This is a genomic window from Enorma shizhengliae (genome assembly GCF_009676995.1).
In the GTDB taxonomy this organism is placed as follows: domain Bacteria; phylum Actinomycetota; class Coriobacteriia; order Coriobacteriales; family Coriobacteriaceae; genus Enorma; species Enorma massiliensis.
Genome location: NZ_VTFZ01000010.1, coordinates 57672 through 113708, shown reverse-complemented (window position 1 = coordinate 113708; position 56037 = coordinate 57672). Strand labels below are relative to the sequence as shown.

Genomic DNA, 56037 nt, shown 5'->3' with positions numbered 1-56037 from the left:
CGTCGCTCGATGAACTTGCCGAGGTGATTCGTGCCTCGATACTCGAGGCGGTGGCGATGTGGACCGAGGGCGTTGGCAAAGCAGGGAGCGCCGCTGCGCCCCTTACCGGCATCAAGGATGTCTACAACGAGCTCCTTGCCTACGCCGGCGAGCGCGTGTACGTGAGCGCCCCCGATGGCAGCGTGTCCGAGAACGGAGTGCTTCGCGGCGTCGATTCCTGGGGCCGTGCCCTCGTCGAGCTTTCTGATGGCGCCGTGCGCGAGTACGATTCCTCCCGCGTCTCCCTCCGCCCCGTCAGATAATAGCACCATTCCAACCACGCCTCCCATGCGCGCCAACGTAACCCGCGCACAACCAAAAGGGCCCCAGCAACGGGGCCCTTTCATCTTCATTGCCGTTAACCCCACCTGGGGCGATGCGAAGCGAGCCCCCCGTGACCGCGCGGGAGCCACAGCCGCTCGCGCAGCGACACGGCCGACACGACCGCGTAAACGCAGGGAGCCCCTCGACGTTTACTTCTGAGCGATTCCGCAGCAACTCGGCTCTGCTGAGTTGCGAGGACCAGCGAAGAAGCAAACGCCGAGGGGCTCCCGGTGAGAGCGATGGCGAGACCGATTCCCTCGACCAGCGACACCCTACGCCACGTCGATCGTGACCTCAACCTCCTGCACGGGCACATCGTAGAACGGATCTTCGCGACGCCCCAGGAAGTCTCGTGCCTGTTCCGGGAAGAGCGCGTAGGAGAGCACGTCTTCCTCGCTCTTGGCGTACATCCCGATCTCTTCACGCGCCTTGGGGAGTTCGGGCTCGAGCAGGTCGGCGGGGCGGCGCGTGATGACCTCGTCGTCACCGATGATGAGCTTGCGAATCTCCTTCGAGATCGTTACCGGCGGGCGACCGTACATGCCGTGCACGTAGTCCCTGATCTCCTTCGGCACCACTTTGTAGCGCTCTCCCGAAAGCACGTTCATGAGCGCCTGAGAGCCCACCATCTGCGAGAGCGGCGTCACGAGCGGCGGATAGCCCAGCTCGGCGCGCACGCGCGGCACCTCGGCGAGCACCTCGTTATAGCGATCGCTTGCGCCCAGGTCGGCGAGGTTGCTGATGAGGTTCGAGAGCATGCCTCCCGGCACCTTGTAGAGAAGCGCCTTGGGCTCCACTTCGAGGACCTTGGGGTTAAGCCCGCCGTCGGCGAGGAAGCGGTCGCGCACGCCGGCAAAGTGCTTGGCGATGGCGTCGAGCTTGTCCACATCAAGATCGGTCTCGTAGCCCAGTCCGTCGAGCGCGATAGCCATCGATTCGGTTGCCGGCTGGCTCGTTCCCTCAGCAAGCGGAGAGAGGCAGGTGTCGATGATGTCGGCTCCGGCTTCGACGGCCTTAAGGTAGGTCATCTGGCCGATGCCCGCAGTGCCGTGCGTGTGCACCTGTACGGGCAGGTCGGTTGCAGCCTTGATCTCGCCCACGAGCTCGTAGGCGACCTCGGGCGTGAGCACGCCTGCCATGTCCTTGATGCAGATGCTGTCGGCGCCGGCGCGCTCCATCTCGGTTGCGAGCGAAACGAAGTACCGGACCGTGTGAACGTCGCTCGTGGTGTAGCAGATGGCCGCCTGCACCTCGCCGCCTGCCTCCTTCGCGGCGCGAATCGAGGTCTTGAGGTTGCGCGTGTCGTTCAGCGCGTCAAAGATACGCAGGACGTCGATGCCGTTCTCAACGGATTTCTTGACGAACTCCTCGACCACGTCGTCGGCGTAATTGCGGTATCCGAGCAGGTTCTGACCGCGCAGCAGCATCTGCAGCTTTGCATTCTTCACGTGGCTGCGGATGGTGCGCAGGCGCTCCCATGGGTCTTCGCCCAGGTAGCGCAAGCACGAGTCGAAGGTCGCGCCGCCCCATACCTCGAGGGCGTACAGTCCGCAGGAATCAAGGTCTTCGAGCACCGGCAGCATGTCCTCGATGGGCATGCGCGTCGCGATCTGGCTCTGCTGACCGTCGCGCAGGATGGTTTCCATAAAGCGAATGGTGCGTCCCATATGGCCGTCCTCCTTTCGCGGTCGCTACGCCTCGGGCCCGCGCGGCGCGAAGATCTTCGACAGCGCGAGCGACACGAGGTAGATGATGATCATGACGACGAAGATGCCGCCCCAGCCGATACCGAGGAGCTCGAAGGCGGTGATAAGGTTCTCAGACATACCGTGTCCTCCCTACATCAAGAGCCCGAGCACGAGGCCGCCGGCGACGACCGAGGCAATCTGCCCGGCCACGTTCGCGGCACTCGCCTGCATGAGGATGAAGTTCTGCGGATCCTCTTCCGTGGCAAGGCGCTGCACGACGCGCGAGCTCATGGGGAACGCCGAGATGCCGGCGGCACCCACCATGGGGTTGATCTTCTCCTTGCGGAAAAGGTTCAAAAGCTTTGCGAACATGACGCCGCCCACCGTGTCCATGACGAAGCCCACGAGGCCGAGCGCCATGACGATGAGGGTGTCGACCTGCAGGAAGTCGTGATACTCCATCTTCACCGAGACGCACAGGCCCAAAAGGATCGAGATGAGGTTCACGAGCTCGTTCTGGGCGCTCTTGGAGAGGCTGTCGAGCACGCCGCATTCGCGCAGTAGGTTACCGAACATGAGGAAGCCAACAAGCGGCAGCGAGGCCGGTGCGATGAGGCCGGCGATGATGCAGATGATGACGGGGAAGAGGATCTTCGACGTCTTAGAGACGGCGCGCGGGTTGTAATTCATATGGATGCGACGCTCGCGCTTCGTGGTGCACGCCTTGATGGCGATGGGCTGGATGATGGGCACGAGGGCCATGTACGAGTACGCGGCGACCATGATAGCGCCCATATACTTCGAGCCTAAGCTGTTAGCCACGAAGATGGACGTGGGGCCGTCCGCTGCAGCGATGATGCCCGTGGAGGCGGCGTCGGCGATGTCGAAGCCGAGGAGCGTCGCCACGATGATCACGAAGAAGATGCCGAACTGCGCCGCCGCGCCGAAGATGAGCAGAAACGGGCTCGAGAGCAGGGGCCCGAAGTCGATCATGGCGCCGATGCCGATGAAGAGCAGCAGCGGGAAGAGCTCCGTCTCGATGCCCATGTCGAAGAGGATCTGGAAGGGTCCGGTCTCTCCGATGACGCCGGAGCTGGGAATGTTCACCAAGATGGTGCCAAGGCCCATGGGCACGAGCAACGTGGGCTCGTATTCTTTCTTGATGCCAAGGTACATGAGGACGCAGCCGATGGCCATCATGACGAGGCGGCCGGGTTCGGCCGCGAGCGCCACGATGCCAGCAGTCAGCACATCAGCTGCCGTGGTTAGAATCTCCAATGGTCTCTCCTCTGTCGGGCTGACGGTAGGTCGGGCGTGGCTGTCAACCCCGGTATCGGGTGAATAGGCACGGGCTGGCAGGTCCCTCCGACCCCGCTGTCAACCCGTGCGGTGCGGTTAGGAAATCGAGAACAGCAGGTCCCCCGGATTCACCATGTCGCCCTTGGCAACGTTGATCGAGGCGATGGTACCGGCCTGCTCGGCGACGATCTCGCTCTCCATCTTCATGGCCTCGAGGACCATGACGGGCTGGTTGACCTCGACGGTGTCGCCCACGTTGACGTGGATGTCGAGAATGGTGCCGGGCATGGGGGCTTCCTGCGTATGGGAGCCCGCCGGTGCGTTGGCGGAAGGTGCGGCTGCGGGAGCGGGCGCGGGCTCCGCAGCGGGCGCGGGCGCCGGCTCCGGAGCGGCGGCAGGAGCCGGGGCGGCCGCGGGGGCGGCTACGACGGGCGCGGGCCCTGCCGGGGCACCGATCTCCTCCATTTCCACAAGGTACTGGGTTCCATCGATCGAGATTTTGAATTTACGCAGCATCGCTTTGGGTCCCTTCCATGTCCTTCTGCTTATAGATGCGCTTTACAGCAAACGAGCTCTTTTCCAGGGCTCCCGCGCCCAGTGCCGTCGCGATGACGGCGACGCGTTGATGCTCGGGATTGGCGACCGAAACGCGCTTAACCACGAGCTTGCTTTCTTCTTGGGCGCCTGCGGCGATGGCCGAGGCGATGATGCATGCCGGCAGATGCTCGGCAGGGTCAACGGGGAGGTAGGCAGGCACCTCTTCCCATTCATCGAGGGGGAAGCCGGGCGCGATCTCGGCGCGCGATTCGTGGGCGCGCGTCGCCCCCGGGGCCTTAGCCCTGTGCTTGCGCTGCGCAGAGCGAGAGAAGCGCTCACGCAGCCAGGAACGAAAACCCATGTGTCCGTCCTTTCTCACGCGCCCTTTGGGATGGGGAACACGCGGCGCGTGTGCATATGAAGATATTGTATAGGGAATGTAGTGGTTTGTGGGAGCTCGATGAAAACTCGTTGTGTGGAGGTTCCAAGCATCTTGCCGCCCTCCTCCGCCGGTGACTACCGCCTCATGCGCGCGGGCATAATAGGCGAAGTCTAACAGCGTACGCACACGTGACATGGAGGTCAATATGGCTACGTTTTATAAGAATGACGCGAACAACTTCCTCGCTGCCCTGCAGGTCGAGACTCCGGCTCCTGCGGGTTATCAGGCGCTTGACGCCAATACGAGCGACGGTGCCGTCGAGAAGCATGTTCCTGTCGTCGAGGTCGAGCACGAGGGGCGCCTCATCAAGGTGACGGTCGGCTCGACCGAGCATCCCATGGAGACGGCCCATTACATCCAGTGGATCGCGCTCGAGGCGGACGACCGTCTCGAGGTGCATCATCTCAAGCCCGGTCAGAGCCCCGTGGCGTTCTTCCCCGGCGGCGTTAAGGCCGGTACGGTGTACGCCTACTGCAACCTTCATGGATTGTGGAAGGCAGAGTTCTAGGCTCTTCGCTATCAATGGATGCGGAAGGGTCGCCTTCGGGCGGCCCTTTTTCGCATAAAATCCCAGAAGAGGTTTACGTACCGCCCGTGCGGGGCGCGGTGGGGCAGAGGGAGAGGGGGAGCGTCCTATGAAGATCGCAATCGCGCAGATCGACATGCGTCTGGGCGACATCGACGCCATCTGCGCGCGCATCGAGGACCAGGCGGCCCTCGCGCACGAGCAGGGAGCTCGGCTTCTCTGCACGCCGGTTCCCCTGTTCTCGGGTGCCGCGCCTGGCCCGATCGCCGAATCCGCGAACTTCCTGCACGACCTGCTCGCCGGCCTGAGCGGCTTGGCGATGCGGCTCGCCCAACTCGACATAGCCGCGCTCGTCCCCGCTTTCGTCGCGCACCAGGGTGCGTACATGCTCGAGGTGTTTTTGCTCAAAGACGGGAATGTGTCGCCGCTGCGCACGCTCTTGGCGATTCGTCGCGAGCAAGCGGGTGATGAAGACCTGTGGACGCCGCCCGTCTTCGATGTCGACGGCGTTCGCTGCGCGATCACGTTCGACGCCGAGCGTGCGGGCGAGCTCCTGCCCCCCGGGTGCGACCTCATGATTTACTTCCAGGCTGGATCGCTCGATGTCTCGCGAGCCGAGACATCGGCCGTAGCCGCCGTGCAGGACGGTCACTTCCGCCCCGTCGCCGTCAAGCGCAGCCTCTGGCTCGCTTGCGTGGCGCCGGTCGGCGGTTTCGACGGCGCCGTCTATGCAGGCGGCTCCTTCGTGATGGATGACTGCGGGCGAGTCGTGGCGGCTTCGCCGTGCTTTGAGGAAGACTTGCTCGTGCAGGATGTTCAGCGCGGTACGACCGTGCCGTGCATCGAAGATCACGAGCTACCGCATTTCGATCGGTCGGAATGGCTGTGGGACGGGCTTCGCGTGGGCCTCGTGGACGCTGCGACGGCGTGCGGGTGCTCGCGGGCCGCGCTCGTGCTCGACGGCAGCCTGCCCAGCTCACTTGCTGCGACGCTCTGCGTCGACGCCTTCGGGCCGCGAAACGTCGTCGGCCTGTTTGTGGCGCGGTCCGGCATGCGGACGCCTGCACAGGATGCGGCCGAGCGGGAACGGGCCGAGCGCGTGCGCGACCTTGTTGCATCGCTGCACATCCGCCTTGTCGAGCGTACGGAGCCCGATTGCGCAGCGCTGCTTGACCGGGACGAGTCGCGCATCGCCGTTCCAGGCGACGATGCTGCCGTTCGCCGGGCATCGGCGCATCTGGCCCAGCTCTTCCTCGACGATATCGCGCATGCCGAGCATGCCTTGCCGGTAAGCTCGCTCACCAAGACCGACTATGCCCTCGCGCCCGAGGGTGCGGGCGGGTCGCTGCCGGGGCAGATCGCTCCGTTCGGCGACGTGTACCTTACAGCGCTGGAGTTCGTGGCCCGCATGCGCAACCGCGCGGGCGCCGCGGTGCCTGCCGCCCTCGTCTCGTTGCGTGCGGTGAAGTCGTATCTCGATGGCATCATCAGGAGAGCCGCCGCGCTCGAGGCGTCGCGTCCCTACTATGCGGTTCGCGTTGCCGAGGCGTTGGGCACGCTCGAGCCGAGCCAAATCGACGCAGCGCTCGAGGCCCATATCGATTGCGACCTTCCGCTCGACGACCTTCCGCTTACGGCAACGAGGTCGGATGCGGCGGCGCTTCTGCTCATGCTCGTTCGCCGGGGCGAAGCAGCTCGCCGCGCGCTGCCCCTGGTGCCTGCGGTTTCGGCTCGTTCCTTCGGCGAGCGGGCCTGGCCGGTCGATCTTGCGTGGTCCGATCTGGGCCGGCATGGAGCCGATCCGCTCGATCTTGCGGGGCTTGCGCGCGCCGCAATTGAGCGTGCGGAATCGCGCGGGGAAGCGCTGAGCGCACGGGTACGCGGCGAGATCATGGGGCTGGTGGGGAGCCTTCTTGGCATCACGCCCGAGCAGCTCGAGGCGATGTCCACGGAAGAGGGCCGGCAGCAGCTGGGCGGGCAGCTCCCTCAGCTCGAAGACCAGGTCCAGCGCGCGCTGCACGACCTCTTCGAAGGGGGCTCCGCCGATGGTGAGGAGGGGGGCAACCCGTTTGCCGGCCCTGCTGCCCGTGGCTTCTCGTTCTTCTCGCAAAACTAGTGCCCGCCTCCGTCTCGCTATGATATGATACTAGAACAGGTGTTCGAAATCTCGAGCATGCCGTGCGAAGGTATTCAGAGCTGATTGAGGGGAGGGCCGATGGTCGTCTTGGGAATCGACCCCGGGCTGGCGAATACCGGTTGGGGCGTCGTGGAGGAGCGCCGCGGCATGTGCCGCTGCCGTGCCTACGGGTGCATCCATACGACGACCGAGGCCGACCTTGCGGCGCGCCTTCGACACATCGTCGACGAACTCGTTTCGGTTGTCGATCGGTATCAACCGCATGCAGCGGCGGTCGAGGGCATCTATTTCGGGGCGAATGTTCGCTCGGCCATCCCCACGGCACATGCGCGCGGTGCGGCGCTCGTTGCCTGTTCCCTTGCGGGCGTCGAGGTGGGGGAATATACCCCCATGCAGATTAAGCAAGCGGTTGTGGGGACGGGCGCTGCAGATAAGCGTCAGGTAACCTATATGGTCCGCAGCCTCCTGAACCTCGATCACGACCCCAAGCCCGACCACGCGGCCGACGCCCTCGCGTGCGCGATCTGCCATGCAAATCTCTGGCGCACCGCGGCAGCTACGGACGGCGCCTATGTCAAGGAGAAGGGAAACCCCTACGCATGATCGCTCAACTCCACGGAATCCTGCTTGAGGCCACCCTCTCGGTGGCGGTGCTCGACGTTTCGGGTATCGGGTTCGAGGTCGGCATCTCGGGCATGACGGCGGCCTCTCTGCCCCCGCTTGGTGAAGAGGTTCGGCTCTATACGCGGATGCGTATCGGCAACGATGCCGTCGCGCTCTTTGGCTTCGCCAGCGTCGAGGAGCGCACGATGTTCGATCGCTTGGTCGCGGTTTCAAGCGTGGGACCGCGGCTCGCACTCGCGGTGCTGTCCAGGTATTCCGTCTCGCAGATCTACTCCATCGTCATGGCCGAAGACATCACGGGCATGTCTGCGGTGCCTGGCGTGGGGAAGAAAACGGCGCAGCGGCTTATCCTCGAGCTCAAGGGCACGCTTGCCAAAGACCATGGCCTCGCTGCGGCCGATGTGCCCGCCGCGGGTCAGATCCCGCTCAGCCGCGCTGCCTCGTCTCCGCTTGACGACGCGCGCGCCGCGCTCCTTTCCATGGGCTTCAGCCCGCAGGAGACCGACCTTGCCCTCGATGGGTATGATGAGGGCATGCGGGTGGAAGACCTGCTCGCGGCCGCATTGAAGAGACTCGGGATGGATGCATGATGTGGGAAGCGGATGAACAGGACCTGTGGCAGGACGTGCCGCAGCGTCAGGGTGCGGCGAACGGTCCGGCTGCGGCCCGCGGCGATCGCTTCGTGACGGGTAACCTCACCTCAGACGACCTCGATGTGGAGCGCAGCCTGCGCCCCCAGCTTCTTGACGACTATTGCGGCCAGGAGCATATCAAGCAGAGCCTGCGCATCCTCATCGAAGCAGCGCAGAGTCGTGGCGAAACGCTCGACCACGTGATTTTCTCCGGCCCTCCGGGCCTCGGTAAGACGACGCTCGCCTCGGTGCTCGCCAACGAACTCGGCGCGCAGATTAAGACGACATCCGGCCCAGCCATCGAGCGCACGGGCGACCTCGCGGCCATCTTAACCAATCTTCAACCGGGCGACGTGCTCTTCATCGACGAGATCCACCGGCTGAACCGTTCCGTCGAGGAGATTCTCTATCCTGCGATGGAAGACTTCGCGCTCGATATCGTGATCGGCAAGGGGCCTGCCGCGCGTTCCATCCGGCTCGAGATCCCGCATTTCACCCTTGTGGGAGCGACCACTCGCTCTGGCATGCTCACAGGGCCTCTGCGCGACCGCTTTGGCATCTCGTTCCGCTTGGACTATTACGCAATCGAGGACCTCGCCCAGATCGTTGAGCGCTCCGCCTCGATTCTGGGAGTGCAGATTGATCACGATTCCGCGGTCGAGATCGGCTCCCGTTCACGTGGTACCCCGCGCCTGGCAAACCGCCTGCTCAAACGTGTACGCGACTACGCGCAGGTGCGCGGCAGCGGCGCCATCGACCTCAAGACCGCTCGCGAGGCCCTCGAGTTCTTCGAGATCGACGAACTCGGCCTCGATTGGATGGACATCCGCATCCTGGAAACGCTCGCCCAGACGTTCCGCGGCCGTGCGGTTGGTCTCAGCACGCTGGCGAGCGCCGTAGGGGAGGACCCTTCCACGCTTGAGGACGTCTACGAGCCCTACCTCCTGCAGCGCGGTCTCATCGTGCGCACCCCGCAGGGCCGCATGGCCACAACCGCCGCCTTCGACCATCTTGGCATGAAGCCGCCCACAACGTAGCCCATTCCGCTATCGAGGTGACCGCAGCCCGCGACGGAGCATGGTTCATCCGGTTCCTCTTACCTGAGGTAGTCACAGGGCGGAGGTGCTAGCGATGGACACTTCGTCGCCGGGCCCCACCGCACGGGCGATGCCCGCAGGGCGAGCCCCCGTGCGCGCAGCATCTCATTATTGTGCCCCACCGCACAGGGCGATGCCGCAAAGCGGCGAGCCCTCCAAGCCCTCGCCATGTCCCACCCAGCCCAATCGCGTAGCCCGCACGCAGGGGCGCTCCCCCGTTTCTCCTGCGCAGTTTCGCAGAAAGGCCCAGCAAAGCTGGGCCTTTCGAGAATGTTTGAGCAAGGAGAAACGGGGGAGCGCCCCGTCCGGGAGCAGGACCCTACGCGATCTTCCTCACATTGAGCGCCTGCGTCTCGCCCGGCTTCTTTCCCGGACCGACCTCGAACTCAACACGGTCGCCCTCGTCGAGGGTCTTGAAGCCGTCCATCTGAATCGCGCTGAAGTGCACGAAGATGTCGGACTTGGTGCCGTCGGCGGGCGCGTCGTCGGGGGCGATGAAGCCGTAGCCCTTCTCGCGGAAGAAGGACTTCTTGATCGTTCCGGTCATGCTGTACCTTTCTTTCTACGCTCTCATGCGAGCGGGTCGTGCGCCGGCGGTCGCCGACACGAAGAGTAAGCATACCCCTAACGCCCCCTCATCAATCCGAGATTCGCGGTCGCAAGGGCACGCAGCGCGCCTCCTTGCAGAACCCTTACGTTGGGTGGGTGAATGTCCGCGCGTGGGGGTACACTTGATGGTGCGTAGCCCGCTCGGGCACGTGATCTGTACGCTCAAGCAAGGAGGCTTCATGCCCTGCACTACCATTCTCATCGGCAAGAAGGCGAGTTACGACGGCTCGACCATCGTCGCCCGCAACGAGGACTCCCCGAACGGGCAGTTTGAGCCCAAGCGCCTCACGGTTGTCCATCCAAGCGAGCAGCCGCGCACCTATACTTCGACCGCTTCACACCTCACTATCGAGCTGCCGGATAACCCTATGCGCTACACCGCCGTGCCCGATGCCATCGAGGGACACGGGCCTTGGGCGGCGGCAGGCTTCAACGAGCTTAACGTGGGCATGAGCGCCACGGAAACCATCACTTCGAACCCGCGTGTGCTCGGCGCGGACCCGCTCGTCGTCTACAAGCCCGCAAAGGGCACCGAAGGCGAGGAGGGCTACGTGCCCGCGGTCCCCGGTGGCATCGGCGAAGAGGACATGGTCACGCTCGTGCTGCCCTATATCAAGAGCGCTCGCGACGGCGTTCGGAGGCTGGGCGAGCTTCTGGAGCGTTACGGCACGTACGAGATGAACGGCATCGCATTCAGCGATGTGGACGAGATCTGGTGGCTCGAGACCATCGGCGGCCATCATTGGATCGCGAAGCGCGTGCCGGACGATTCGTATGTGACCATGCCCAATCAGCTTGGCATCGACTACTTCGACCTCGCGGATGCCGAGGGCGATGAGGTCGAGCACATGGCGAGCTCCGACCTGCGGAGCTGGATGGCAGGACATCACCTTGACCTCACGCTGCTGCGCCCCGAGGTCTTCGACGATATCTACGACGACTTTGCGGACGACCTCGCAGACGACGTGGAGCAAGATGACGAGGACGACTTCGCAGACGGGCTTCTCGACCTCATCGAGGACGTGCGTGCCGGCATGCTCAATGGCGATATCTTCAATCCGCGGCAGGCGTTCGGAAGCCACAACGAGAGCGACCACGTGTATAACACGCCGCGCGCGTGGTACATGCAGCGCTGCCTGAACCCGAGCGACGGCTGGGACGGGCCTGCCGCCGTCTTTGGCCCCGAGTCCGATGACATCCCGTGGTCGCGCGTTCCGGAGCGCAAGCTCACGATCGAGGATGTGAAAGACGTGCTCTCCGCGCACTATCAGGGCACGCCCTTCGACCCCTATGGCACCATGGGTAACGCCGCCTCGCGCAACCGCTACCGCCCCATCGGCATCAACCGCAACGGCCAGCTCGCGGTGCTGCAGCTCCGCCCCTATGCGCCCGAAGCGTACCGTGCCGTTCAGTGGATGGCGTTTGGCTCGAATCCGTTCAACGCCCTCGTCCCGTTCTATGCAAACGTCGATAAGCTGCCCGAGTACCTCGGCAATACCGGTGCCCGCGTGACGAGTGAAAGCTTCTACTGGGCGAACCGCATCATCGCCGCCCTCGCCGACGCGCGCTTCCATGAAAACGCGGCCGCGGTCGAGGCATACCAGGAGAAGATGGCTGCCCTGGGTCACAAGATGCTCCATGAGACCGATGCCGCCGTGGCGGGCCTTGATGCGGCTGCGGTGCCGGAGAAGCTCGTGGCGGCGAACAACGATCTCGCGTCCGAGCTTAAGTGTGCAACGGAGGAGCTGCTCGGCAAGGTGCTCTATACCACGAGCTGCGCGATGAAGAACGGCTTCGCGATGTCTGACAACGTGCGCGAATAGGCCGGTCAACCGGATTAGCAACGGGGCCAAGGGAAGTTGCCGGCTCTGCCCCGTTGTTACCGCAGCGCTCCTTTGGGGTACAAGGGGAGCAACGAAAACCGCGGCGCTCGGGCTAGCTGCGCGTCCGCTCGTTTGAGGAGGCAACATGGCTATGTCTTTCGACGAACTTGTCAACAACATGGTGAACGTGAGCCTGGGCGCCGCTGCCATGGCGGCCGACAAGGGCAAAGAACTCATCGACGATCTGAGCGCCCGCGGCGCGCAGGCCCGAAGCGATGCGTCTCAAGGCGATTTCGCACGCTCCATGGCCGACGTGTTCAAGCAGGCCGGCGGGGCCGTGAGCGATGTGACCGAACGGCTGAGCGAGCAGGGCGCGACGGTTGCCGAGCGCATCTTGGACGAGCTCATCGTCGCTCGCGTGCGCCCGCTCACAACGGCCGAGCGCGCTGCCTTCGTAGCCCATGTCACGGAGCTCGTGGAGGCGGTTCCCGCCGCTGCCGTGAGCGTGCCCGTGGAGTCGGTTGCAGCCGAGGAAGCTGCCGGCGAGCAAGCGCCGGGCGATGCCGAGGGTGTTGCCGACGAGAAAACCGAGGAATAACGAAAGCGATTATCCGCCATGGACTTCGGCACGAAGAACAATCCATCGCCGCCTCCCGAGCCCTTGATTCCGGAAGAGCGAGTGCCCGGTGAGGAGCCTGAGTTCGGCCCGTCGCGCACGAGCTTTCGGCGCGAGCGCGCCGTGGACGAGGTGCCCGACGAGCCCGAGGCCATGGCGGATGTCGATAAGTACCAGCTCACCCTCACGGGGCGTCGCCGCCGTATCGCGCAGATCTTCCATATTGCACGGAAGTATGAGGTGTGGAGGAACATCACGCCGGTGCGCCTCCGCCGCATGCTCGAGGAGCTCGGTCCCATGTTCGTCAAGATGGGCCAGATCCTCTCAAATCGCTCTGAAATCTTGCCTCAGCGCTATTGCGACGAGCTGCGCCGCCTGCGCACCGAGGCCGACCCGGTTCCCTATCCCGTGGTGCTCGAGTGCCTCGAGGCAGAATACGGCAAGAAGCTCGGCGGCCTCTTCGATGCCATCGATCCTAATCCGCTCGGTAGCGCCTCGCTTGCGCAGGTCCATCGCGCTCGCCTCGTTACCGGAGAGGACGTTGCCGTAAAGGTGCAGCGTCCTGGCGCCCAACAGGTCATGGCGCAAGACATCGATATCATGCGCTCGCTCGCGCGCCTTGCGACGCGCCTCATCAAGACCGAGCAGATCATCGACTTGGGCGAGGTGGTGGAAGAGCTCTGGCGATCGTTCCGCGAAGAGACGAACTTCCTTGCCGAGGCGCGCAATCTCGACGAGTTCTATGCCTTCCACAAGCATACGCCCGGCATCTCGTGCCCGCGTTCGTATATGGACCTCTGCACTGAGCATGTCGTGGTGATGGATTACATCGAGGGCATCTCGATCTCGGAACCCGAGCTGCTCGTGCGCGCGGGCTACAAGCTCAAGGACCTGGGCAACGAGATCGTGGACGACTACGCCACGCAGGTGCTCGACGATGGCTTCTTCCATGCGGACCCCCATGCAGGCAACATCATTCTTTCGGGCGGGGTCATCTACTTCATCGACCTCGGCATCGTGGGGCGCATGTCGTCGCACGACCGCGGTGTGGTGAAAGACATCATCTTCGCCGTGGCAGAAAACGATGTGCCCAAGCTCAAGGACAGCTTTATGCGCTTCGCCATCTCGCGCGGCGACACGGCGGCCATCGACCACACGGCGTTCCTCACGGACCTCGATTACATCGTGCAGGATTTTGGCGGAAGCAATCTCAAAGACCTCGATATCGGCCGTTTCCTGACAGCGCTCATCAACCTGGCGCGCAAGAACGATATCGAGCTGCCGCCGGTGGTGACGATGTTCGCACGCGGTATGGTGACGCTCGAGGGCCTGCTTTCGGAATATATGCCCGACGTCAATATGATCGAGATCATCCAGGTGCATATCGCCCACGAGAAGAGCAGCTACGAGCGTGCGCGCGAAGCTGCGGAAGAGCTTGCGGTGGGTACCGCCCGCGCCGTCAAGGGGTCGCTCCAGACGGCGGAGTACCTCGGTCTCGCGTCGCGCATGCTCACGCGCGGCCAGCTCAAGGTGAATACCGAGCTTATGGGTTCCGACGAGGTGCTTCGGCGCCTGGGCGGCATCGTGGACCGTGCGTCGATGGCGATCGTGATCGCGGGCCTCTTCATCGGGTCGTCGGTCGTGTACTATGCGAAAATCGAGCCGGTCATCTTCGGCATCCCGATCATCGGCTTTCTCGGCTATGTTTCTGCACTCGTGCTCGCGCTCATGCTCGGTCGCGAGATTTGGCGTAACTCCCACGGCAAGCGCCGGTAGCCTGTACTCCCGGCGCTCCTTGCTGCATCGAGGCGCTCTGGCTCTCGGCGCCGTGGCTTACGAGGCGGGATTGGCGATCTCGATGTTGGAGAACGCGCCGGAATCGCGGTCGTATTCAAAAACGAGGACGCAGCAGTTGCCCAGATAGACATCTTGCTCGCAGCGCGCGTTATGCTCCCAGACCGTTTTGAACAGCTTGCTGATAGAGCCGTGCGATACGGCGAGCGCGTCTCCGGTGCATTCGTCCATGAGGCCGCGAAGGGCGCTCACGATGCGGTACCGGGCGCATGCCTGGGTCTCGCCGCCGCGCATGACCGCCGCGTCGCCTGGTTCCCATGGGCTCACCCCCAGGCGTTCAACGGGCTCCCCCTCGAATCTGCCGTAATCGCGCTCCATGAGCCCGGCGGAAGCGATGCGGGGGAGCGTAGAGAGCCCGGGGACCTCCGCTACGACGATGTCGAGCGTTTGCTGTGCGCGCCCCAGGGGCGATGCGGCTATACAGGAGAAGTTTGCTTCCTGGCTACGAAGCCATGCGGCGGCGCGCCGAGCCTGCGCCACACCCTCATCGGTGAGTGGCGAGTCGCAGCGGCCCTGGAGGATATGCTGGGTGTTGTACACCGTCTGCCCATGGCGCATGAGATAGAGCTTCTGCATCGTTACACCAGCTTTTCGTAGGCGATGCGCGTGAGATCGGTCTCGGCATCCCCTTTGGTCTTGAGCTCGAAGGTCATGAGCTCGGTGAAGCCGTGGCGGGTGAGGAACGAGCGCATGGCGACGTTGCCGGGATGCGTGTCGATCCTGAGGCTCTTGCGGCCGTTCTCCCGTGCGATGTCCTCGGCCGTCGCGAACATGAAGCCCATCACGCCGCGCTTGAGCGCGCTGGCGGCGGTGGCACAGCGATGGATGGCGGCGTAGGAGGGCGTGCAGCCGGGGGCGGTCTGCGGGGTGAGCCAGGTGAGCTCAGGCATGCGGTATTCGGGGTCCTCGTCGAAGCGAAGGGCAAGCGTGCCGAGCAGCGAGCCGGAGGCGTCAACGGCGACCCAGCAGGCGTCGAGGGCGAGGTCTCCCTCAACGCTCGCGCGGTTGGGATAACCGTGCTGCCATTGCTCGATACCGAATCGCGCGATGGAGTGCTTGCCGTCTTCGAGTATCTCCATGACGCGGTCCGCCTCGCCGGGCAGCGCGCGCCGCATGGTCAGGGTGTCGTTCATGGTGAAAGCCTCTCGATGGTATGCGCCCGCGGGCGCTCGATTGACCGGCTGCATTACGATAGGCGTTTTCTCCGCTCGCGCAAGGGCCACCCGCCGACTCAAGAAAGCGGCATAATTGTATGAGAGGTTCCGGTTGAGAAGCCGATGCGAGGGCCTGCCTCGTGAGGGGCGGTAGGGGAGGAACGACATGCAGGACGTCCAGGATATGCTGCCGCTCTTTGATAGCGAATCGCCGGACCCGGGTTCTGGCGTTTCAAGTGACCCACATGAACCGGGTTCTGGCGTTTCATACGCCATCGACATCGATCGCTGCATGCACTGCGGCGATTGCGTTCGCGCCTGCCCCTTTGGCGCCATCGCCGCCGGTCCGATGGGCCGCACCCTTCGCATCCTGGAAGATCGCTGCACTGCTTGCGGCACCTGTCACGAGGCGTGCCCCACCGGCGCCGTCTACGAACGCAGGGAACGTTAACCCGGCACCGCCCTTCCATCATCCGTGAGACACTTTGACCCGGCACAAGTGTCTCATTCCAAGGGTGGCTGCCATGCGAGGGGCATCCCCGCCGCGAGTGCAAGGCCTTCCGCAGGGCGGGGCCATATGCTCCCGGCGCGCCGGGAGGACGCCCTTAGTACGAAAAGAAGTCGAAGCGTGGCGGCAGCTCCTTCACGCGGTGGGTGCCCGGCTTCTCACCGAGGCTTTCTACCAGGGCATCCGTCGAGTCAAGCACGTGCTCCCAGGAGAAGAACGCCTCGGGTGCGATGTCGAAGTGTTCGCAGATGAGCTCGCATCCGGCAGGCACGATGCCATGCATGAGGACGGTTGCCACGCGCAGCTCGAGGAACGCGTCGACGAGCGCCTGATGCATGAGCGCGTCGCCCGCAGTCTGGTCATCCTTCTGCACCGCCTTGGCCGCCTTGCTCGCGTCGCTCCAGCGCTTATTGGCGGCGCGCAGGAAGGCGTCGCACACGCCGAGCGCGCGATGGAGCTCGGTGCGCCACATGGCCTGCTCGAAGGCGAGGGCTGCCTGCTCGGCGGCCTCTGTCGCCTCAGTCGAAGCTTCGCCTGCGGGAATGCATCCCGTGCGCACCGTGCTCGGGTCGCCGTCCTTTTCGGCAACGCCGTAGAAGCACGAACGCGCCAAGCGGTTGAACACACCGGTAAGGAGCGTTCCCTCCTTGAGCACCGGGTCGATCACGCGCTTGTCGTCGCGGGCAAGGAGCGGCGTTCCATCGGGGTTCTTGCCCGTCTCGCGCAGATCGTATGCCTTAGGGCTGAAACTCACCGGCTTCTCGCCAAGGCCCAGTGAGAGGAAGTGGGCGCGCAGCTGTTCGGCGCTGTAGTGGTCGAGGAGCTCGCTTGCGGGCGGCGGCGGGGTCTTGGAGCTCGAGCTTGCCTTCTTGCCCATGTAGAGCACATGATAGTTTGCCACGAGCGTGCTCTGCTGCATATTCCAGCCGAGCGCTTCCCACATCGCCGTCTGCGCGATTCCGTAGAAGTAGATGTTGTCCTGACCGATGAACTGGTACACGTGCGCCTCGGGGTCGCACCACCAGTCGCGCCAGTCGTGCGCAGCGTAGCGCGTGCCGCCGGCCTGTTCGTCTGCCGCAAGCGCCGTGCGCGTGAAGCTGACGGGCGCCCAGAGGCTCTCGGGCCAGACCCAGCAGGTGAGGCCGGAGCAGCCGCATTCATCGGTTACGGGAACGCCCCAGGCGATGTTGCCCGTAAGGCGGAACGGCACGAGCGCCTTGCCGGAGCGGAAGCGCACGCCGCCTGCTCCGAGCACCTCGTGCGCGTCGTCGCGTTCGCGCCAGCTCGGGAAGGTCACGGTGAACGAGCTCTTGTTGCCCTCGGGCTCTGTCACGGTGTGTGGCGGCAGCTCGTCCTCGATGGCGTCGAATGCCTCGCGGAACTTGTTCTGGATGTAGAGCTGCGGCGGGTTAAGCCACTCTTCGAGGGTCTTTACCACCACGGAGCGCACCGTCTCGTCGCCCTCGAGCTTCTTGGTGAAGCCTTTCAGGAAGTCGAGGTAGGACGGGAGGTCGAAATAGATGTTGTCCACGGGGCGAAGCTCCGGGGTCTCGCCGGTGAGCGCGCTCCTGGGCGCGATGAGCTCCTCCGGTTCGAACTGATGTCCCAGGTCGCACTCGTCCGCATAGGCTTTCTCGGACTTGCAGCCCTGGATGGGGCACCTGCCCGTGACCTGGCGCCCGTTCAGGAACTGCTGTGCCACCGGGTCGAAGAACTGCTTGGTTGCGCGCTTCTCGAGCACGCCCTGCTCCTTGAGGCGCAAGATGATCTCGTCGGTCATCTGCTCGTGAACATGCGCGGCGGGTTCGAGGGCGCTGCCACCGAAGAAGTCGGGCTCCACGTCGTAGCCGGCGAGCGTCGCGGCTTGGCTCTCGTGGTTCGCCTCCACATAATCGGAGATGCGCTTTTCGTAGCCCTGTTCGTCATGCAGCTTGCGATAGCTCTCCATGATAGGGCTGCCGTAGCAGTCGGTACCAGAGACGAACAACACGTTCTCGCGGCCGATGCGGTCGCGCAGGAAGCGCGCGTAGAAGTCGGCGGGAATGAAGACGCCGCCCACATGGCCGAAGTGCAGGTTCTTGTTGCCATAGGGCATGCCGGCCGTTACGATGGCGCGTTGCGGCCAGGTGGGGCGCGAATCTTTGCTCAGCTTGGATGCCATGCAGCCTCCCTGCTTTGGTCGAAACATCCAGATAGGCAACCATTATGGCACAGCACGCCAGATTCCGTGTATGCTTGGACACATGAGATGCCGAAGCAACATACACACGTTCGAGGACGAGGATTTCCTCAAGCGCATGACCCAGTGCTCTGCCGTGACGTTCATCATCGGGTTGGCGGCGACGCTCGTGTTCGCGGTCGTGCTCGCCGTGTGCGTCCCCGGGGGCTTCGATGGCCTGCTCGTGGGGATATTTTCCGAGGACGGGCGAGGAATCGTAGACTACCTGCTCTGGATTGCGTGGGTCGCGGTGGCGCTCGTGGTCTCGCTTGCGGCGCACGAGCTCGTGCACGCCATCTTCTTCAAAGCATTCGCTCCGGCGGGCACCCGCGTGTCGTTCGGTGCCAACTGGAAGCGCGGCATGCTTTACGCGTGCGCCGAGGGCATCGTGTACACGCGTAGGCAGTACCTCATCATCGCGCTTGCGCCCACGTTCGTCGTGACGCTCCTGGTGGTTGCAGCTGGGCTTGCGTGCGGCTGCCCCGTAGCGGGCGCCTTCACGGCGGTGCTCCATCTAACCGGGTGCGCAGGCGACTGGGGGTACGTCCATGAGCTTCGCGCCGATCCTCTCATCACGCATTGCGAGGACACCTCGTACGGTGTGTGCTTCTACGGTGATGATGAGGATTGCGACGCCGCCTTTGGCGAGGAGCAAGAGGGGGTGCGCTCATGACGCGCCTGCTGCTCCATGCCTGCTGCGCCCCTTGTTCGCTCGAACCCGTGCGCCTGCTCTGCGAGGAGGGCTTCGAACCAACGATTTGCTGGACGAACCCGAACATACAGCCCGTTGAGGAGCACGATCGCCGCCTTACCGAGCTTCGGCGTTGGTGCGCGGTGGAGGGCATCCCGCTCATCGAGGCGGAGGAGGACGCTGTTCGATGGGAACGCTCGGTGGCACCCATTGGCGCCGAGGCGCGCGAGCGCCGGTGCCGCGCCTGCTATGCGATGCGCCTTGCTGAGGCCTGCCGCGTTGCAGAGCGCGAGGGCTTCACCCATATCGCGACGACACTCGCCGTCTCGCCGTATCAGCTGTTCGAAACTTGCAACGACGTGCTTTGCCGGCTTGCCTCGGCGCGCGGCCTCACGCCGGTAATCCGCGATTTTCGCCCCTGGTATCCCGAGGCAACGCGTCGTTCTCGCGAGCTCGGGATGTATCGGCAGAACTACTGCGGGTGCCGTTTTTCCGCTGCCGAGGCCGCGCTTGACCGCGCTCGCCTGCGCGATGAGCGCCGTGCCGCGAAGAAGCATTGACGTTTTCCAGCTCGAGCCTCGAAACAGTACCTTTTGGGCGCTTGGTTGGGTGGGTCGCCCTTGTGTTTCCGGTGACCTGCGGTCTTGCTGCTTGATCGCCGCGCTGTTCCGCGCGCACCGATAAAAAAGCAGCGATTTGAGCGCTGAGCTGCCTTCGCCTTGTCCGGCGGCCCGAGACGGCTTTCAGTATGAGGCGAAGGCGCCCCTTTCATTCCCGGCCGCTAGGATTAAAATGACTATCAGAACGCAATAGTCATTTTTTTGGAGGCTGAGGAATGGAGCGCATGGCAGAGAGCGCGCCAGGCAACAGGGCGGAGGCCGCCAGGGCGGGCACCAAAGCGGGCGGTGGCCACGCAGGGGTGGCGCTGGTCGTCATTCTCGCGATGACATTCATGGAGATTCTCGACGGCACCATCGTAAACGTCGCGCTTCCCTCTATGCAGCAGGAACTCGGGGTGGATATGGCGTCCATCCAGTGGGTCGCAAGCATCTACAGCATCGTGACCTGCGCGGCGCTCCTCGTGTTCGGACGCCTCGGCGATATGTTCGGCAAGGTTCGCATCTTCCAGGTTGGCGTGGCGCTCTTCACTGCGGGATCGGCGCTCTGCGCGCTTTCGGGAACGTTCGAGATGCTTGTCGTTGCTCGCGCCGTCCAGTCGCTTGGCGGCGCGGCTTCGCTCGCCAACAACCAGGGCATCATCACCGAGACCTTCCCAGACAGTCGCGGTCGCGCGCTCGGGCTCGTGGCGACGTTCACCGCGCTCGGCGCCATGTGCGGCCCCACGCTCGGCGGTCTCATCGTGGCGACGCTTCCGTGGGAGTTCATCTTCATCATCAACCTGCCCATCGGTCTCATCTCGTTTGTCGTCGGGCTCAAGGTGCTCAGCAACCGTCGCCCTGCGCACCGCCCGTCGTTCGATGCGCTCGGCACGGTGCTGCTCATCCCCTCCATCCTGTTAATCTTCTTCGCCATCACGCTCATGGAGCGCGGGGCCGCGCCCTTTACTATCGGCATGCTTGTGTGCGGGATCGGGCTGCTCGTTGCCTTCGTCGTGGTGGAGAACCATGCGAAGTCGCCGCTCGTAACACTCGGCGTCTTTCGCGACGTTCGCTTCGTCATCGACCTTATCAACATGGCGCTCGTGTTCCTCGCCATGGCGGCCTATACGTTCATCTTCCCGTATTACCTGCAGGAGGCGCGTGGCATCGGCGCGGGTGTGGCGGGCCTTATCATGGCGTGCTATCCGCTCGTCAACTCCATCGTGGGTCCCATCTCGGGCGCCGTATCGGACAAGGTGGGGTGCGAGAAGCCCACGCTCGTGGGGCAGATCATCTACACCTGCGGGCTCGCCATCATGGGCTTCGTGGCGCTCGATACGCCGCTTTTCGTGCTCATTCCCTGCATCATGTTTACCTCGCTTGGTAGTGCCATCTTCCAGGCCCCCAACAACTCCATGGTAATGGGGCACGCGCCCGAGGGATCGCTCGGCTTCGTGGGGTCGCTCGGCAACCTCATGAGGTACCTGGGACAGTCCGTGGGCATCACGGCGGGTTCGGCGCTGCTCTACGGCGGCATGTCGCAGTCGATCGGCTATCCGGTCACGAGCTATATCGAGGGGCGCCCGGATGTGTTCATGGATGGCATGCATCTTGCGTTCCACGTGCTTGCGGTCATCGTGCTCGCCAGCGTGGTGCTCGCGCTCGTTCGCGAGTGGCTGAACTATCGGGAGCGCCGCGCCCGCTCGACGGCGCGGTAGGTGAGAGACCTATGCCGGCCATCTTTACTCAGCGGAACCGCGATGAGCTATACCGTCGCATGATCGAGGTGGGCTGGGAGCAGCTCGTCGAGGGCGGCATTCGTTCCCTGCGCGTGGAACGGGTTGCGGCAGCGGTGGGTATCGCCAAGGGCACGTTCTACCACTTCTTTGACTCCAAGGACGACTTCATCTACGCCATGCTCATGGAGAATCGCCAGCACGCGGTGGACGTGCTCGAGCGCACGCGCGAGGAGGCGGGCGCTCCGCTCGATCGCGCGCGCATGCGCTCGTGGCTCGAGCTTCTCTGGCGGTCGGATCGAAACATCTTCCGCATCGCAACGGCTGAGGAGTACCGTTATCTCGTGCGAAGTCTGCCCAGCGAGCGGACGCTCGACCCCGCATCCGACGGCGCGCTCGTGCGTTGGATCGTGGACGAGGTTGCCAACGCGCGGCCTGGGGTGGATGTCGCTGCCGTGCAGAACCTGCAGTTCGCGCTCGCGCTCACGCTGCTGAACCGTAGCCTTCTGCGCGCTGAGGCGCTGGAGCGCACCGTCGATGCCCTGATCGACGACACATTGGATGAGCTATTCGGCAGGTCTGGTTAAGCGCTGTCTGTCCTTGGATTCGGGCAGGGTTTTCGGGTGGGCCGCTGCTCGTCAGCGTTTGAAGCGCAGGTCACGCGGCACATAAGGTCGGTGCGGAGGTCGCGCTTCGTTAGTTCTTGCGACGCTTGTTGCATGCCGGTCGGCAGCAGACACTCGCGAACACGTACACACAGTAGCCGAAGAGCGCGGCGCATCCGGCACCGAGGAACACTCCGGCGAGAGCAATCGGGGTTATCTCGTGCATGACATGGTCTCCTTCCCGTGGCGGGCTCAAGGTGTTCGACACCCGCAGGATTCATGGTCGGAAGCCCGAATTCTTCCTCGCATGTTTCATCTGAAACATGCGAAATGCGGGCGAATCCAAGATTCCTCGGCAGCGACATACAAGTGCCGCAGGGGCTTCACGGGCATGTCCTGCTGTGGAACCCAGTACAGCACGAGGACGGTAAAGGTGGTATTAAACTCGAGCGCCTGGATATTAAAATGTCATAAAGATGCAGGTAGACAGTGCATTGCCCATGAAGAACGAATGCGTTTCGCCCGCGGTGCCGCGCTATACTGAAGAGCAGCGAGAGGGAGGTGGCAGATGGGTGAGGCGAACGTGCGGGCACCGCGACGCGAAGGGCGAGCGGTGGCGCATCTTGGCGTCATGTGCGCGCTCTTGGCGTTATCGACCGCGATCGGTCTTGGCTTTCACGAGCTGGGTTTTACCGATTCGAGCATCATCTCGCTCTACATCCTATCGACGCTGCTCACCGCAACGGTCACATCGGGGCGCATGTACACGCTGCTTTCGTCTGCGCTCTCGGTGGTGCTCTACAATTTCTACTTCGTCGTGCCGCGCTTTTCGCTCGAGTCACTCGACACGAGCTACCTGGTCACGTTCGCCATCATGTTCGTCGCCGCCATCGTTGCCTCGGAACTCACGAACCATATCGCGCGAAACGCTCGCGAGGCGCGGCGGACGGCATATCGCACGAGTGTGCTCCTTGAGACGAACCAGCTGCTTCAGCAGGCGGATGGCCCCGGAAGCATCGCGCGAATAGCGTTGAGCCAGCTCTCGAAGCTTCTCGACGGCCCGGTGGCGTTCTATCCTGCCGAAGGGGACGGTCTTGGCTCGCCGCTGGTGCGCAACGGGGACGATGAGGCGATGCCGGCAGCAATTGCAGAGAATGCCCGTGTGAACGCATTGCGCGCGCTCCGGTCTACCAAGTTCGCGAAGGACGCCGCTTCGACGGGTGCCGCGCCCGCTTCCGCGCCGCCCGCGAACGCCGAAGCTTCGGAAATCGTTGCCATTCCCTTGGGAGATGGCTTATTCCTGCCCGTGCGCACGCACGACGAGGTGTTCGGCGTGGTGGGCATTCGCGCTGCCGACCGCGACATCGACTCGTTCGAGCTTTCCATTGCTCGTTCGATCATCGGTGAGTGCGCGCTCGAGCTTGCTCGAGAGCGGGAGGCGCGCGAGCGTGAAGAGGCCGCCGTGCTCGCGCGCAACGAGCAGCTTCGAGCGAACCTGTTGCGCTCGCTTGGCCATGACCTGCGCACGCCGCTCACGGCGATCTCGGGCGCAGCGGCGATTCTACGCGATGATTCCGGCCGTCTTGCGCCCGATCAACGGCGTGCGCTTCTGGATGACGTGTACCATGACTCGCTTTGGCTCATCGATATGGTCGAGAATCTGCTCACCATCACGCATTTCGATGAAGGCACCGTCAAGCTCACCTTGAACTCCGAGCTCATCGATGACATCTTCGAAGCCGCTGTATCGCATCTCGCGAACCAAGCGGGCGAGCACCGTATCGTCATCGAGCCCGCGGAAGAGATTCTTCTCGTGCGCATCGATGCAAGCCTCATCATCCAGGTGCTCACAAACCTCGTGGGCAACGCCATCAAGTACACCCCGGCAGGTTCGATTATCCGGCTGTACGCACGGCGTGAGGGGGCGTTTGTGCGCGTGACGGTTGCAGACGACGGGCCGGGCGTGGCGGACGACGACAAGCCGCATGTGTTCGATCGCTTCTATTCCGGTGCGAAGGCAGAGCGGCCGGCAGATGCGCAACGGAGCTTTGGCTTGGGGCTCGCGCTCTGCCGTTCCATCGTCGAGGCGCACGGCGGCGCTATCGAGGTGCACGACAACGTGCCCCATGGCGCCGTCTTTTCGTTCACGCTTCCCGCAGAGGAGGTTGCGATTCATGGATAAGGAATCGAAATGGGCGGCATCGGCCGGTGCGGATGGCGCGGTGCTCTCCGTCCTTGTGGTAGAAGACGATGCGGCGGTGCGTCGTCTCATCGCGACGGCGCTTGCCATGCATGGCTACCATGTGGAGGTCGCCGCTACAGGTGAGGCGGCGATTCTCGAGGCCGCCTCGCATGGGCCCGATCTTGTTCTGCTCGATTTGGGTCTTCCGGATGTGGACGGCATCGTCGTCATCAAGAAGCTGCGCTCATGGTCGAACGTGCCGATCATCGTGATTTCGGCGCGCATCGAGGAGACGGATAAGATCGAAGCGCTCGATACGGGAGCGGACGACTATCTCACGAAGCCGTTTTCCGTGGAAGAGCTTCTCGCCCGCGTGCGTGCCTGGCAGCGACGTGCTCGCATGTCGCTCGGTGACGACCCGGGCGAGAGCGTGTTCGAGAACGGTCCTTTGCGCGTGGACTATGCGGCGGGATGCGCGTATCTCAACGGTGAAGAGTTGCATCTCACGCCCATCGAGTACAAATTGCTCGTCCTCATGTGCAAAAACGTGGGAAAGGTGCTCACCCACACGTACCTCACGCACGAGATTTGGGGCACATCGTGGGACTCCGACATCGCGAGCCTGCGCGTCTTCATGGCGACGCTTCGGAAGAAGATCGAGCGCGACCCCTCGCAGCCGAAGCTCATCCAAACGCATGTAGGCGTCGGCTACCGCATGCAACGGCTGTAAAGCTGCAGTCGCACCAGGCACCCCCGACCGGCTGCGCAGGGTGCCCGAGGTTGCCGCGAAAGCCGAGCGCGCACGCCTTCGTGCGGCGCCCGAAGGCTTGAACGGCAAGATCGGGCACCCTGCGCAGCCGGGCATTAAGATGCCACAAAGATATGGCCAAACCCCTTGAAGCTGCTTTTTCCCGTGACTAAGATGCTTTCGCAATCGCGGATGTGCTACCGGCACTCCGTGATCAGGGAAGGAGAGGTTTCATGGGAAGCAGTTTGGGCTCAGGTGCCCCGGCATCCGTCGCCGCAACGGATCTGGATGCGCTCGATGCCATCCGCAAGGCACCCATCGACGGCGTGTTCGTCGAACTTGAGACGGCGCGCGTAGGGCTCGCCTCGGACGAGGCAGCCGTACGCCAGGGGCGCTCCGGAAAAAACGTCATCCAAAGCGAGAAGAAGAAATCGCCCGTCATCGCGTTCCTCGCGAACTTCACGCACCTCATGGCGGTGCTTTTGTGGGTCGCGGGCACCATCGCGTTCATCGCGGGGCTCCCGGAGCTTGGCGTCGCAGTGTGGCTCGTGAACATCATCAACGGCGTGTTCAGCTTCTGGCAGGAGGCGCGTGCGAGCCAGGCGACCGAGGCGCTCAAGAAGATGCTGCCGGCCTATGCCACGGTGATTCGCGACGGCCAGGAGCAGAAGATCCTGGCAGAAGACCTCGTGCCGGGCGACATCATGCTCCTTGCCGAGGGCGACAAGATCTCTGCAGACGCGCGTGTCATCGCGAGCTCGGACTTGCAGGTGAATCAATCCACGCTAAACGGCGAGTCCACCCCGTCGCGCAAGACCGCGGACGCGGTGCTCGAAGAGGGGCTTTCCGCCGCGGAGATTCCCAACCTCGTCTTCGCTGGCACGAGCGTGTCCGAAGGCAACGGCCGCGCAGTGGTGTTTCGCATCGGCATGGACACGGAGTTCGGCAAGATCGCGAGCCTCACGCAGAACATGCAGGCGGCGGAGAGCCCGCTCACGCGCCAGCTCAACCGCCTCACGAAGCAGGTCACGATCTTTGCCATGTGCATGGGCATCGCGTTCTTCTGCCTGTCCCTGTTCGTGGTGCACGAGCCGTTCGCGTCATCGTTCATCTTCGCGCTCGGTATGGTCGTGGCATTCATTCCCGAAGGCCTCCTGCCTACGGTGACGCTTTCGCTCGCCATGGCGGTGCAACGCATGAGCCGCCGGAACGCCCTGGTGAAGAAGCTCGATTCCGTGGAGGCGCTCGGCTCCACGAGTGTGATCTGCACGGATAAGACCGGTACGCTCACGCAGAACGAGATGACCGTGAACCATCTGTGGACGGCGACACGCGAATACGAGATCACCGGCGTGGGGTACGCGCCCGAGGGCCATATAGAGGCCGAGGGGCGCAGTTGGCGCGCTGTGGACGATGCCGACCTCGAGCTCTTGCTCGAAGGCGGGTTGCTCTGCGGCAACGCGCGTCTCGCCGAGCCGGAAGAGGAGGGCAAGCGCTACGAGGTCTACGGCGACCCCACGGAGGCGTGCCTCATCGTTTCCGCGCAGAAGGGCGGCATCGATCGAGCCGAGCTCGAGGCGCGCATGCCCCGCGTGAAGGAGCTGCCGTTCGAGAGCCGCCGCAAGCGCATGACGACCGTGCACGCCCTTGAGTACCCGCTGGAAGGGGCGCGCCGCATCGCTTTCACGAAGGGCGCACCGAACGAGGTCGTGCGGCTTTCGACCCATGTGCGCGTGAACGGCGTGGTCGAGCCTATGACCGAGGAGCTCCGTGCACACATCATGGAGGCGAACGACACCTACGCCGCCGACGGCCTGCGCGTGCTCGCGGTGGCGTACCGCCCGCTCGACGGTGCGAACGCGGAGGAGGGCATTCCCGATGCCATGAGCGATTACACGCCCGAGAATATCGAGTGCAACCTCACCTTCGTGGGACTCGAGGTCATGATGGATCCACCTCGTCCTGAAGTCGCGGCGGCTGTGGCGGAGTGCCATCGCGCGGGTATCCGCATCGTCATGATCACGGGCGACTACGGTCTCACCGCAGCGAGCATCGCGCGGCGCCTGAAGATCGTGGAGGGCGAGGGGCTATCTGTCATCTCGGGTTTCGAGCTTTCGAAGATGGGCGATGAAGAGCTCAAGGAGAAGCTCGCCGGTCAAGTTGTCTTCGCCCGCATGGCACCTGAACAGAAGCTCCGTGTGGTCACGGCGCTCCAGGAGATGGGCGAGATCGTGGCCGTGACGGGTGATGGCGTGAACGATGCTCCCGCGCTCAAGAAAGCCGATATCGGTGTTGCCATGGGCATTACCGGCACCGATGTGGCGAAGGAGGCGGCCGATATGATCTTGACGGACGACAACTTCGCCTCGATCGTCGCCGCGATCGAGGAAGGGCGCGCGGTCTACAGCAACATCCGCAAATTCTTGCTCTACATCTTGAACTCCAATGCGCCTGAAGCGGTGCCGAACGCGGTCTACCTGCTCTCGGGTGGCGCTGTGCCGTTGCCGCTCACAACCATGCAGATCCTTACCATCGATCTGGGCACGGATATGCTGCCGGCGCTGGGCCTGGGCACTGAACCGCCGGAGGAGACCATCATGGATCAGCCCCCGCGCGATCCCAACGAGCGCCTCCTCAACCGCCGCGTACTCGTGAAGGCCTTCCTGTGGTATGGCCTTATGGCCTCGATCGTCGCCATGGCGGGCTATTTCCTGGTGAACATGCTCGCCGGTTGGCCGGGGATCCCGCTCGCCGGGTTGGGCAACGATAGCGACCCGGTTTACATCCAGGCGACGACCATGACGCTTGCAGGCATCATCTTCGCACAGATCGGCCAGGTCATGAACTGCCGCACCGAGACCACCTCGGTATTCAAGATTGGTCTCTTCTCGAACCGCCGCATCCTCATAGGCATCGTGTTCGAAGTGGTGCTGCTTGTGATTCTCACCACGTTCCCGCCGCTGCAAGGCGTGTTCCACACCGCGCCCCTGGCCTGGCAGGATTATGCGTTCCTCTGCTGCATCCCGCCTGTGGTCATCGCCATCGAAGAGGTTCGCAAGGCATGGCTGCGCCGTCGCGAGCGGGCGCGTGCCGCCGCGAAGCGCTAGAGTTGAGGGTATACACCATCTGAAAGGTGGAGATTATGAACGTCATTATCGTAGGCATGGGCTTTATCGGATCGGGGCTCGCGTGGAAACTCGCGCGACAGGGGTTTTCGGTCACGGCGGTCGACCAAGACCAGAAAGCACTCGATGCGCTGGGCGATTCGTTCCCCGGCAAACGCGTGTGCGGCATCGGCCTCGACCGCGACGTGCTTCTGCGCGCGGGAATCGACCGCACGGATGCCGTCGTTTCCTGCATGCGCTCCGACGAGGCGAACATCGTGGTGGCGCACGTCGCCCGCTCGACGTTTCGCGTGCCCCGCGTCATCGCGCGTCTGCACGATCTTACGAAGGCCGATACGTACCGTCGCCTGAACATCCAGACGGTCTCGCCCAATGCTTGGGGCATCGCGCGCATCGGCGAGCTTCTTACCTATAACCATCTCGATAACGTGTTCGAAGTGGGATCGGGCGATGTGCGCCTGGTTCGCGCGGACGTGCCGGCGCTGCTCGACGGTGCCACGGTGCGCGAGATCTCCGCGCTCGGCGAGGTGCAGATCGTGAGCGTCTCGCACGATAACGAAACGTTCATCCCCACGCAGGGCACCGTGCTCGCCGCCGGCGACATCATCTACGCCGCCGTGGCGACCTCTGCCAGCAGGAAGTTCAAGCAGATGCTCGGCATCACCGATTAGGAGGAATCATGCAGGTCATCATTGTCGGCGGCGGCAAGACCGGCGCCCATCTCGCCTCCCGCCTTACGGACGACGGCATCGCGGTCACGGTCATCGAGCAGCGCGCTGAGGTCGTCGAGCGCGTGCGTCAGATATGCCCGAGCGTTTCCGTTATCGAGGGGAGTGGTTCGGATCCCGAGGTCTTGGAGCGCGCGGGCGTGCGCATCGCGGATGCTGTCGCAGCTGTGACGGGATTGGACGAGACGAACCTCGTGACGTCGATGCTCGCGAAGATGGAATATGCGGTGCCGCGTGTCGTGGCGCGCGTGAACAACCCGGCGAACGCGTGGATGTTCACACCGGTGAACGGAGTGGACGTGGGTGTGAATCAGGCTGAAATCACGGCGCGCTTCGTTATCGAGGGCATGGATGTGCATGACATGTACACGCTCATGAAGCTCGGCCGAGACGAGCACAGCATCGTTCAGGTAACGGTGGGCGCGCATGCCCGCGTGGCGGGACTCGCCCTCAAGGACATCCCGTTCCCGGCGGAGACCGTCGTGACCGCCGTGGAGCATGAGGGCAGCCTCATCGTGCCGAACGGTGGCACCGCCTTGGAGTCGGGCGATGAGGCGATCATCTTCACGAGCGAGGAAGGCCGCGACGAGATTCGCCGCCTCTTCTCATAAAGGCAGCGTGCGGCTACCTCGCTTCAGAACGGGTCGTTTCGTTTCGGCATCCGTGCTAAGCTATTCAGCCGGATAAGAAAGCGAGGTAGCCATGCGTACCGATGATTTCGATTACAACCTGCCCGAGGAGCTCATAGCTCAGGCGCCGGCGGAGCCGCGCGACTCGTGCCGCCTGCTCGTGCTGCACCGCGACGAGCCGCTCGCGACTACGGGCGACGTCGTGCCGCTCGATGCGGGCGGCTGCGTGGAGCACCGGCATTTCTACGACATCATCGACTATCTGGAGCCTGGCGATCTTCTCGTGGCGAATGAGACGCGCGTGATGCCGGCGCGTCTCATCGGGCGCAAGGCGAAGACGGGCGGTATGGCCGAGACGCTCTTGCTCACTCGTCGCGAGGACCAGGATTCGCTTGGTCATGTGTGGGAATGCCTCGTGAGCCCCGGCAAGCGCCTCAAGCCCGGTGCGGTCATCGAATACCGTGCGGGCGGTCCGCACGCGCCCGAAAGCGCGCCCGTGGTGCTTGTGGGGGAGGTGCTTGACTTCGTGCCCGATAGCCGCGGCGGACGTCTCGTGCGCTTTACGCCGCAGGGCGAGAACGCATCGGGCGCGCCGCGCACGCTCGACGAGGCGATCCATGCCGCGGGGCACGTGCCGCTGCCGCCCTATATCACCGATTACGAGGGAGATCCCGAGAAGTACCAGACCGTCTACGCTATGAGCGAGGAGCACTCCGCCGCCGCCCCCACGGCCGGGCTCCATTTCACGCCCGAGCTCATCGAGCGCATCAAGCAGAAGGGGGTCGGCTGGGCGACGGTCGAGCTCGAGGTGGGGATCGACACCTTCCGCCTTGTGGAGGAGGACGATCCCGCCGAGCACGTCATGCATACCGAGCGCTACCACGTGCCGCAGTCGGTTGTAGATGCCGTGCACGCCACCAAGGCGGCGGGGCACCGCGTGATCGCCGTGGGCACGACGGCGGTGCGCTCGCTTGAGAGCGCGTGGGACGCCCAAGCCGCTGCGTCCGAGCCACCCGTTGTCGCGCGCCGGTTCGAAGGCGCTCCCGGTTCGGCAGTGGAGGGCACGGGCGATATCGTGGCACGGGAGAACGCGACGACGAACCTCTACCTCATGCCTGGTTCCACCTACCATGTGGTCGACGCGCTTATCACGAACTTCCACGTGCCGCGTTCGACCCTCATGATGCTCGTCTCCGCGCTCGCTACGCGCGAGCAGATCATGGATGCCTATCGCGAGGCCGTGCGGGAACGCTACCGCTTCTTCTCGTTCGGCGACGCCATGCTCATCGAGTAAGCCCGTCCGCTGCCTGGGGCTCTCGGACGCGGGCCTTGCCTCGGCGCTTGCGCGGGCGGAAAGGGCGGGCGGAAAGATGCTGACGTTGCAAAAAGCGGATGCCTGCGGCCCCGATGTCCGCAGGGGCGTATATCATTGGTAGAGAGATTCGTTCGTCTACGATCGACATGGGAGAGAACGATGGTTGACGATTTCGATACCAAGATTGATGGCATGGAAAACGAGCAGGACGGCGTCTTGGAGGGCGCTGCCGATGTCGATGCGCCCGCCTCCGATCCTGCCGCGGCCACCGCTAACGAGGTCGATGCGCCCGAGGGAGCCGCAACGGCCAATGCGCCCGAGGACGCGGGTGCGGCGGCAGATGATGCGCCACGCATCCCCGAGTTCCTGCAGCATCCCGCCACGGGAGCCGCGCCCCGAACATCCCAGGTGGTAGACGAGGAGCCCGTGCCAACCGAGGAAGCTCCTGGGGCCTCGCCGGTCGAGGCGGTCGGCTCATTCTTCTCCGAGGGGGCGGCGGCGGTGCGTGAGATGAGCGCCGCCCGCAAGGCGCATGCCGAAGCGCGCGAGCAGCTCGAGCAGCTCGATGCCACGATCGCCGACGAGGAGACGGAGCTCGCTCATCGGCGCGAGGTCGCTGCAAACTACCATGCGATCATATCCAGCGAAACCGCGCGTCGAGACGGCGCAACCAAGGCCGAGCAGGCGGCGGAGGCCGAGCAGGCGCGCATCCAGGGAGAAATCGATGCACTCAAAGAGCGCTTGCAGCAGATGAAGGACGCGGACTCCCAAACCGAGAAGCGCCTCAAGGCGGCTCTTGATGCCGCCGAGGCCCGGGAGGCGTCGTCGCGCGAGAACGGCGCGCGCCTGCAGCGCCGGCTCGACGATGCGAAGCGGAACCTCGAGAAGGCCGAGGAGGATCAGAAAAACGGCGTCGCCGCCGCGCAGGCAGCGGTGGAAAGCGCCGAGTCTCGCCTCGCTATGCTCCACGACGAGTATGCCGAGGTCCAGCGCAACCCCTCGGCAAATTCCGCTGCCTATAGCGTGCGCGCTGACGAGCTGCAGACAGAGATTTCCGATGCTGCCCACGAGTTGCAGTCCGCACGGGACGACCTTCCCCGCATCACGCAGGAGCTTGAAGACGCTCTCGCCCATGCTCGAAAGGCGGTTTCCGAGGCCGAAAAGCCTATGGACGACGCGAAGCAGGCCTTCCGCGAGGTGAGCTCTGCCGCAGACGAGGCGCGCAACACCTACCGCGAGGCGAAGGATGACGCAACGGAACGCCAGCGCAAGCTGAAGGAAGAGATCTCCGGCAAGGAAAAGGAGCGCCGCGCGCAGGAGCAGGCGGCAGAAGATGCCCGTGCCGAAGCCTCGGAAGCCCAGGCGCTCATTGACGAGGCGAACGATATCCATGCGCATCCCGAGGTTACCGAGACGATTGCCGCGCGCCTCGAGGCGGACCGGGCGGAGCGCGAGGAGCAGGCCGTTGAGGTGGAGCAGCTCGCGAGCACAGAGAAGGCGGTGCGTGAGCGCACGCGTGGGTCGCGAGCGAGGTTCATCGGCGCCATCGTGGGCATCGTGGTGCTCGTGGTCGCCGTCATTGCGCTCGTCATCGTGTTCATGAACCGATAGCTCACTTCTGTGCGTAGATCGATTATCGCGGTGGGCCTGTAGCCTTGTAGCTGCAGGCTCGCTGCTTCGCGCTTCGCTTCCGAAACCCTCTGAAGCTGCGGCGTTCTTCGTGCCGCCCCTTGACTTGGAGTTCACTCCACCATCTACCATGGGTGGCGACATGGCCATGGGTGCCATGAGACGGCAAGCTCACATAACAGAGGGGATGCGCATGCTGTACAAGGATTTTCAGGGGCTCAAGCTTTCGGCACTCGGTATGGGTGCCATGCGTTTGCCGGTGATCGACGGCGACGATACCAGGATCGACCAAGCCGCTACGCAGGAGATGGTCGATTATGCCATCGAGCACGGCATCAACTACTTCGACACCGCGTGGGGCTACCACGGTGGGCAGTCCGAGATCGCCATGGGCAAGGCGCTCAGCAAGTATCCCCGCGACTCGTTCTACCTTGCTACGAAGTTCCCCGGCTACGACCTTTCCAACATGGACAAGGTCAAGGAGATTTTTGAGAAGCAGCTCGAGAAGACGGGGATGGAGTACTTCGACTTCTACCTCATCCATAACGTCTGCGAGATGAACATCGATGATTATCTCGACACCAAGCACGGCATCATGGATTACCTGCTCGACCAGAAAGACGCTGGGCGCATCAAGCACCTGGGATTCTCGGCGCATGGTGCCATTCCGGTAATGGAGCGCTTCATCGATTTCTACGGCGACTATCTTGAGTTCTGCCAGATTCAGCTCAACTATCTGGACTGGGAGTTCCAAGATGCGCGCGGCAAGGTGGAGCTGTGCGCCAAGCATGGTCTGCCCGTGTGGGTCATGGAGCCGGTCCGCGGCGGCAAGCTTGCTAACCTGCCCGAGGCCGATGCGGCGCGCCTCACGGAGCTTCGTCCGGACGAGAAGCCCGTTGCCTGGGCATTCCGTTTCATCCAGGGCATTCCCGAGGTGTGCGTGACCCTTTCCGGCATGTCCAACTTCGAGCAGATGCGCGAAAACATCGCCACGTTTGAGGAGGAAAAGCCTCTCAACGACGAAGAGCGGGCGGCGCTCCAGCGGGTCGTCGACGGCATGACCGCTCAGCACACGGTTCCGTGTACCGCGTGCCATTACTGCACGAGCCATTGCCCCATGGGGCTTGATATCCCGAAGCTCCTTGAGATGTACAACGAGGCCATGGTCACCGATGGCGCGGGCGGGTTCATTCCGAGCATGTTCGTAGGAACGCTTCCCGAGGACAAGCGCCCGAGCGCGTGCATTGGGTGTGGGAGCTGCGAGGCGGTGTGCCCGCAGCAGATCAATATCCCCGATACACTTGCAGACCTCGCCTCGAAGCTGGCCGGATAGGAGCAGCCTCGCCGGCGGTTGGGGATTGAGCCGTAGTTGGATGAGGCCCTGCAGCTTTGGTAGCGGTTGCTATGCCGTTCGCCGCCATTTTTGAGCCGTCTGCGGACTCGCTCAGGTTGTCGAGGTATTCGTGCATGGGAATGGGTTTACGGGGAACATATAGCAATGAACATCCAAGTCGCTTCAGGAAAGCAAGCGACGACCGAAGGAGGCGAGTCCAATGGGTACAGAAGACATAGCACAAGCATTCGGGCTCGTTGCCTGGGGTCTTGAGGCTTAACCGTTGTGGGTGCGCAGAGGCGACCCGTTGGATTCCGTCAGAGCATGGAAGCAAGCTGTTGAGAAGACCTTAGAACGACCGGGTGCATCTATAGCTTGTGCGCGTTCGGCTGGTCCTGGGGGACAAAGTGGACGCAATGACGAATAGATGCATTGGGGTGAGTCCAAAGTATTGAACAGGCCGAGGGGCGGCGCAGCAGAGGAGGCGCCGCCCCTCGCTTTGTGCCGTTCTGGGTCATTCTGGGACGGGGTTGTTTTGACTCATGCGTGGCCATTCCAGTCAAAATGGGACCTCAAAATGGGACGGGGTTGTTTTGACTCATTCGCAGCGATAGCTCAAGACAGCCTCGTCCCAAAACGGCGGTCTCAAAACGGCGCGACTTCGGCGCGAGCGAAGCCGATCTATCGATTGAGCCAACGGTCTGCATGGCGGCCTATAATCGCGATCAAGCTTGATGCGGCAATCGTGATGATGGCGCTCAGGGGCGTGAGCCATCCAGCTCCGGCGAGGGCGATGAGCATCATCGCATCGCATAGCAGCCAATTCCAAACATAGATGTGCGAAAGGATGGACCTCGTCAAACGCATGCCGAGGGATTTTTCTTGCTGCATGTGCTCGAGCAGATGGGCGCTTATGTCACCGATGGTTTTGAGCCCATTACGGCGCGTGTATCTGAGGTAGGGAATGAGGGTCATGATCCAGATGCCGAGCACGAAGGCCTCTGCCACCGCTATTGACAGCTCCTCTTCATGATTGGGGGCGTTTGCTGCGAAGAGCCTTAGGAGATAAGAGGAGACCCAGCATACTTGCATGAGGAAGAAGATTGCCAGAAAACGGCGTGAATCGGCATCGAAGCGCTCGATGATATGAGGGGCGTCGTTGCCGATGAGGGCGTCGACCGAGGTATCAAAGGCCGTAGCGATGGCTTTGAGGCTCGCGATATCTGGAAGGGTTTTGTTGCGTTCCCAATTGGATACCGTTTGACGGCTCACCTTGCAAGCAGCGGCAAGCGCTTCCTGCTTCATGCCGTTCGCTTGGCGATACTTTCGGATGCGTGTGCCGATTTCCATAGCTTGTCCCTTTGTGGCTCGCCGAATGTCCCTTCGGTACCAGTATGGCTCTTCGTATGGCGCGCGCCGCTGACTATCGCGTCAAAATGCTTTGACATCTCGGCCATTCTGGGACCATTCTGGGACGGGGTCATTTTGACCCGCCCGCTGCGAATGAGTCAAAACAACCCCGTCCCATATTGGCTCATTGGCTCAGTAGCCGAGGTCCTCCCCGATGAGCACCACGCGGATGCGGTCATCGTGGCGGCTGTGGCGCGTGACCACCACGTTGCAGCACATGCAGCGCTCCGCATGGCATTCCGAACAGATACCCGCAACCTCGCATGGCGTGTTGGTGTGCAGGCGCGCGGCATTGAGCGGGCAGGTCACCGTGCGAATGCGCTTGATACCGGCTTCCACGTCTGCCACGAGCTTGTTCATCCCTGCGAGCACCACCACGTGCGCGGGGCCGTGCAGAAGGAGCGACAGACGGTCGGAGTTGCCGTCGATGTTAACGAGCTCACCGTTCAGCGTGAGGGCGTTGGCACTCATAAAGAACCAATCCGCCGAAGTGCGATCGCGCCACATCTCGCGTTGTTCCTCGGGCGTGGTCGCGGTGGCGCGGTCGAGCATGCGGTAGCAGCCCGCGTTCTCGAGAGCCACCTTCATGCCGGTTTCCTTGAACGTCTCGCTGCCGCCCCAGGTTACGGAGTCGCCTTCGTGCATCCAGGAGCGCACAAGCTCCACGGCCTCCGAACTCGTTGCGCAGAAGTGGCCGCTCATACCATGGCGCTCGAGCTTCTTGATAACGGTCGATGCGGTGGCGCGATATGCCGCGAGTGCGGTTTCGGTGCTTTTGGCCATAGGTACTTCCCTTCGGTTGGCGTCGTGCTGGATAAGGCCTATGGTACGAGAAATGCCGGCCACATGCTTTTGTCATCTCGAGCTGTAATCTTGAGCATGTGGATCTTGAGCATGTGGAAATATCAGGCGACCGAAGGGCGTGCGAAACCCAGGCGACCGACATCAGGCGATTGAAGCGCGCGGAAACACCAGCCGAGCGACTCCAGCCGTTGCACTGGGCCGGCTGGCTTTCCCAGGCGCATCATCGATCGGGATAGTCGGTGTAGCTGCGTCTGGGTATGATGTGTTGAACTGAGTGGATGTGGACGAAGGGTCTGGCTCATGGCAAAAAGATGGCTGGGTCTCCTGCGCGAGAACAAGCGCGTGGCGATCGTGGCGGCATGCGCCATCGTGTTTCTCGTGCTTCTGGAAGATGTTCTCGAGGGCGGGCTTATCAAGCTCGATGAGGCCGCATATGTGCTCATTGTTGAGCATCTGCGCACCGATTGGCTCACGCCTATCATGGAGTCCATCTCGGCGCTTGCCACGCCGGTCACCCTCATGGTGATGCTTTTGCTCATCGTCGCCTTCGCGCCGGGCAGGAGGCCGGGCGCGTGCTGCGCACTTAACCTAGCACTCGTGGTGGTGCTCAATCAGGTGCTCAAGTTTCTCGTCCAACGGCCCAGGCCAGAGGGCTTTCGCCTTGCGGCAGAAACGGGGTTCAGCTTCCCCTCGGGCCACTCGATGGCCGCGATGGCGTTCTTCGGCCTGCTCATCTGGATGGTCTGGCACTACGAGCGCGATCGCGCGGTGCGCATTGGGTGCTCGGTGGCGCTTGCGGCGCTCATTGTCGCTGTGGGCGTAAGCCGCATCTATTTAGGTGTTCACTATGCTTCGGATGTGGTGGCGGGCTTTTGCGTGAGTCTTGCCTGGCTTGCCTTCTATACGCGTGCGGTGGCGCCGCTCTTTTTGGGAGAGGCACCGGCGAGGGAGGCGGGTGCGAAGGCGGCGGATTAGCCCGTGGCGTGGTTCGCTAAAAATTGTCGTACTTTTTATAGAAAATAGGCGATAGAAAGCTATAAAGTTTACGACAATTTTCGAGGCGAACGAGGCGAACGAGGCGAACGAGGCGAACGAGGCGAACGAGGCGAACGAGGCGAACGAGGCGAACGAGGCGAGTGCCGACCGGCTCCCCATGCTTCGAGCCGAATCGCGGGTATGCCAGAATTTGATGGTGTGAGGCGCGGGCGAGGGAAAGGGTCGAGCAGCCCGCTATACTGGTTCATCATCGAAGCGACAGGCGAGCGGGCGCACGCGCTTATGGGAGCGCGTCCGCTCGCCCAGAACGAGACCGAGACGAGAAACGCGAGGCCCCATGGACCAGAGCCTATTCACCTACGACATCATCGCCGAAGACCCCAAGACGCATGCGCGCGCGGGCGTGCTGCACACGCCGCACGGCGACATCGAGACACCCATCTTCATGCCGGTGGGCACGCGCGCCACGGTGAAGGGCGTGCCGTGGGAGACGGTCAAGGGCCTGGGTGCGCAGATCGTCCTCTCCAACACCTACCACCTGGCCATGCGCCCCGGCGCGGACCTCATCGACGAGATGGGCGGTCTCCACAGCTTCATGAACTGGCACGGCCCCATCCTCACCGATTCGGGCGGCTTCCAGATCTTCAGCCATTCCGACGCCGTGAAGCTCTCGGACAAGGGCGTGCGCTTCATCGCCACCGACTACGACGGCAGCCACGTGTTCTGGAGCCCCGAGGACAACATGGCCATCGCGCAGAAGCTCGGCTCCGATATCTGCATGCAGCTCGACCAGTGCATCGGTTACCCGGCGGAGCGTCGCGACGTGCAGCGCGCCATGGATCTCTCGAGCCGTTGGGCGGAGCGCTGCTACAAGGCGCATACTCGCCCTGACCAGGCGCTCTTCGGTATCGTGCAGGGCGGCATGCATCTGGACCTGCGCATCAAGTCGCTCGAGCGGCTAGAGGAGATGGGCGACTTCCCGGGCTATGGCATCGGTGGCTATTCGGTGGGCGAGGACCACGAGACCATGTTCGAGTCTCTCGAGCCGCTCGCCGCGGAGTACATGCCCAAGGGCAAGCCGCGCTACCTCATGGGCGTGGGCAACCCCACCACGCTCGTTCGCGGCGTGGCGTGCGGCATCGATATGTTCGACTGCGTACTGCCCACGCGCACGGGCCGCATGGGCACGGCGTTCTCCAGCGAAGGGCGCCTGAACTTCCGCAACGCCCGCTTCGCGCACGATGGCGGCCCCGTCGACCCGCAGTGCACCTGCCCGGTGTGTACCGGCGGCTACACGCGTGCGCACATCCGGCACATGGTCACGGTCAAGGAGATGCTCGGCGGCATCCTGCTCTCCATGCACAACATCTATTACCTGCTCGACCTCATGCGCCGCGCGCGCCAGGCCATCATCGACGGCGCCTACAGCGAGTTCGTGAACGATTGGATGAATTCGCCGGCGGCGAAGGATTACTAGGAGGCCGCTCGCTCGGAGCCTTGCTCGTCGTCGCGCCAGAAGACGAGCACGATTTTCATCGGGGTTCCGTAGACGAGTGAGGACGTGACGAGCTTCCAGCCTTGGAGCTCCATCTCGTTCGCCTTTTCGGCGATCGCGTTTGCCGTGTCGTCGGCGAAGGCGCGCTGCCTGACCAGCTCTGTACGATACATGCTGCCTCCCCGGGGTCGGCGCCTGCATATCCAGTTGCTGATATACCCAGGCGGGTCATGTTGGGGTCATGTTGGGGGGTCATGTTGGGGGGTCATGTTGGGGGGTCATGTTGGAGGGTCATGTTGGAGGGTCATGTTGGAGGGTCATGTTGGAGGGTCATGTTGGAGGGTCATGTTGGAGGGTCATGTTGGAGGGTCATGTTGGAACGGGGTTGTTTTGCACGCGTGCAAAACAACCCCGTCCCGTTTTGACTCACTCCAGGTCGGAGAGTTCGCCCATGTCTTCGATGCGGATGGACGAGGCGTCTACGAGCGCATCGGGGGCGGCGGTCTGCCCTTCGAGGGTGCTCGGGATATGGCCGTCTAGTTGCCCGCGGATGCTCTGGGCGCGAAGCAGGCAGAACGCCTCAAGGGTATCCACGCCCAGCTGAAACTCCTCGAAGCTGATAAACGCCGTGGGGTCTTCCGCGACATAGGGAGCGATGAGCTCCTCTGCCTGGCGCACCGTCGTCTGCAGGCGCCCGCTCTCCACGTAATCCTGCACGAGCTCGTCAAGGTAGCCGTGGTAGCGTTCGCGGTAATCGCCGTGTGCCATGAGGTTGGTGAAGAGCGGTCGCTCGGCAAGCACCTCGGGTGCCGCCGGCGTATCAATGGGCAGGTTCACGTAGGTGCCGGCGTCGTCCGGCAGCTCAGCTCGCCCGAGGGCGTAGGTGCCGAAGGCCAGGTTATAGTCCCAGGGGAGCATCGCCAGGCGCCCGTCCTCCTCGTAGAGAAAGTAGTTGTGGCCCGTGCTTCCCAGGTAGCTGTCGAGGTTCGCCACGAAGGTCTGCACGGCGAAGTACCTCAGCACCTCATCGACGTCCACCGAGCGCTCGATCTCGTCGCGCTCTCCTGTGGCCAGCGCCTTGATTGCGTCTACCACGCGCTTTTCGTCCACCGCCGTCGCATCGAAGCGCGCGCTTTTGAAGATTCCCGGGTAGGATGCGGGGTCGTCGTTCACGTAGCGCAGTGCCACATCGGCGTTCTCGTCATCGAGAGAGCGGTAGTCGGGTTTGTAGAGCATGCCGTGCCCCTCGCCCCATATGCGCTCGGCGAAGGCGTCCTCCGGCTCCTCGACAGCAAGGAACAGCCCCCAGGCCTCGCCGTTAACGTTCACCTGCACGAAGCTCGTCGCCGGTGCAGGCACGCCCATGAAACGCATCATGTCGAGGGCGAGGTAGGTTTTGAGGTAGCTGTTGTCTTGGAAGGATGCGTCGAGCGAGAGTTTGTCCAGGCCGTGATAGGTGAGCCCCGCATCGAAGTGATCGAATTCGATCTTGAGACTGTAGCGCGAAAGCCCACGCTCTGCGATGTGCCCGAGCGAGTTGTTCCCCTTGGCGCGCAGCCCCACCCCTGTGAACGTCTCGCCATCGATCGCCACGTCGCACCGGGAATAGCTCTCGGTCGTTGCGGTAGCGAGGAAGGCGTCCCAATCATCAATCTGGATGTCGATGCTGTGCACGCGACCCTGCTGGAAGAGCAGGTTGAGGTAATCGTCGTCGCGTGCGGGTGTGATGATGCCCGCCGCGCCGGCAGCGTAGAGTCCGCCGGTGAGCAGGATGGCGCAGGCGAGCGCCGCGATGCAGACGGCGTCGATGAAGCGCGACCCGAGCATGGGGCTAGCCGAGGTAGTCGCCGTTGTAGGAAACGAGGCTGGCGTCGCCGACGCCTTCGATGGCACAGAGGGCATCGATGAACGCCGTCTCGCCGTCCTTGAGCCTGACCTCGTAGGTGAGGTCGAGGGCGCCTGTGCCCTCATCTGCGGCGGAGCGGTCTTTCGCCTTGAGGACATGCTGCTTGGTGCTCGATGCCACGAGCACCTCAACTGCTCGCTCAGCGGCATCTACCGTCTCGCCCGAGCAGCGCACGACGAGCATGAACGGCCGGTCCATGGTGCGGGTGTTGGCGAAGATGAGGAGCACGAGGCCGATTACGATGCAGCCGACGACGGCAAGGAATAGCAGGCCCGCGGCGAGCACGATGCCCACCGCGATGCACCAGAACAGGAAGACGATATCCATGGGTTCCTTGACCGGCGTGCGGAAGCGCACGATGGATAGGGCGCCCACCATGCCCAGCGAGAGCAGGACGTTGCTTGACACCGCAAGGATCACGAGCGTCGTGATGAGCGTAAGCGCTACGAGCGTGGCCTCGAAGCTCGTGGAGTGCATGACGTTGGTGCTCGTCTTCTTGTAGATAAGAACGATGAACAGGCCGAGCGCGCAGGCGAGCGCGAGCGCGAGGATGGCGTCGAGCGGGGGCACCGCGTCGATGCGGTCGAGAAACGATGACTTGAAGATGTCGTTGAAGGTCATGGAATCGCCTTACGTCGAATGGTTGCTTGGGTGGTGATTGCCTGGACGGTGATTGCCTGGGCGGTGCTGCCTGGTTTGGCTCCCGGTGCTCACGCGCGGGGTCCGCCATTCAAGCCGCGTGTGGTGCTCGCTACTCAAACCGTCGTGCGAGCGCATATTTGGAGTGGGCTACGCGCACGGCGCCGGGCACTTGTATGGCGTCGCGCACGATGTCGGGAAGGTAGGCGTCGTATTTCACCTCCAGCACGACGGCGCCCGGAGCATAGGGGGCAAGAAGCCGGCTAGGGTCGAAGAAGCTCTCGGGGTGTCTGCACGACCGCATGCGAGCATCGAGGGTGATGCGAACGTTGCCCGGCTCGAACGTGAATGCTTCCCGTTCATAGGCTACGACGACGCAAGGGCGTAGCCCCAAGACGCGCTGGGCAGCTTTGAACTCTTCAAGCACCGGATCGTTGCTGGCTTCTCTGTCCGGGGCGGGGGAGAGACGGTGCTCATGCCGCCCGTTCTGCTCCCGCGGTGTGCCTTGGCTCGCTATCGCAAGGCTTCGGGCTTCGCGCGGGGTGAGCCATGAAGCGTGCTTCGAGCCGGCGCCGTTCCGCTTCACCTTCTTTTCCAGACGAATGACGCGCGCGGCGCCATCCGTTGCGAGCGGCTCGGTTCCATACGCGCGCATACGCCATTTTGCGCGCGCCGTGAATCCTTCGTGCTTCTCGCGCAGGGCGTCGTCGAAGGGCGTGTCGAAATAGAGGCTGCGCACGGTGTAGCGCCCGTCGGGCCCGGCATGCTCGTCCCGAGGGAAGAGCATGCCGAGGCGTTTTGTGAGCAGGAGGGCTTCGTGCGGCGGGAGCTCGAATTTAAGCTCGTGTCGCTGTTTCGTGCGCGCCGGCAGCATCAATCGTCGTACCCGCTGTTGTCGCTGTCGTAGTTCGAGTTGCCCCCGCTGTCATAGCCGGAGTTATTGCTGTCGTATCCGGAATTGCTGCTATAACCGGAGTTGCCTCCGTAATTCGAGTTGCCGTAGTTCGAGTTGCCCCCCGAGGGTGCTGGCGCCGAGGATCCGCCGCCGGACGAACCGCCCGAAGAAGCGCTTCCCGAAGACCCGCCTGACGAGCCGCCGGAGCCACCAGAGCTGCCGGATGAGCTGCCGCCGGAGCTGCCCGACGACGTAGCGGGCGGGGCGGTGGGTGCCGGTTCCTGGTAGTCGGTGACGCCGTCGTTCAGCGGGCCGTAGTCGGAGTCATAGTAATCGGTCACGCCGTCGTTTTCGGGGCCGTAGTCGGAATCGCTATAGTTGGTCCACCCATAGTTGCTCGAACCGGTGACCTGCATGGACGCGGTCTTGTTCTGGCCGATGACGTAGGTTTGGGAATCGCTCACGATGTTCTTGAGAAAATCGTTCGCCGGCAAAGACGACCCGTCCTCTACCTCGAGGTCGATCGTGTTGCCCTCGCCTTCAACCTCCTCGACGAAATAGCCCGCCTCATTGATGCGCGCGATGAGGGTGGAGACCGCCGTGCGGCATTCCTGCCCTTCCAGCGCGCTCAGGTCGAGCCCCATGTTCTCGGCATCGGCGTTGAGCGCCTCCACGCCCACGACCACACCGTCTGCATCGTAATGGATGGCGAATTCAGGATTCACACGCAAGATGAGCGTGCCGCCGCCCTCAGGATAGGGGAGTTCTTCGGGCTCGGTCGCTGCCACGGCGGGCGCTTGTCCCGGCGCCTGCGTGCCGCTCCAGATGGCAAAGAGTGCTCCGCCGCCAACGATCACAGCGAGCAGCGTGGCGAGCACGATGGTGAGTTGTTTGTTCGTCATGTTGTTCACCCCTCGGTCGTCTAGGCGTATTCGCCGGGTTATCCCAGCGAATGGCTTCCCTTGCGTAGGAAGTCGGTTGCCCTACCAGGGGTAGCCGTCACCCTTATAGCATGCCCGTGGGGACATTATGATGCGCGGTCCTGTAAGCGCTTTGTAAGGTCTTGCGTGGCGACCGTTGACCGGTCCCTAGCCTCCGTTCACCGATTCTCCGGACGCACTTTTGCAGCTCGGGCGGCATAAATCCGGGGGAGGAGATGCATTTTTCTCGATTCAGACGAAAAGCGTCCGGTACCGGTGAAGGCCCCCGGCTGAGAAGGCTGGTTGCGGGTGGCCTCGGAGGGTTCGAGCCTAGGGTGGCGCGCTATCTGAAGCATTCAGGCCCAACTGGATGCCGTCGCTCGCCCGTTCCTGGCACATTCGTTTCACTTTTGGGAACTTCTTTTTGCTCTTTCAGCAGGAGCGTGGCCTGCTCCCTAGGAACGTGCAGGATTCTGGCGAGTGCTCTACCGGTTGCAGCGCGCGGACGAGAAAGATATTCCCAAAAGTGGAACGAGCATCCCTCTCAGCCTGCGCGCTCTGCAAAACATCTTTGTCAGGGGGGCATTTGTAGCGTGCATGCGCCGTGCTAGGCGGGTATGCTAGTGCAAGCTGTGAAGTGACGCCGGATGGCCGGCAGAGATGAAGGTGATGATATGGCAGAGCGGAACGATCGACGTGGCGAACGTCGGAGCAATCCACGGCGCGAGGCGCGCGCGAAGGCGGCGGAGCAGCACACCGCTGAGGTGGCGCAGCGCCTTGCCAAGGATATCGAGCGCTCGGTGGCAGGCGTGACGCGCTATGATGGCGCGCCCAAGGTGGAAGTAGCCGAGCCCTGCGTGCCGGAGGTCTCGGTCGTGGCGTCGAGTGCGACCGATGCCGTTTTGGAAAACGGCCGCGGCTATGCGCAGTTCTGCGACCTCGCCGTGCTCGATTTCGCTTCGTTTGTGAGCCCGGGAGGTGGCTACATCAAGGGTAGCTGGGCTCAGGAGCAGGCGCTCTGCGCGGACTCATATCTGTATAACGTCCTCAGCGAGCAGCGCGATTGGTATGGTGGGAACCGTCGCCGCAACATTAACTGCGAGCTGTACCGCGAGCGGGCGCTCGTGGTGCCGGCGGTGCGTTTCGAGCGCGACAAGATGCACGCCTATGCAGACGTCATCGTGGCGGCTGCCCCCAACGCCCAGCGCGCGCGGGCGGACTACCACGTGAAGGACGAGACGCTCGTTGCCGCCATGCGTGACCGTATCCGGTTCGTGCTGGATATCGTGGATGCTCTGGGGCGCGAGAAGGTTGTGCTCGGCGCATACGGGTGCGGCGCCTTCGGTTGGGACGCCGAGACGGTGGCCGGGCTTTTCCGCGAGGAGCTAGCAACGGGCACCCATGGGGTGAAGCAGGTGGTCTTTGCCGTTCCCCGCACGCGCTACGACGAGCATCTTGCCATGTTCGAGCATGCGTTCAGCGCCTTCCCCGAGGCGCCCGCAACGACGTATGCCGAGGCTGCTGCCGCAGCGGCGCGCGCCCAAGAGGCTGCGGCAGCTGCTGTCGTCGAGGACGACGAGGACGAGGACGATTGGCGCAAGTACCTGTAGGGCGAGCTGGGCTAGACGCCTGTCCGTAGCCGGCGGGTGCCTGCCATTCGTTTCGGGATTGACGCGCGCTCATGCCGTCCGCCTGGCGGGCGCCTGCCCTCGCGTTCGGCAGGCGTCTGCCGGCCCTCGGCAGGCGCTCGTGCTCAGAATCTGCGAAACCGATGGGGCTAACCGCTTGTCCCATGCATAACAGAGCCGGCGGGCCCGCCTTCCTTGGCAGGGCCCGCCGGCTTATCTTGTGCGCCTTCTCTACAAGGGCGCTATCCAGCCGGGCTAAAGCCGGCTTGTGCATCAGCGTTCGATGCGCTTGATCGAAACGCCCTCGACGATGAGGGTCGCTCCCGCCACGATGAGGTACGCTGCGAGCAGGTAGCTCAAAACCACGCTCGTGAAGAGCGGGGTGAGGGCAAGCACGACGCCGAGGATGATGTTCACGATGCCCATCACGGTGCCTGCCGATGATCCCTCAAGCTGGTAGTAGCGCATGCTCTGAGCGAAGGACAGGCGCTCGATGCCGGTCATGATGAGCAGGAACGCGAGCAAGAAGCCGAGCGTGCTTGCGGTGAAGGACGCCGGCAGCGCGAAGAAGAGCACGCCGAGCAGCGCATTCAGGATGCCTGCGGCAAGTGTTGCCCCATTACGGAAGAAGGCAGGCGTTTGGATGTAGCTCGCAATGTTTGAGCCGCCGCGAACGATGAGCAGGCCTGCGATGAGGCCCTGGATGAGGGCGTACATGCCGAGCGGCGCCACCGCGCTCGCGATGCCCGTGAGCACGAGCACGGCGCCGAGGGCGATCATCCAAGTCTTCGCGCTTCGAATCTTCTGGTTCCAGGTGTCGATGTATTCATTCACATAGTCGTGATCGGGGTCGAACCACTGCATTGTTCCTCCTACAAAAGAAGGCCTCCCAATCGTGAGTCGACTGGGAGGCACGTTGTTATCACTCTTCTACCCTGCGGGCTGCAGGCTAAGCGCAGGCGGCATAATCAGGCAGTTTTGGCTCGAGCTCCGCTATTTCTCCACGTTTGACGAATAACGTACATCTGTCAGCTCGAATCCGTTCCGGGCCCGGCTGCATGCAAGGTTCATCCGTTCGTGAAGGCTGAGCGCTCAGCGCTTGCGCGAGCCCACGGCATAGGTGTAGCGGTCCGTCGCGATGTATTGTAGGTTTACGTAGACCACAGAGCTTGAAAGGTCGAGTACGGTCTCGGTGACCTTGAGGAGCGGTATGCCGGTCTCAGTGCCGAGGAGCGTGGCGAGTTCGTCGCTCGCCTCCTCGATGCCGAACTGGTCCTCGAAACCGCCCACCTCCGTTCCGCAGTGCTCGGCGATGGTGGAGAAGAGGGAGCGGTCCTCAAGCGGCGTTTCAAGGAGAAAGCGGTACGCAAGGGGGAAGTAATCAAACTCCACGATGCAGGGAACGCCGTCAACGAGCCGCAGGCGACGAATCTCGATGAGCTGGTCGTCGTCGGTGTTCAGCATCTGCTTGATCTGCGGGCTGGCCGCACGCGTCTCGCAGCAGATGATGCGCGTGGAGGGCGCGCACCCGGTCTTGATGCAGGTTTCGGTGAAGCTGCCCGAGGTCAGCGTGCTTTCGACGTGAACCGTCGGGCGGACGAAGGCACCGCGCCCTTGGCGCTTGACAAGGTAGCCCTTCTCAACGAGGCGGCTGAGCGCGATGCGCACGGTGACGCGGCTCACGCCGTACAGCGCGGAGAGCTCGTGCTCGGAGGGAATCTTCTCTCCCGGCGCATAGGTGCCGTGCTGGATGCGGTCGAGCAGGTCTGCCTCAACGCGTTCCTGGAGCGTGAGGGCGCAGGAATCCTTGGGGCGCACGGTTCCTCCTTATCGGGTCGCTGGGTAAGGCATGCTCACTGTTTCAATGGTATATCGCGAGCGGGGATGCGCATAGCGGCTTGCGGAGCGCATGCGCCGCCATGCGGGGGTTTTCCAGCGATAAAAGAGATTCAACATGCCGTTGACCTGTGATTTCACAACGCTCACGGAAGCATCTCGTTAAGCTTGTATTAACTTGTTGTATTAGTTGCACTAAATCTTTATATTTCAAGAACACGCCTGTTGGCGTGCGATAGCCGAAGGGTGTGGGGCGCCGTGAGCGGTGGAGCGAAGGACGCGCCCATGCCGGATGAGGAGGTGGTTCAGGTGATGGACGCCAAAGGCTTCCTTTCGGTGTTCAAAGAGCGAAAGCCCGTCATGGCGATGCTGCACCTTAAGGGAGAGACCCCGGATGAAGTCCTCGAGCGTGCGAAGCGCGAGCTCGACCTGTATATCGAGGGAGGGGTCGACGCGGTAATCGTGGAGGACTACTTCGGAACGTACGGCGACATGCGCCGCGCGCTCGAGTACATCCGCGAGGCGAAGAGCGAAATCGTTTACGGCGTGAACTGCCTCAACATCGATGCCATGGGCTTTGAGCTCGCTCAAGAGTTCGGTGCGGCGTTCGTCCAGCTCGACTCGGTGGTAGGCCACGTGAAGCCGCGCGACGAGGAGGCGCTCGAGGCGTTTCTCGACCTGTACCGCGCGCGCTACGACGGTTGCGTGCTCGGTGGCGTGCGCTTCAAGTACCAGCCGGTGCTCTCGGACCGCACGCTCGAAGAGGACCTCGCGATCGCGCAGGGGCGGTGCGACGCCGTAGCGGTGACGCAGGATGCAACGGGGCAAGAGACCTCGATCGATAAGATCCGCTCCTTCCGTGCGGGCTTAGGCGACTTCCCGCTCATCGTGGCCGCGGGCGTTACCCCCGAGAACGCGCGCGAGAGCCTGAAGATCGCGGACGGCGCGGTTGTGGGCAGCTATTTCAAGGACACCTATCACGATGACGGCGAGGTATCGCTCGATCACGTGCGCGCGATCATGGACGCGGTGCGCGCCGTGAGGGAGGAGACGGCATGATCAAGATGACGCGCGTCGACCACCGGTTGCTCCACGGCCAGGTGGCCTTTACCTGGATCAGGCAGGTGGGTGCCGACTGCATCCTCATTGCCAACGACGCGGTGGCCAAGGACGAGCTGCGCATGTCGGTGCTTCGCATGGCAAAGCCCCAGGGCGTGAAGCTCGTCATGAAGAGCGTGGACGATTCCATCAAGGCGCTTACGAGCGGCGTGACCGATAAGTACAACCTGTTCATCATCACCGAGAGCATCGAGGATGCCTGGCGCCTCTGCAAGGCCGTGCCGGCAATTCGCGAGCTCAATATCGGTGGCGTGAAGGTGGAGGACGGCAAGCGGCAGATCTCCGAGGCGGTGTTCGTTTCCGATGAGGAATGCGCGCGCATCCGCGAGCTCGACGCTGCCGGCGTGCACGTGTTCGTCCAGATGACGCCGAGCGAGCGCTCGGATGAGGCTATGAAGCTCATCGGATAGGGAGGAGAAATCCATGGACAACCTGATGATGCAAACCGTATTCATTTTCTTCGTGTCCGCCTTCGGCTACTGCAACAGCTGCTTCAACAGCGCGCTGTTCAACCGCCCGCTCGTGCTCGGCGCGCTCACCGGCCTTGCGCTCGGCGATGTGGCGACCGGCTGCCAGGTGGGCGCCACGCTCGAGCTCGTGTACCTGGGCGCCCAGGCCATCGGTGCGAGTAACCCGCCTGACATGACCTCCGGTTCCGTGATCGGCACCGCGTACGTGATCGCTGCGGGCACCGACGTTGCCGAGGCCGTGGCTATCGCCGTGCCGGTATCGCTGCTCATGTCTATGTGGTCGAACTTCCTTATGGCGGTCGTCGGCCCCATCATGGCGGCGAAGGCGGACCAATACGCGCTCGCTTGCAACCGTCGGGGCATCGACCTCATGCATTGGGGCTTCGTGCTCATCCAGGTCATCTCTGCTGCCGCCTTCTGCGCAGCCGGGTTCTATGTGGGCACCCAGGCCATCCAGGGCATCGTCGATTCCATCCCGGCCTTCATCACCGACGGGCTCAACTACGCCATGGGCATCATCCCGGCCATCGGCTTTGCGATGCTCGCGCGCATGATCATCTCCAAGAAGCTCGCGTGCTTCCTGTTCATGGGCTTCTTGCTCGTGGCGTACGGTGGGATGAACGTCGTGGGCGTTACCGCTGTCGCAGCGGTGATCGCCGCCGTGCTCGTGTTCAACACCGGTCTCTTTGCGCCCACGCAGGTCGCATCCGATGTAGACGACAACGAGTTCTAATCCCGCCTACTTGAGAAGACCGCGAAGGAGGTTTTCGCTATGTCCGAAATCAAGATTGCGCCCGAGCGTAAGCTGACCGACCGCGACCTGCGCCGGGTGTTCTGGCGTTCCTGCATGCTCGACAGCTCATGGAACTATGAGCGGCAGCAGAACATCGGCTACTCGTTCGGTATCGTGCCGGTTATCGAGAAGGTTTACGAGCCCGGGAGCGAGAAGCAGAAGCGCGCTTACGCCCGCTCGCTCGATTTCATGGCCATCACGCCGCAGCTCTCCACCCTCCTTATGGGCATTGATGCTGCCATGGAGGAGGAGAACGCTGCGAACGATGAGTTCGATGATTCTGCCATCACCGCTGTCAAGACCTCGCTCATGGGCCCGCTCGCCGGCATCGGCGACTCGCTCATCGCCGGTACGCTCCGCGTGATCGGCACCGGCATCGCCATCGGATTCGCCCAGCAGGGCAGCCCGCTCGGCGCCATCCTGCTGCTGCTCATCTTCAACATCCCCGGCCTGCTCATCCGCTGGTTCGGCCTGAAGTTCGGCTACCAGTACGGATCGACGTTCATCACGGATGCCGCGAAGGGCGGCCTCATGGAGAAGGTCACGTTTGCGGTGAGCGTGGTGGGCCTTGCTGCCATCGGTGGCATGGTTGCGAGCTATGTGTCGCTCGACCTGTCGATGATCACCGTTGGTAGCGGCGACTTCGCGCAGCCGATTTCCGACTACTTCGACATGATCATGCCGTGCCTGCCCCAGCTCATCGTCTTCGGCTTCATGTACTGGATCATGGGCAAGAAGTTCAAGACCACGTGGGTGCTCGTGGGAACGATCGTTGTGTGCATCGCGGCCTGCTGGATTGGGTCAATGATGGCGTAAGAGCTGCATCGAGTTTTTGCTCCCGGCGGAAGGCCCCGGTTCCCTTCAGGCGTGGTCCTCGCCGGCCGGCTAAGCCGACCGACTGCGGGAAACGCCCTCAGGGAACCGGGGCCTTCCTGCGCTCAAATCCGTGTCAAAGGCGGGGTAAGTTGGCGCGGGAAACACGCTTCGGAATCCCTCGGGGCCTTCCTGCGTTCAAGCGCGTCGCCGGGGTTGGGTGGTGAGGTGTGCGGAAACGCCTGCGTGACGTGGGTTTCTGCTCGTTCCCGCTTCCGAAGGAAAGCAGGTATGTCGGCGGGGGTGTATAAGAAAAAAGCGGGATAGGGATCACTCTTTGCTGGTTCTACAAAGACGGATATGCATAATTGCGGTAATCTTATGCACGCTGTATTCGTCGAATGAAGGAGTATTCCATGTCAGAACCTGGATCGAGTGACGAGCCGTCAATCTCTACGCCGCCTGCGGGCGGTGCCAAGCAGAAGGTGATGATTTCGTCTTATACGATTCTCATCGTCATCACGCTGCTCGTTGGCCTTGCCACCATCGTGCTCGCGCAGGTGGTGCCGGGCGTGACCGCCGCTTCCCTGAGCGACATCCTCGTGTCGCCCATCTCCGGCTTCCTCGATGGTATCGAGGTCTCGCTCTTCCTGCTCATCCTAGGTGGCTGCCTGGGCATCGTGAACAAGCTCGGTGCGCTCGATGCGGGCATCGCCGCGCTCGTGAAGGCGCTGCATGGCCGCGAGACCGTGCTCATCGCCGCCATCATGGCCGTCTTCGCCGTCATGGGCTCCACCTACGGCTTCTGCGAGGAGACCATCCCGTTTTACGCGCTGCTTTCCGCGACGCTTTACGCTGCCGGCTTCGATACCATGGTCGCCACCGCGGCGGTGCTGCTCGGTGCCGGCGTGGGCTGCCTCGGTTCCACGGTGAATCCCTTCGCCGTGGGCGTGGCCATCGATTCGCTCGCCAGCGTGGGCATCGAGGCCAACCAGGCCATCGTCATCGGCCTGGGTCTCATCCTCACCGTGGTGAGCTACGCCATCTCGCTCTTTTTCATCCTGCGCTACGCCAACAAGGTGCGACGCGACAAGGGTTCGACCATCCTGTCGCTCCAGGAGCAGCAGGCTGCTGAGGAGGCCTATGGGAAGGACGCCGTTGCTTCTACTCAGGAGACCCTCGAATTCACCGGCAAGCGCAAGGTCGCGCTCGCGCTGTTTGGCATCTCGTTCGTGGTCATGATCTGTGGCTTCATTCCGTGGGAGGATTTCGGCGTCACCATCTTCACCGCCGGCGGCGTGTGGGACGAGGCCGGCGAGGTGTGGGCCACCATGCCGTGGAGCGGCCTGCTCACCGGCAACCCCATCGGTGAGTGGTACTTCAACGACGCCTCTGTGTGGTTCTTCATCATGGCTATCATCATTGGCGTGTTCGGCGGCCTGCGCGAGAATGAGATCGTCGACGGCTTCCTGGACGGCGCTGCCGACATGATCGGCGTCGCCCTCATGGTCGGCCTGTCGCGCGCCATCTCCATCCTCATGGGCGAGACCGGCCTCGACGTCGTGATCCTGGACAGCGCTTCCTCCGCCCTCGCTGGCACGAGCGCGCTCGTCTTCGGTCCGCTCAGCTACCTTGTGTACCTGGGTCTTTCCGTGGTCATCACCTCTACCTCGGCGCTCGCGACCATCTCTATGCCCATCCTTGGGCCCCTGGCCGCGAACCTGGGCTTCTCGCCCGAGGTCATCATCGCCATCTTCTGCGCCGCCAACGGCCTGGCGAACCTCTTCAGCCCGACGGCCGTGTTCCTGCCGGGCCTGCTGCTCGCTCGCGTGCAGTATCCTACCTGGCTCAAGTGGGCGCTCGTGCCGATCATCGTGATCGCCGTGGCGAGCGTGGTCATCACGACCGCTGCGCTCATGGTGCTGTAGCGCATCGGCCTGGGTGGCACATGGCGCATCGGCCTGGGTCGCTCATCCACTCATAGCGCCATGGCGTATCGGCCTGGTTTGCCCATTTACTTCATTACTTGCGCCTGAGGGGCTCGCATTGCGGGCCCCTCATTTCTTCTACGGGCTGCGCTTCAGTAGAGCGGTTCCTGGGGCGCTGAGTAGTAGTATGGATGGACCGCATGTGCACGAACGATGGGGGATACGATGGCGCACATCCATATCAATCGGCTGAGCGCTCGGGAACGGGAGCAGCTTGTTGGACGGAGGTTCTCGGTTGATGAGCTTGAGATGCTGCACGCATCGCTTCTTCGGGGCCAGCGTGCGCGCATGAGGCGACTGCGCGTGCTCATGGTCGCGCTGCCCTTGGGGTGCTTGGTGCTCGGATCGATGACCGCGAGCCTGGCGGGATGGACAGCGGCGGTGCTTGTCGCGACGGTTGCGATCCTCGTGATGGTGACTCTGTTGCTGCTGCTCACATGGTACTTGGCGGTCGGGCTCTACGCACGCCAGTTCAACGATGCTGTGGACGAAGGATACCCCGAGCTCTTAGGCCGCCTTCACCTTTGATTACCATTGCGGCGTGGCTGAATGGCCGGGTGCGCGCAGCCAGCTGCCGAGTGTAGCAAGTCTGGAGTTACTGGTGCCGAGCTGCCCCTGAGCACGGCAGATAGGGAGTTATCGGCTGCACGCCGCCGCCCAACGCCGCAGATATGGAATTATCCGTGCCCAGCGCTGCAAATCTGGAGTTAAGGCCACCCACAGGGACCGATAACTCCAAATATGCAGCGCTGGATGGGGATAACTCCCCATCTGCAACGCTCAACATACCCGAAACCTCAAACTTGCCGCGTCCGTCCGGCTGATTCGCCGGGAAGGGGCAGGTGGATTTCCGGAAAAGGGAAGGCGAGCTCGACAGAAACGAATGGATGGTTTGCTAGCCGCGGGTTAGTACGCCCACATGTGGTCGACCGGCCCTGATCCGTGGCCCAGGCCGAGCCCCGCGGCGAGCGCCCCGGTGAGATACGTTTTCGCTTGGTCGATGGCTTCGGGGAGCGTCCGCCCCTGCGCAAGCCCGCAGGCTATGGCTGAGGAAAGCGTGCATCCGGTGCCATGGGTGTTCTCGGTGACCACGCGCTCGTGGCGGAACCAGGTGACCTCAGGCGCGTCGCCGGCGCCCGGGGATGGCTCTGCCAGCACATCGTTTGCATCGTTGACGTTGTGGCCACCTTTGACGAGGGCGGCGCACCCGAACCGTTCAACTAGGGCCTGCGCTACGAGCGCCTGATCTCGACTGCTCTCGATGCTCATGCCGGAGAGAGCCTCGGCCTCCATGACGTTCGGCGTGATGACCGTCGCGAGGGGCAATAGCCGTTCGGTGAGCGCCTCGACGGCGTCTTCGCTGATGAGGCGAGCGCCCGACGTGGCAACCATGACGGGGTCAACCACGATGTTGGCGGCGCTCCAGTATTTCAACCGTTCAGCGATGGTTTCGATGATGGTAGCGGAGGAGACCATGCCGATCTTGACCGCTGCAGGGGGGATGTCCTCGAAGACGGCGTCGATCTGCTGCGCCACGAATTCCGGCGTGGCCTCCTGCACGGCACGCACACCGGTGGTGTTCTGGGCGGTGAGCGCGGTGATGGCAGTCTCCGCGAAGAGGCGGTGGGCTGCGATGGTCTTGATATCCGCTTGGATGCCCGCGCCGCCGCTCGAGTCAGAGCCAGCGATGGAAAGGACGGCGGGGATGGTTTTCGTCTGCATGGAGCCTCGATTCGTTAGGTGGCAATCTAATGCAATACCAACTGCTAGATTACCACCCTTGTTGGCTGGCGGCTGCCCGGCGAGTGGCTGATGCCATGGGGCGTATGCGAACCCCACAATCGAGAGCTTCGGGCTGTCGGAACCCCGCTTTGCCTCAAAATCACCGAAGCTCGCGGCACTCAATGGGCATTCAACGAAGGAGGCAAGAGCACGGCGTGCGCGACGGCCTGATGGCCGACGTGAATGGCCTGCAAGAGGCCGTCGCGCATTGGTGTTATCCCAGTACGGCGGAAATCGCTCGGTCGAGTTCGCGCGTGGCGGCCGGGATATCGTCGGCTGCGAAGATGGCGGAGACCACGGCGGCGCCGTCGACGCCGGTATCGGCGAGCACATCGAGTGTTCCCGCGTGCAGGCCACCGATGCCCACGACGGGGATGCTCACGGCGCTGCAGATTCGTGCGAGCTCGTCCTTGGTGACATCGACCGCGTCGGGCTTGGTGGGTGTGGGGATGAGCGCCCCGACGCCGAGGTAGTCGGCACCGGCTTCTTCGGCGGCACGGGCCTCCTCGACCGTCTGGGCTGAGACGCCGACGATGGCATCGGGGCCCAGGATGCGGCGCGCCTCGGCGCAGGCGGTGTCGCTCTGGCCCACGTGCACGCCGTCTGCACCCGCGAGCTTCGCGGCCTCGACATCGTCGTCGATGAGGAAGGGGATTCGGTGGGCGCGGCAGATGGGAATGATGGTCTGGGCAAGCGCAACGATTTCCTCGGTAGAGGCGTGCTTCTCGCGCAGCTGCACGAAGGTTGCGCCGTTCTCAATCGCCTGCTCTACACACTCGGCAAGCGTGCGCTCGCCGAGCCAGGCGCTGTCGGTCACGGCGTAGAGATGCATGCCGCGGCGGATATCTTCCGGCGACCATGACCCGCGCGGGCAGGGGACCTTTGTGGGGCATGCGGGGCTGTGAGTCAAAACAGACCCGTCCCATATTGACTCGGCCATGTTAGAGCTCCTCGATCTGGGCACCGTTCATGAGCTGGTCGGCCGTCATGTTATAGGCAGCGTCGATGAGGTAGGTGCGGAAGCTCGCGTTGCCGTCGAGCTCGCCCATGCGTCCCTCCGCGACTTCGCCTGCAAGGCCCCAGCCGGCGATGGCGGCAGCAGTCGCCTCGAGCGCGTGCTCGGGGTTGGTCGCCACGTAGGCGGCGATGATCGTGTCGAGCATGCAGCCCGTGCCCGTGATCTTGCCCATGATGGGGCGGCCGTTTCGCACGGCGAGGGCACGGTCGGCGGTGGCGACGAGGTCGATGGCCCCCGTCACGGCGACCACGCAGCCGAGCTTGGCGGCAAGCTCGCGCACGATGGCGGCGACCTCGGCGAGGTTCTCGTCGGTCACGGCGTCGTCGGGGTTGGCGTCCACACCGCGGGTTGCGGCTGCGGCGCCGGTAAGGGCCTTGATCTCGCTCATGTTGCCGCGAACGACGGTGATGGGCAGCTCGTCGATGAGCGCGGCGGCCGTCTCGGTGCGCATGGCGGAGGCACCGGCGCCAACCGGATCGAGCACGATGGTGTGGCCGAGCTCTCCGGCGACCTTGCCCGCCTTGTGCATGGTGGCAACGGTCCGGGCGTTCAGCGTGCCGATGTTGAGCACGAGGCCGCCGCAGATCTGCGTGATGGCGGGGGCGTCGTTCTCGTCGTCCGCCATGATGGGGGAGCCACCGCAGGCGAGCAGCGCGTTGGCGCAGTCGTTGACGGTGACGTAGTTGGTGATGCAGTGCACGAGCGGCGTCGTTGCGCGGACGTTCTCAAGCGCAGTGCCAAGCATGTTCTTATCCATGGTGAAGCCCTTTCTTATTAATTTATTTACTTACTGAAGCATCGTCGTCGACAAGGTGTTAGTGCGACGCTCGACCTCGGCGCCGACAACGTCTTGCGGGGACGCGGGATCGGCCTCATCGGCCATCATCCCGGCGCAGTTCCGCAGATGGTTCGGCGAGGCCGAACCATCGAGGACTGTTTGAGCACGGGATGAAGGCCGATGAGGCCGATCCCGCGCCCCTCGCCAGATTATTCCGCGCCGAGGTCGATCGTCGTGCCCTCAAACACCTTGTTGACCGTGCGAACAGCGCACATCTTGCCGCACATGGTGCAGGTTCCCTCGGTCGAGGCGGGCGATGCCTCGTAACGGGCGCGGGCCGTATCGGCGTCGAGCGCGTACTTCCACATCTCATTCCAATCCAGGCGGCGTCGTGCGTCACCCATGCGATCGTCCACGTCGCGCGCATGCGGCACGCCCTTCGCGATGTCGGCGGCATGCGCGGCGATCTTCGTAGCGATGAGCCCCTCGCGCACATCGTCGGCGTCGGGCAGGCACAGGTGCTCCGCCGGCGTCACGTAGCAGAGGAAGTCTGCCCCGGCGCTTGCGCTGATCGCTCCGCCGATGGCTGCGGTGATGTGGTCGTAGCCCACGCCGATGTCCGTCACGAGCGGCCCCAGCACATAGTAGGGGGCGCCGTGGCACAGGCGCTTCTGCAGCGCCACGTTCGCCGCGATCTCGTTGATGGCCATATGGCCCGGGCCTTCGATCATCACCTGCACGCCGGCGTCCCATGCGCGCTTCGTGAGCTTGCCGAGCTCGATCATCTCGGCTGTCTCCGCCGCATCATTGGAATCGAAGAGGCATCCCGGTCGGCAGGAGTCGCCCAGCGAAATGGTCACGTCGTATTCGTGACAGATTTCCAGGACCTCGTCATAGTACTCATAGAAGGGGTTCTCGTTGCCGGTGACCTCCATCCAGCCGAACAGGAGCGACCCCCCGCGGCTCACGATGTTCATGAGGCGGCCGGTTTCTTTGAAGGTCTTGATGACCGAGCGATTGATGCCGCAGTGGATGGTGAGGAAGTCCACGCCGTCTTCCGCGTGTGCGCGAACGGTGGCCAGCAGGTCGTCTTTGGTGAGTTTGACGAGTGGCTTCTCCATGTAGCCGATGGCGTCGTACATGGGCACGGTGCCCACCATAAGCGGCGTCTTTTGCACGAGCTCCTGGCGGAAGAAGCGCGTCTTTCCGGAGTTGGAGAGGTCCATGATGGCATCGGCGCCCAAGCGCTCGGCGGTTGCGACTTTCTCCCATTCCACGGCAGCGTCTGCTACATCTCCCG

General features: G+C 63.2%; 54 protein-coding genes (2 of these 54 running past the window's edge). 31 read left to right on the top strand and 23 right to left on the bottom strand.

Annotation, left to right across the window (positions count from 1 at the left end; genetic code table 11):
- On the top strand, window positions 1-302 hold the 3' end of the coding sequence (locus GJE22_RS08080) for a biotin--[acetyl-CoA-carboxylase] ligase (protein ID WP_144687942.1). 502 nt of this gene lie to the left of the window's left edge; 302 of the gene's 804 nt are visible here — the last part of the coding sequence; the start codon falls outside the window, past its left edge; its stop codon occupies window positions 300-302.
- A 333-nt stretch (window positions 303-635) separates the two neighbouring features.
- Here the strand turns inward: GJE22_RS08080 and GJE22_RS08075 are convergent, their stop codons facing one another.
- From GJE22_RS08075 to GJE22_RS08060, 5 genes are all read right to left on the bottom strand, one after another.
- Window positions 636-2030 carry an oxaloacetate decarboxylase subunit alpha gene (locus GJE22_RS08075; RefSeq protein ID WP_144687941.1) on the bottom strand — a complete coding sequence of 465 codons (1395 nt, stop codon included), beginning with the start codon at window positions 2028-2030 and terminating at the stop codon, window positions 636-638.
- Between the two features lie 24 nt (window positions 2031-2054).
- Entirely contained in the window at window positions 2055-2189 is a 135-nt protein-coding gene (locus tag GJE22_RS10195) for an OadG-related small transporter subunit (RefSeq protein WP_019127948.1), read from the bottom strand.
- A 12-nt stretch (window positions 2190-2201) separates the two neighbouring features.
- On the bottom strand, window positions 2202-3329 hold the full coding sequence (locus GJE22_RS08070) for a sodium ion-translocating decarboxylase subunit beta (protein WP_235895780.1): 1128 nt from the start codon (window positions 3327-3329) through the stop codon (window positions 2202-2204).
- Between the two features lie 117 nt (window positions 3330-3446).
- Window positions 3447-3866 carry an acetyl-CoA carboxylase biotin carboxyl carrier protein subunit gene (locus GJE22_RS08065; RefSeq protein ID WP_144687940.1) on the bottom strand — a complete coding sequence of 140 codons (420 nt, stop codon included), beginning with the start codon at window positions 3864-3866 and terminating at the stop codon, window positions 3447-3449.
- A complete protein-coding gene (locus GJE22_RS08060) occupies window positions 3856-4248 on the bottom strand; it encodes a hypothetical protein (protein WP_144687939.1) in 393 nt (130 codons plus the stop codon). Before GJE22_RS08060 ends, GJE22_RS08065 begins: the two co-directional genes overlap by 11 nt.
- Before the next feature lie 226 nt (window positions 4249-4474).
- On the opposite strand from GJE22_RS08060, the gene GJE22_RS08055 reads away from it, so the two are divergent.
- From GJE22_RS08055 to ruvB, 5 genes are all read left to right on the top strand, one after another.
- On the top strand, window positions 4475-4837 hold the full coding sequence (locus GJE22_RS08055; protein WP_144687938.1) for a desulfoferrodoxin family protein: 363 nt from the start codon (window positions 4475-4477) through the stop codon (window positions 4835-4837).
- Between the two features lie 127 nt (window positions 4838-4964).
- Complete coding sequence (locus GJE22_RS08050; protein WP_144687937.1) at window positions 4965-6971, top strand: nitrilase-related carbon-nitrogen hydrolase; 2007 nt, start codon at window positions 4965-4967, stop codon at window positions 6969-6971.
- A gap of 99 nt (window positions 6972-7070) precedes the next feature.
- Window positions 7071-7595, top strand: a complete 525-nt coding sequence (gene ruvC / locus GJE22_RS08045) for a crossover junction endodeoxyribonuclease RuvC (protein WP_144687936.1) — start codon at window positions 7071-7073, stop codon at window positions 7593-7595.
- On the top strand, window positions 7592-8206 hold the full coding sequence (gene ruvA, locus GJE22_RS08040; protein WP_144687935.1) for a Holliday junction branch migration protein RuvA: 615 nt from the start codon (window positions 7592-7594) through the stop codon (window positions 8204-8206). The genes ruvC and ruvA overlap by 4 nt, the downstream gene beginning before the upstream one ends.
- Window positions 8206-9285: a Holliday junction branch migration DNA helicase RuvB gene (gene ruvB / locus GJE22_RS08035; protein WP_144688003.1), complete on the top strand. Its 1080-nt coding sequence runs from the start codon at window positions 8206-8208 to the stop codon at window positions 9283-9285. Before ruvA ends, ruvB begins: the two co-directional genes overlap by 1 nt.
- A 379-nt stretch (window positions 9286-9664) precedes the next feature.
- On the opposite strand, the gene GJE22_RS08030 is transcribed toward ruvB, so the two are convergent.
- Entirely contained in the window at window positions 9665-9892 is a 228-nt protein-coding gene (locus tag GJE22_RS08030) for a cold-shock protein (RefSeq protein ID WP_019127957.1), read from the bottom strand.
- A 241-nt stretch (window positions 9893-10133) separates the two neighbouring features.
- Between GJE22_RS08030 and GJE22_RS08025 the strand changes: the two genes are divergently transcribed.
- The 3 genes from GJE22_RS08025 (at window position 10134) to GJE22_RS08015 (ending at window position 14169) form a co-directional block, all read left to right on the top strand.
- Window positions 10134-11777 (top strand): C69 family dipeptidase, encoded by a 1644-nt coding sequence (locus tag GJE22_RS08025; protein WP_144687934.1) that lies wholly within the window; start codon window positions 10134-10136, stop codon window positions 11775-11777.
- Window positions 11778-11922: 145 nt separating this feature from the next.
- Window positions 11923-12375 carry a hypothetical protein gene (locus GJE22_RS08020; RefSeq protein ID WP_035100618.1) on the top strand — a complete coding sequence of 151 codons (453 nt, stop codon included), beginning with the start codon at window positions 11923-11925 and terminating at the stop codon, window positions 12373-12375.
- Window positions 12376-12393: 18 nt separating this feature from the next.
- Window positions 12394-14169, top strand: a complete 1776-nt coding sequence (locus GJE22_RS08015) for an ABC1 kinase family protein (protein WP_144687933.1) — start codon at window positions 12394-12396, stop codon at window positions 14167-14169.
- 57 nt (window positions 14170-14226) lie between these two features.
- On the opposite strand, the gene GJE22_RS08010 is transcribed toward GJE22_RS08015, so the two are convergent.
- Window positions 14227-14823: a histidine phosphatase family protein gene (locus tag GJE22_RS08010; RefSeq protein WP_144687932.1), complete on the bottom strand. Its 597-nt coding sequence runs from the start codon at window positions 14821-14823 to the stop codon at window positions 14227-14229.
- Between the two features lie 2 nt (window positions 14824-14825).
- The gene (locus GJE22_RS08005; protein ID WP_144687931.1) at window positions 14826-15380 is read right to left on the bottom strand and encodes a GNAT family N-acetyltransferase; all 555 of its coding nucleotides are present in this window, start codon (window positions 15378-15380) and stop codon (window positions 14826-14828) included.
- Between the two features lie 187 nt (window positions 15381-15567).
- On the opposite strand from GJE22_RS08005, the gene GJE22_RS08000 reads away from it, so the two are divergent.
- Window positions 15568-15852: an ATP-binding protein gene (locus tag GJE22_RS08000; protein ID WP_144687930.1), complete on the top strand. Its 285-nt coding sequence runs from the start codon at window positions 15568-15570 to the stop codon at window positions 15850-15852.
- Window positions 15853-16006: 154 nt separating this feature from the next.
- Here the strand turns inward: GJE22_RS08000 and GJE22_RS07995 are convergent, their stop codons facing one another.
- On the bottom strand, window positions 16007-18070 hold the full coding sequence (locus GJE22_RS07995) for a class I tRNA ligase family protein (protein WP_144687929.1): 2064 nt from the start codon (window positions 18068-18070) through the stop codon (window positions 16007-16009).
- Between the two features lie 82 nt (window positions 18071-18152).
- Between GJE22_RS07995 and GJE22_RS07990 the strand changes: the two genes are divergently transcribed.
- From GJE22_RS07990 to GJE22_RS07975, 4 genes are all read left to right on the top strand, one after another.
- Complete coding sequence (locus tag GJE22_RS07990) at window positions 18153-18800, top strand: DUF3267 domain-containing protein (RefSeq protein ID WP_144687928.1); 648 nt, start codon at window positions 18153-18155, stop codon at window positions 18798-18800.
- Complete coding sequence (locus GJE22_RS07985; RefSeq protein ID WP_019127966.1) at window positions 18797-19378, top strand: epoxyqueuosine reductase QueH; 582 nt, start codon at window positions 18797-18799, stop codon at window positions 19376-19378. The genes GJE22_RS07990 and GJE22_RS07985 overlap by 4 nt, the downstream gene beginning before the upstream one ends.
- Window positions 19379-19662: 284 nt before the next feature.
- Window positions 19663-21135 carry an MFS transporter gene (locus GJE22_RS07980; protein ID WP_235895779.1) on the top strand — a complete coding sequence of 491 codons (1473 nt, stop codon included), beginning with the start codon at window positions 19663-19665 and terminating at the stop codon, window positions 21133-21135.
- Window positions 21136-21146: 11 nt separating this feature from the next.
- Window positions 21147-21740, top strand: a complete 594-nt coding sequence (locus GJE22_RS07975) for a TetR/AcrR family transcriptional regulator (RefSeq protein WP_144687927.1) — start codon at window positions 21147-21149, stop codon at window positions 21738-21740.
- A 109-nt stretch (window positions 21741-21849) separates the two neighbouring features.
- Here the strand turns inward: GJE22_RS07975 and GJE22_RS10190 are convergent, their stop codons facing one another.
- Window positions 21850-21984: a hypothetical protein gene (locus GJE22_RS10190; protein WP_019127971.1), complete on the bottom strand. Its 135-nt coding sequence runs from the start codon at window positions 21982-21984 to the stop codon at window positions 21850-21852.
- A 342-nt stretch (window positions 21985-22326) separates the two neighbouring features.
- Between GJE22_RS10190 and GJE22_RS07970 the strand changes: the two genes are divergently transcribed.
- The 8 genes from GJE22_RS07970 (at window position 22327) to GJE22_RS07935 (ending at window position 33447) form a co-directional block, all read left to right on the top strand.
- Window positions 22327-23940 carry an ATP-binding protein gene (locus tag GJE22_RS07970; protein ID WP_144687926.1) on the top strand — a complete coding sequence of 538 codons (1614 nt, stop codon included), beginning with the start codon at window positions 22327-22329 and terminating at the stop codon, window positions 23938-23940.
- On the top strand, window positions 23933-24670 hold the full coding sequence (locus GJE22_RS07965; RefSeq protein WP_144687925.1) for a response regulator: 738 nt from the start codon (window positions 23933-23935) through the stop codon (window positions 24668-24670). The genes GJE22_RS07970 and GJE22_RS07965 overlap by 8 nt, the downstream gene beginning before the upstream one ends.
- Before the next feature lie 251 nt (window positions 24671-24921).
- Entirely contained in the window at window positions 24922-27795 is a 2874-nt protein-coding gene (locus GJE22_RS07960; RefSeq protein WP_144687924.1) for a cation-translocating P-type ATPase, read from the top strand.
- A 35-nt stretch (window positions 27796-27830) separates the two neighbouring features.
- Window positions 27831-28484 (top strand): potassium channel family protein, encoded by a 654-nt coding sequence (locus tag GJE22_RS07955; protein WP_022349872.1) that lies wholly within the window; start codon window positions 27831-27833, stop codon window positions 28482-28484.
- 8 nt (window positions 28485-28492) lie between these two features.
- Window positions 28493-29152, top strand: a complete 660-nt coding sequence (locus GJE22_RS07950) for an NAD-binding protein (protein ID WP_144687923.1) — start codon at window positions 28493-28495, stop codon at window positions 29150-29152.
- Between the two features lie 91 nt (window positions 29153-29243).
- Entirely contained in the window at window positions 29244-30464 is a 1221-nt protein-coding gene (gene queA, locus GJE22_RS07945) for a tRNA preQ1(34) S-adenosylmethionine ribosyltransferase-isomerase QueA (RefSeq protein WP_144687922.1), read from the top strand.
- A 180-nt stretch (window positions 30465-30644) separates the two neighbouring features.
- The gene (locus GJE22_RS07940; protein WP_144687921.1) at window positions 30645-32096 is read left to right on the top strand and encodes a coiled-coil domain-containing protein; all 1452 of its coding nucleotides are present in this window, start codon (window positions 30645-30647) and stop codon (window positions 32094-32096) included.
- Between the two features lie 211 nt (window positions 32097-32307).
- A complete protein-coding gene (locus tag GJE22_RS07935) occupies window positions 32308-33447 on the top strand; it encodes an aldo/keto reductase (RefSeq protein WP_144687920.1) in 1140 nt (379 codons plus the stop codon).
- A 681-nt stretch (window positions 33448-34128) separates the two neighbouring features.
- On the opposite strand, the gene GJE22_RS07930 is transcribed toward GJE22_RS07935, so the two are convergent.
- Window positions 34129-34797 carry a helix-turn-helix domain-containing protein gene (locus tag GJE22_RS07930; protein ID WP_144687919.1) on the bottom strand — a complete coding sequence of 223 codons (669 nt, stop codon included), beginning with the start codon at window positions 34795-34797 and terminating at the stop codon, window positions 34129-34131.
- A gap of 192 nt (window positions 34798-34989) precedes the next feature.
- Window positions 34990-35640 (bottom strand): lactate utilization protein, encoded by a 651-nt coding sequence (locus GJE22_RS07925; protein ID WP_144687918.1) that lies wholly within the window; start codon window positions 35638-35640, stop codon window positions 34990-34992.
- 321 nt (window positions 35641-35961) lie between these two features.
- Here GJE22_RS07925 and GJE22_RS07920 point away from each other — a divergent pair, with 321 nt between their 5' ends.
- On the top strand, window positions 35962-36636 hold the full coding sequence (locus GJE22_RS07920) for a phosphatase PAP2 family protein (RefSeq protein WP_144687917.1): 675 nt from the start codon (window positions 35962-35964) through the stop codon (window positions 36634-36636).
- 358 nt (window positions 36637-36994) lie between these two features.
- Window positions 36995-38134, top strand: a complete 1140-nt coding sequence (tgt, locus tag GJE22_RS07915; protein ID WP_144687916.1) for a tRNA guanosine(34) transglycosylase Tgt — start codon at window positions 36995-36997, stop codon at window positions 38132-38134.
- Here the strand turns inward: tgt and GJE22_RS07910 are convergent.
- The 5 genes from GJE22_RS07910 to GJE22_RS07890 form a co-directional block, all read right to left on the bottom strand.
- Window positions 38131-38325, bottom strand: coding sequence for a hypothetical protein (locus GJE22_RS07910; protein WP_144687915.1), 195 nt, complete (start codon window positions 38323-38325; stop codon window positions 38131-38133). The genes tgt and GJE22_RS07910 overlap by 4 nt on opposite strands.
- Window positions 38326-38578: 253 nt before the next feature.
- Window positions 38579-39979: a CotH kinase family protein gene (locus GJE22_RS07905; protein ID WP_186297393.1), complete on the bottom strand. Its 1401-nt coding sequence runs from the start codon at window positions 39977-39979 to the stop codon at window positions 38579-38581.
- Between the two features lie 4 nt (window positions 39980-39983).
- Window positions 39984-40679, bottom strand: a complete 696-nt coding sequence (locus GJE22_RS07900; RefSeq protein WP_144687913.1) for a DUF4956 domain-containing protein — start codon at window positions 40677-40679, stop codon at window positions 39984-39986.
- 130 nt (window positions 40680-40809) lie between these two features.
- Window positions 40810-41571, bottom strand: coding sequence for a polyphosphate polymerase domain-containing protein (locus GJE22_RS07895; protein WP_144687912.1), 762 nt, complete (start codon window positions 41569-41571; stop codon window positions 40810-40812).
- Window positions 41571-42494: an anti-sigma-I factor RsgI family protein gene (locus GJE22_RS07890; RefSeq protein ID WP_144687911.1), complete on the bottom strand. Its 924-nt coding sequence runs from the start codon at window positions 42492-42494 to the stop codon at window positions 41571-41573. The genes GJE22_RS07895 and GJE22_RS07890 overlap by 1 nt, the downstream gene beginning before the upstream one ends.
- Window positions 42495-43186: 692 nt before the next feature.
- Here GJE22_RS07890 and GJE22_RS07885 point away from each other — a divergent pair.
- A complete protein-coding gene (locus tag GJE22_RS07885; protein WP_144687910.1) occupies window positions 43187-44122 on the top strand; it encodes a TIGR02452 family protein in 936 nt (311 codons plus the stop codon).
- A 291-nt stretch (window positions 44123-44413) separates the two neighbouring features.
- Here GJE22_RS07885 and GJE22_RS07880 read toward each other — a convergent pair whose 3' ends face one another.
- Both GJE22_RS07880 and GJE22_RS07875 read right to left on the bottom strand, forming a co-directional pair.
- Window positions 44414-45004, bottom strand: a complete 591-nt coding sequence (locus GJE22_RS07880) for an HdeD family acid-resistance protein (RefSeq protein ID WP_144687909.1) — start codon at window positions 45002-45004, stop codon at window positions 44414-44416.
- 228 nt (window positions 45005-45232) lie between these two features.
- Window positions 45233-45958 carry a GntR family transcriptional regulator gene (locus tag GJE22_RS07875; protein WP_144687908.1) on the bottom strand — a complete coding sequence of 242 codons (726 nt, stop codon included), beginning with the start codon at window positions 45956-45958 and terminating at the stop codon, window positions 45233-45235.
- A 303-nt stretch (window positions 45959-46261) separates the two neighbouring features.
- On the opposite strand from GJE22_RS07875, the gene GJE22_RS07870 reads away from it, so the two are divergent.
- The 6 genes from GJE22_RS07870 (at window position 46262) to GJE22_RS07845 (ending at window position 51687) form a co-directional block, all read left to right on the top strand.
- Window positions 46262-47035, top strand: coding sequence for a BtpA/SgcQ family protein (locus tag GJE22_RS07870; RefSeq protein WP_235895778.1), 774 nt, complete (start codon window positions 46262-46264; stop codon window positions 47033-47035).
- Window positions 47032-47505, top strand: coding sequence for a PTS sugar transporter subunit IIB (locus tag GJE22_RS07865; RefSeq protein ID WP_019127993.1), 474 nt, complete (start codon window positions 47032-47034; stop codon window positions 47503-47505). The genes GJE22_RS07870 and GJE22_RS07865 overlap by 4 nt, the downstream gene beginning before the upstream one ends.
- A gap of 13 nt (window positions 47506-47518) precedes the next feature.
- Window positions 47519-48298 carry a PTS mannose/fructose/sorbose/N-acetylgalactosamine transporter subunit IIC gene (locus GJE22_RS07860; RefSeq protein WP_087186194.1) on the top strand — a complete coding sequence of 260 codons (780 nt, stop codon included), beginning with the start codon at window positions 47519-47521 and terminating at the stop codon, window positions 48296-48298.
- 39 nt (window positions 48299-48337) lie between these two features.
- Window positions 48338-49174 carry a PTS system mannose/fructose/sorbose family transporter subunit IID gene (locus GJE22_RS07855; RefSeq protein WP_019127995.1) on the top strand — a complete coding sequence of 279 codons (837 nt, stop codon included), beginning with the start codon at window positions 48338-48340 and terminating at the stop codon, window positions 49172-49174.
- Between the two features lie 413 nt (window positions 49175-49587).
- Entirely contained in the window at window positions 49588-51099 is a 1512-nt protein-coding gene (locus tag GJE22_RS07850; protein ID WP_144687907.1) for a YfcC family protein, read from the top strand.
- Window positions 51100-51324: 225 nt separating this feature from the next.
- Window positions 51325-51687, top strand: a complete 363-nt coding sequence (locus tag GJE22_RS07845; RefSeq protein ID WP_144687906.1) for a hypothetical protein — start codon at window positions 51325-51327, stop codon at window positions 51685-51687.
- A 378-nt stretch (window positions 51688-52065) separates the two neighbouring features.
- On the opposite strand, the gene thiD is transcribed toward GJE22_RS07845, so the two are convergent.
- From thiD to thiC, 4 genes are all read right to left on the bottom strand, one after another.
- Window positions 52066-52881 carry a bifunctional hydroxymethylpyrimidine kinase/phosphomethylpyrimidine kinase gene (thiD, locus tag GJE22_RS07840; protein WP_144687905.1) on the bottom strand — a complete coding sequence of 272 codons (816 nt, stop codon included), beginning with the start codon at window positions 52879-52881 and terminating at the stop codon, window positions 52066-52068.
- 274 nt (window positions 52882-53155) lie between these two features.
- Window positions 53156-53881 carry a thiamine phosphate synthase gene (gene thiE, locus GJE22_RS07835; RefSeq protein WP_218957902.1) on the bottom strand — a complete coding sequence of 242 codons (726 nt, stop codon included), beginning with the start codon at window positions 53879-53881 and terminating at the stop codon, window positions 53156-53158.
- A 1-nt stretch (window position 53882) separates the two neighbouring features.
- Window positions 53883-54716: a hydroxyethylthiazole kinase gene (thiM, locus tag GJE22_RS07830; protein ID WP_218957901.1), complete on the bottom strand. Its 834-nt coding sequence runs from the start codon at window positions 54714-54716 to the stop codon at window positions 53883-53885.
- 230 nt (window positions 54717-54946) lie between these two features.
- On the bottom strand, window positions 54947-56037 hold the 3' portion of the coding sequence (gene thiC, locus GJE22_RS07825) for a phosphomethylpyrimidine synthase ThiC (protein ID WP_235895777.1). Its footprint extends 277 nt past the window's final position; the window shows 1091 of its 1368 coding nt (coding positions 278-1368); its start codon lies beyond the right edge, outside the window; the stop codon is at window positions 54947-54949.

Bases quoted from the DNA above. Each gene is read 5' to 3' on its own strand.
- GJE22_RS08075 (WP_144687941.1), bottom strand. From the start codon at position 2,030: ATGGGACGCACCATTCGCTTTATGGAAACCATCCTGCGCGACGGTCAG.
- GJE22_RS10195 (WP_019127948.1), bottom strand. From the start codon at position 2,189: ATGTCTGAGAACCTTATCACCGCCTTCGAGCTCCTCGGTATCGGCTGG.
- GJE22_RS08065 (WP_144687940.1), bottom strand. From the start codon at position 3,866: ATGCTGCGTAAATTCAAAATCTCGATCGATGGAACCCAGTACCTTGTG.
- GJE22_RS08060 (WP_144687939.1), bottom strand. From the start codon at position 4,248: ATGGGTTTTCGTTCCTGGCTGCGTGAGCGCTTCTCTCGCTCTGCGCAG.
- GJE22_RS08055 (WP_144687938.1), top strand. From the start codon at position 4,475: ATGGCTACGTTTTATAAGAATGACGCGAACAACTTCCTCGCTGCCCTG.
- GJE22_RS08050 (WP_144687937.1), top strand. From the start codon at position 4,965: ATGAAGATCGCAATCGCGCAGATCGACATGCGTCTGGGCGACATCGAC.
- ruvC (WP_144687936.1), top strand. From the start codon at position 7,071: ATGGTCGTCTTGGGAATCGACCCCGGGCTGGCGAATACCGGTTGGGGC.
- ruvA (WP_144687935.1), top strand. From the start codon at position 7,592: ATGATCGCTCAACTCCACGGAATCCTGCTTGAGGCCACCCTCTCGGTG.
- ruvB (WP_144688003.1), top strand. From the start codon at position 8,206: ATGTGGGAAGCGGATGAACAGGACCTGTGGCAGGACGTGCCGCAGCGT.
- GJE22_RS08030 (WP_019127957.1), bottom strand. From the start codon at position 9,892: ATGACCGGAACGATCAAGAAGTCCTTCTTCCGCGAGAAGGGCTACGGC.
- GJE22_RS08025 (WP_144687934.1), top strand. From the start codon at position 10,134: ATGCCCTGCACTACCATTCTCATCGGCAAGAAGGCGAGTTACGACGGC.
- GJE22_RS08020 (WP_035100618.1), top strand. From the start codon at position 11,923: ATGGCTATGTCTTTCGACGAACTTGTCAACAACATGGTGAACGTGAGC.
- GJE22_RS08015 (WP_144687933.1), top strand. From the start codon at position 12,394: ATGGACTTCGGCACGAAGAACAATCCATCGCCGCCTCCCGAGCCCTTG.
- GJE22_RS08010 (WP_144687932.1), bottom strand. From the start codon at position 14,823: ATGCAGAAGCTCTATCTCATGCGCCATGGGCAGACGGTGTACAACACC.
- GJE22_RS08005 (WP_144687931.1), bottom strand. From the start codon at position 15,380: ATGAACGACACCCTGACCATGCGGCGCGCGCTGCCCGGCGAGGCGGAC.
- GJE22_RS08000 (WP_144687930.1), top strand. From the start codon at position 15,568: ATGCAGGACGTCCAGGATATGCTGCCGCTCTTTGATAGCGAATCGCCG.
- GJE22_RS07995 (WP_144687929.1), bottom strand. From the start codon at position 18,070: ATGGCATCCAAGCTGAGCAAAGATTCGCGCCCCACCTGGCCGCAACGC.
- GJE22_RS07990 (WP_144687928.1), top strand. From the start codon at position 18,153: ATGAGATGCCGAAGCAACATACACACGTTCGAGGACGAGGATTTCCTC.
- GJE22_RS07985 (WP_019127966.1), top strand. From the start codon at position 18,797: ATGACGCGCCTGCTGCTCCATGCCTGCTGCGCCCCTTGTTCGCTCGAA.
- GJE22_RS07980 (WP_235895779.1), top strand. From the start codon at position 19,663: ATGGCAGAGAGCGCGCCAGGCAACAGGGCGGAGGCCGCCAGGGCGGGC.
- GJE22_RS07975 (WP_144687927.1), top strand. From the start codon at position 21,147: ATGCCGGCCATCTTTACTCAGCGGAACCGCGATGAGCTATACCGTCGC.
- GJE22_RS10190 (WP_019127971.1), bottom strand. From the start codon at position 21,984: ATGCACGAGATAACCCCGATTGCTCTCGCCGGAGTGTTCCTCGGTGCC.
- GJE22_RS07970 (WP_144687926.1), top strand. From the start codon at position 22,327: ATGGGTGAGGCGAACGTGCGGGCACCGCGACGCGAAGGGCGAGCGGTG.
- GJE22_RS07965 (WP_144687925.1), top strand. From the start codon at position 23,933: ATGGATAAGGAATCGAAATGGGCGGCATCGGCCGGTGCGGATGGCGCG.
- GJE22_RS07960 (WP_144687924.1), top strand. From the start codon at position 24,922: ATGGGAAGCAGTTTGGGCTCAGGTGCCCCGGCATCCGTCGCCGCAACG.
- GJE22_RS07955 (WP_022349872.1), top strand. From the start codon at position 27,831: ATGAACGTCATTATCGTAGGCATGGGCTTTATCGGATCGGGGCTCGCG.
- GJE22_RS07950 (WP_144687923.1), top strand. From the start codon at position 28,493: ATGCAGGTCATCATTGTCGGCGGCGGCAAGACCGGCGCCCATCTCGCC.
- queA (WP_144687922.1), top strand. From the start codon at position 29,244: ATGCGTACCGATGATTTCGATTACAACCTGCCCGAGGAGCTCATAGCT.
- GJE22_RS07940 (WP_144687921.1), top strand. From the start codon at position 30,645: ATGGTTGACGATTTCGATACCAAGATTGATGGCATGGAAAACGAGCAG.
- GJE22_RS07935 (WP_144687920.1), top strand. From the start codon at position 32,308: ATGCTGTACAAGGATTTTCAGGGGCTCAAGCTTTCGGCACTCGGTATG.
- GJE22_RS07930 (WP_144687919.1), bottom strand. From the start codon at position 34,797: ATGGAAATCGGCACACGCATCCGAAAGTATCGCCAAGCGAACGGCATG.
- GJE22_RS07925 (WP_144687918.1), bottom strand. From the start codon at position 35,640: ATGGCCAAAAGCACCGAAACCGCACTCGCGGCATATCGCGCCACCGCA.
- GJE22_RS07920 (WP_144687917.1), top strand. From the start codon at position 35,962: ATGGCAAAAAGATGGCTGGGTCTCCTGCGCGAGAACAAGCGCGTGGCG.
- tgt (WP_144687916.1), top strand. From the start codon at position 36,995: ATGGACCAGAGCCTATTCACCTACGACATCATCGCCGAAGACCCCAAG.
- GJE22_RS07910 (WP_144687915.1), bottom strand. From the start codon at position 38,325: ATGTATCGTACAGAGCTGGTCAGGCAGCGCGCCTTCGCCGACGACACG.
- GJE22_RS07905 (WP_186297393.1), bottom strand. From the start codon at position 39,979: ATGCTCGGGTCGCGCTTCATCGACGCCGTCTGCATCGCGGCGCTCGCC.
- GJE22_RS07900 (WP_144687913.1), bottom strand. From the start codon at position 40,679: ATGACCTTCAACGACATCTTCAAGTCATCGTTTCTCGACCGCATCGAC.
- GJE22_RS07895 (WP_144687912.1), bottom strand. From the start codon at position 41,571: ATGCTGCCGGCGCGCACGAAACAGCGACACGAGCTTAAATTCGAGCTC.
- GJE22_RS07890 (WP_144687911.1), bottom strand. From the start codon at position 42,494: ATGACGAACAAACAACTCACCATCGTGCTCGCCACGCTGCTCGCTGTG.
- GJE22_RS07885 (WP_144687910.1), top strand. From the start codon at position 43,187: ATGGCAGAGCGGAACGATCGACGTGGCGAACGTCGGAGCAATCCACGG.
- GJE22_RS07880 (WP_144687909.1), bottom strand. From the start codon at position 45,004: ATGCAGTGGTTCGACCCCGATCACGACTATGTGAATGAATACATCGAC.
- GJE22_RS07870 (WP_235895778.1), top strand. From the start codon at position 46,262: ATGCCGGATGAGGAGGTGGTTCAGGTGATGGACGCCAAAGGCTTCCTT.
- GJE22_RS07865 (WP_019127993.1), top strand. From the start codon at position 47,032: ATGATCAAGATGACGCGCGTCGACCACCGGTTGCTCCACGGCCAGGTG.
- GJE22_RS07860 (WP_087186194.1), top strand. From the start codon at position 47,519: ATGGACAACCTGATGATGCAAACCGTATTCATTTTCTTCGTGTCCGCC.
- GJE22_RS07855 (WP_019127995.1), top strand. From the start codon at position 48,338: ATGTCCGAAATCAAGATTGCGCCCGAGCGTAAGCTGACCGACCGCGAC.
- GJE22_RS07850 (WP_144687907.1), top strand. From the start codon at position 49,588: ATGTCAGAACCTGGATCGAGTGACGAGCCGTCAATCTCTACGCCGCCT.
- GJE22_RS07845 (WP_144687906.1), top strand. From the start codon at position 51,325: ATGGCGCACATCCATATCAATCGGCTGAGCGCTCGGGAACGGGAGCAG.
- thiD (WP_144687905.1), bottom strand. From the start codon at position 52,881: ATGCAGACGAAAACCATCCCCGCCGTCCTTTCCATCGCTGGCTCTGAC.
- thiE (WP_218957902.1), bottom strand. From the start codon at position 53,881: ATGGCCGAGTCAATATGGGACGGGTCTGTTTTGACTCACAGCCCCGCA.
- thiM (WP_218957901.1), bottom strand. From the start codon at position 54,716: ATGGATAAGAACATGCTTGGCACTGCGCTTGAGAACGTCCGCGCAACG.